Annotated in this window: 49 protein-coding genes, 2 tRNA genes and 2 rRNA genes (1 of these 53 only partly in view); 1 reads left to right on the top strand and 52 read right to left on the bottom strand. The window is 36.4% G+C overall.

Annotated elements, in window-relative coordinates; translation table 11 throughout:
* Positions 1-99: 99 nt before the first annotated feature.
* The 41 genes from dusB to metG all read right to left on the bottom strand — a co-directional run bounded on the left by dusB (position 100) and on the right by metG (position 38,902).
* A complete protein-coding gene (dusB, locus tag ACXKY9_RS00425; RefSeq protein WP_000912251.1) occupies positions 100-1,098 on the bottom strand; it encodes a tRNA dihydrouridine synthase DusB in 999 nt (332 codons plus the stop codon).
* A 23-nt stretch (positions 1,099-1,121) separates the two neighbouring features.
* On the bottom strand, positions 1,122-1,325 hold the full coding sequence (locus ACXKY9_RS00420; protein WP_000387024.1) for a helix-turn-helix domain-containing protein: 204 nt from the start codon (positions 1,323-1,325) through the stop codon (positions 1,122-1,124).
* Positions 1,277-1,792 carry a 2-amino-4-hydroxy-6-hydroxymethyldihydropteridine diphosphokinase gene (folK, locus tag ACXKY9_RS00415; RefSeq protein WP_001059448.1) on the bottom strand — a complete coding sequence of 172 codons (516 nt, stop codon included), beginning with the start codon at positions 1,790-1,792 and terminating at the stop codon, positions 1,277-1,279. Before folK ends, ACXKY9_RS00420 begins: the two co-directional genes overlap by 49 nt.
* Positions 1,789-2,151, bottom strand: a complete 363-nt coding sequence (folB, locus tag ACXKY9_RS00410) for a dihydroneopterin aldolase (RefSeq protein ID WP_000358062.1) — start codon at positions 2,149-2,151, stop codon at positions 1,789-1,791. The genes folK and folB overlap by 4 nt, the downstream gene beginning before the upstream one ends.
* On the bottom strand, positions 2,152-3,012 hold the full coding sequence (gene folP / locus ACXKY9_RS00405; protein ID WP_038413903.1) for a dihydropteroate synthase: 861 nt from the start codon (positions 3,010-3,012) through the stop codon (positions 2,152-2,154).
* Complete coding sequence (gene pabC, locus ACXKY9_RS00400; RefSeq protein ID WP_000909872.1) at positions 2,987-3,859, bottom strand: aminodeoxychorismate lyase; 873 nt, start codon at positions 3,857-3,859, stop codon at positions 2,987-2,989. Before pabC ends, folP begins: the two co-directional genes overlap by 26 nt.
* The gene (pabA, locus tag ACXKY9_RS00395; protein ID WP_000602296.1) at positions 3,853-4,440 is read right to left on the bottom strand and encodes an aminodeoxychorismate/anthranilate synthase component II; all 588 of its coding nucleotides are present in this window, start codon (positions 4,438-4,440) and stop codon (positions 3,853-3,855) included. The genes pabC and pabA overlap by 7 nt, the downstream gene beginning before the upstream one ends.
* A gap of 5 nt (positions 4,441-4,445) precedes the next feature.
* Positions 4,446-5,843 (bottom strand): aminodeoxychorismate synthase component I, encoded by a 1,398-nt coding sequence (gene pabB / locus ACXKY9_RS00390; RefSeq protein ID WP_001189719.1) that lies wholly within the window; start codon positions 5,841-5,843, stop codon positions 4,446-4,448.
* A 222-nt stretch (positions 5,844-6,065) separates the two neighbouring features.
* Positions 6,066-6,989, bottom strand: coding sequence for a cysteine synthase A (gene cysK, locus ACXKY9_RS00385; protein ID WP_001261719.1), 924 nt, complete (start codon positions 6,987-6,989; stop codon positions 6,066-6,068).
* 113 nt (positions 6,990-7,102) lie between these two features.
* On the bottom strand, positions 7,103-7,978 hold the full coding sequence (hslO, locus tag ACXKY9_RS00380; protein ID WP_000656372.1) for a redox-regulated molecular chaperone HslO: 876 nt from the start codon (positions 7,976-7,978) through the stop codon (positions 7,103-7,105).
* 6 nt (positions 7,979-7,984) lie between these two features.
* A complete protein-coding gene (locus ACXKY9_RS00375; protein ID WP_000578368.1) occupies positions 7,985-8,773 on the bottom strand; it encodes a type III pantothenate kinase in 789 nt (262 codons plus the stop codon).
* 244 nt (positions 8,774-9,017) lie between these two features.
* Positions 9,018-10,919 (bottom strand): ATP-dependent zinc metalloprotease FtsH, encoded by a 1,902-nt coding sequence (ftsH, locus tag ACXKY9_RS00370; protein WP_001079670.1) that lies wholly within the window; start codon positions 10,917-10,919, stop codon positions 9,018-9,020.
* 85 nt (positions 10,920-11,004) lie between these two features.
* Positions 11,005-11,547, bottom strand: a complete 543-nt coding sequence (hpt, locus tag ACXKY9_RS00365; RefSeq protein ID WP_000981844.1) for a hypoxanthine phosphoribosyltransferase — start codon at positions 11,545-11,547, stop codon at positions 11,005-11,007.
* Positions 11,544-12,974, bottom strand: a complete 1,431-nt coding sequence (gene tilS / locus ACXKY9_RS00360) for a tRNA lysidine(34) synthetase TilS (protein WP_000655467.1) — start codon at positions 12,972-12,974, stop codon at positions 11,544-11,546. The genes hpt and tilS overlap by 4 nt, the downstream gene beginning before the upstream one ends.
* 230 nt (positions 12,975-13,204) lie before the next feature.
* On the bottom strand, positions 13,205-15,676 hold the full coding sequence (spoIIE, locus tag ACXKY9_RS00355; protein WP_001123552.1) for a stage II sporulation protein E: 2,472 nt from the start codon (positions 15,674-15,676) through the stop codon (positions 13,205-13,207).
* 259 nt (positions 15,677-15,935) lie between these two features.
* Positions 15,936-16,007 (bottom strand) — tRNA-Glu (locus tag ACXKY9_RS00350).
* 13 nt (positions 16,008-16,020) lie between these two features.
* Positions 16,021-16,094 (bottom strand) — tRNA-Met (locus ACXKY9_RS00345).
* Between the two features lie 159 nt (positions 16,095-16,253).
* Positions 16,254-16,739 carry a S1 domain-containing RNA-binding protein gene (locus ACXKY9_RS00340; RefSeq protein WP_000021451.1) on the bottom strand — a complete coding sequence of 162 codons (486 nt, stop codon included), beginning with the start codon at positions 16,737-16,739 and terminating at the stop codon, positions 16,254-16,256.
* A gap of 87 nt (positions 16,740-16,826) precedes the next feature.
* Positions 16,827-17,186: a cell division protein DivIC gene (gene divIC, locus ACXKY9_RS00335; protein WP_001208739.1), complete on the bottom strand. Its 360-nt coding sequence runs from the start codon at positions 17,184-17,186 to the stop codon at positions 16,827-16,829.
* Positions 17,183-17,836, bottom strand: coding sequence for a spore cortex biosynthesis protein YabQ (yabQ, locus tag ACXKY9_RS00330; RefSeq protein ID WP_000059777.1), 654 nt, complete (start codon positions 17,834-17,836; stop codon positions 17,183-17,185). Before yabQ ends, divIC begins: the two co-directional genes overlap by 4 nt.
* A complete protein-coding gene (gene yabP, locus ACXKY9_RS00325) occupies positions 17,833-18,141 on the bottom strand; it encodes a sporulation protein YabP (protein ID WP_001059104.1) in 309 nt (102 codons plus the stop codon). Before yabP ends, yabQ begins: the two co-directional genes overlap by 4 nt.
* 58 nt (positions 18,142-18,199) lie before the next feature.
* Positions 18,200-18,475, bottom strand: coding sequence for an RNA-binding S4 domain-containing protein (locus ACXKY9_RS00320; protein WP_001234876.1), 276 nt, complete (start codon positions 18,473-18,475; stop codon positions 18,200-18,202).
* A 14-nt stretch (positions 18,476-18,489) separates the two neighbouring features.
* Positions 18,490-19,950, bottom strand: a complete 1,461-nt coding sequence (gene yabN / locus ACXKY9_RS00315) for a bifunctional methyltransferase/pyrophosphohydrolase YabN (RefSeq protein WP_000014241.1) — start codon at positions 19,948-19,950, stop codon at positions 18,490-18,492.
* Positions 19,951-19,962: 12 nt separating this feature from the next.
* Complete coding sequence (locus ACXKY9_RS00310) at positions 19,963-21,564, bottom strand: putative polysaccharide biosynthesis protein (protein ID WP_000387589.1); 1,602 nt, start codon at positions 21,562-21,564, stop codon at positions 19,963-19,965.
* Between the two features lie 230 nt (positions 21,565-21,794).
* Entirely contained in the window at positions 21,795-22,331 is a 537-nt protein-coding gene (gene spoVT / locus ACXKY9_RS00305; RefSeq protein ID WP_000648302.1) for a stage V sporulation protein T, read from the bottom strand.
* A 136-nt stretch (positions 22,332-22,467) separates the two neighbouring features.
* Entirely contained in the window at positions 22,468-25,998 is a 3,531-nt protein-coding gene (mfd, locus tag ACXKY9_RS00300; protein ID WP_000579678.1) for a transcription-repair coupling factor, read from the bottom strand.
* 105 nt (positions 25,999-26,103) lie between these two features.
* Positions 26,104-26,328: an anti-sigma-F factor Fin family protein gene (locus ACXKY9_RS00295; RefSeq protein WP_000399438.1), complete on the bottom strand. Its 225-nt coding sequence runs from the start codon at positions 26,326-26,328 to the stop codon at positions 26,104-26,106.
* A 70-nt stretch (positions 26,329-26,398) separates the two neighbouring features.
* Entirely contained in the window at positions 26,399-26,959 is a 561-nt protein-coding gene (gene pth, locus ACXKY9_RS00290) for an aminoacyl-tRNA hydrolase (protein ID WP_000767702.1), read from the bottom strand.
* A 72-nt stretch (positions 26,960-27,031) separates the two neighbouring features.
* Positions 27,032-27,985, bottom strand: coding sequence for a ribose-phosphate diphosphokinase (locus tag ACXKY9_RS00285; protein WP_000107420.1), 954 nt, complete (start codon positions 27,983-27,985; stop codon positions 27,032-27,034).
* A 21-nt stretch (positions 27,986-28,006) separates the two neighbouring features.
* Positions 28,007-29,386: a bifunctional UDP-N-acetylglucosamine diphosphorylase/glucosamine-1-phosphate N-acetyltransferase GlmU gene (glmU, locus tag ACXKY9_RS00280; RefSeq protein WP_000071040.1), complete on the bottom strand. Its 1,380-nt coding sequence runs from the start codon at positions 29,384-29,386 to the stop codon at positions 28,007-28,009.
* 312 nt (positions 29,387-29,698) lie between these two features.
* On the bottom strand, positions 29,699-29,992 hold the full coding sequence (spoVG, locus tag ACXKY9_RS00275) for a septation regulator SpoVG (RefSeq protein WP_000454041.1): 294 nt from the start codon (positions 29,990-29,992) through the stop codon (positions 29,699-29,701).
* Positions 29,993-30,144: 152 nt separating this feature from the next.
* Positions 30,145-30,519: a RidA family protein gene (locus ACXKY9_RS00270; RefSeq protein ID WP_000869811.1), complete on the bottom strand. Its 375-nt coding sequence runs from the start codon at positions 30,517-30,519 to the stop codon at positions 30,145-30,147.
* A gap of 119 nt (positions 30,520-30,638) precedes the next feature.
* Positions 30,639-31,487: a pur operon repressor gene (gene purR / locus ACXKY9_RS00265; protein ID WP_000702466.1), complete on the bottom strand. Its 849-nt coding sequence runs from the start codon at positions 31,485-31,487 to the stop codon at positions 30,639-30,641.
* 54 nt (positions 31,488-31,541) lie between these two features.
* On the bottom strand, positions 31,542-32,411 hold the full coding sequence (ispE, locus tag ACXKY9_RS00260) for a 4-(cytidine 5'-diphospho)-2-C-methyl-D-erythritol kinase (RefSeq protein ID WP_000772101.1): 870 nt from the start codon (positions 32,409-32,411) through the stop codon (positions 31,542-31,544).
* 196 nt (positions 32,412-32,607) lie between these two features.
* Entirely contained in the window at positions 32,608-32,787 is a 180-nt protein-coding gene (gene sspF / locus ACXKY9_RS00255) for an acid-soluble spore protein SspF (protein WP_002094215.1), read from the bottom strand.
* A gap of 91 nt (positions 32,788-32,878) precedes the next feature.
* A complete protein-coding gene (gene veg, locus ACXKY9_RS00250) occupies positions 32,879-33,139 on the bottom strand; it encodes a biofilm formation stimulator Veg (protein ID WP_000044347.1) in 261 nt (86 codons plus the stop codon).
* A gap of 225 nt (positions 33,140-33,364) precedes the next feature.
* The gene (yabG, locus tag ACXKY9_RS00245; RefSeq protein ID WP_000242869.1) at positions 33,365-34,228 is read right to left on the bottom strand and encodes a sporulation peptidase YabG; all 864 of its coding nucleotides are present in this window, start codon (positions 34,226-34,228) and stop codon (positions 33,365-33,367) included.
* Positions 34,229-34,338: 110 nt separating this feature from the next.
* Positions 34,339-35,217, bottom strand: coding sequence for a 16S rRNA (adenine(1518)-N(6)/adenine(1519)-N(6))-dimethyltransferase RsmA (gene rsmA, locus ACXKY9_RS00240; protein ID WP_000651548.1), 879 nt, complete (start codon positions 35,215-35,217; stop codon positions 34,339-34,341).
* Positions 35,214-35,771, bottom strand: a complete 558-nt coding sequence (gene rnmV, locus ACXKY9_RS00235) for a ribonuclease M5 (RefSeq protein WP_000692835.1) — start codon at positions 35,769-35,771, stop codon at positions 35,214-35,216. The genes rsmA and rnmV overlap by 4 nt, the downstream gene beginning before the upstream one ends.
* Before the next feature lie 214 nt (positions 35,772-35,985).
* Positions 35,986-36,753, bottom strand: a complete 768-nt coding sequence (locus ACXKY9_RS00230) for a TatD family hydrolase (RefSeq protein WP_000895843.1) — start codon at positions 36,751-36,753, stop codon at positions 35,986-35,988.
* A gap of 166 nt (positions 36,754-36,919) precedes the next feature.
* A complete protein-coding gene (gene metG / locus ACXKY9_RS00225; RefSeq protein ID WP_000134142.1) occupies positions 36,920-38,902 on the bottom strand; it encodes a methionine--tRNA ligase in 1,983 nt (660 codons plus the stop codon).
* Between the two features lie 485 nt (positions 38,903-39,387).
* On the opposite strand from metG, the gene abrB reads away from it, so the two are divergent.
* Positions 39,388-39,672 (top strand): transition state genes transcriptional regulator AbrB, encoded by a 285-nt coding sequence (gene abrB / locus ACXKY9_RS00220; RefSeq protein ID WP_000843036.1) that lies wholly within the window; start codon positions 39,388-39,390, stop codon positions 39,670-39,672.
* A gap of 20 nt (positions 39,673-39,692) precedes the next feature.
* Here the strand turns inward: abrB and rsmI are convergent, their stop codons facing one another.
* The 11 genes from rsmI to ACXKY9_RS00165 form a co-directional block, all read right to left on the bottom strand.
* Entirely contained in the window at positions 39,693-40,568 is an 876-nt protein-coding gene (gene rsmI / locus ACXKY9_RS00215; RefSeq protein ID WP_000267822.1) for a 16S rRNA (cytidine(1402)-2'-O)-methyltransferase, read from the bottom strand.
* Positions 40,537-40,827: a GIY-YIG nuclease family protein gene (locus ACXKY9_RS00210; RefSeq protein WP_000414350.1), complete on the bottom strand. Its 291-nt coding sequence runs from the start codon at positions 40,825-40,827 to the stop codon at positions 40,537-40,539. The genes rsmI and ACXKY9_RS00210 overlap by 32 nt, the downstream gene beginning before the upstream one ends.
* Positions 40,814-41,554, bottom strand: a complete 741-nt coding sequence (locus ACXKY9_RS00205) for a tRNA1(Val) (adenine(37)-N6)-methyltransferase (protein WP_001055369.1) — start codon at positions 41,552-41,554, stop codon at positions 40,814-40,816. Before ACXKY9_RS00205 ends, ACXKY9_RS00210 begins: the two co-directional genes overlap by 14 nt.
* 82 nt (positions 41,555-41,636) lie before the next feature.
* Entirely contained in the window at positions 41,637-41,987 is a 351-nt protein-coding gene (gene yabA / locus ACXKY9_RS00200) for a DNA replication initiation control protein YabA (RefSeq protein WP_000412063.1), read from the bottom strand.
* A gap of 14 nt (positions 41,988-42,001) precedes the next feature.
* Positions 42,002-42,829 carry a PSP1 domain-containing protein gene (locus ACXKY9_RS00195; protein ID WP_000272429.1) on the bottom strand — a complete coding sequence of 276 codons (828 nt, stop codon included), beginning with the start codon at positions 42,827-42,829 and terminating at the stop codon, positions 42,002-42,004.
* Between the two features lie 5 nt (positions 42,830-42,834).
* A complete protein-coding gene (holB, locus tag ACXKY9_RS00190) occupies positions 42,835-43,818 on the bottom strand; it encodes a DNA polymerase III subunit delta' (RefSeq protein ID WP_000169563.1) in 984 nt (327 codons plus the stop codon).
* 35 nt (positions 43,819-43,853) lie between these two features.
* A complete protein-coding gene (gene tmk / locus ACXKY9_RS00185; RefSeq protein WP_000677214.1) occupies positions 43,854-44,480 on the bottom strand; it encodes a dTMP kinase in 627 nt (208 codons plus the stop codon).
* 1 nt (position 44,481) lies between these two features.
* On the bottom strand, positions 44,482-45,903 hold the full coding sequence (locus tag ACXKY9_RS00180) for an aminotransferase class I/II-fold pyridoxal phosphate-dependent enzyme (RefSeq protein WP_001075296.1): 1,422 nt from the start codon (positions 45,901-45,903) through the stop codon (positions 44,482-44,484).
* 71 nt (positions 45,904-45,974) lie between these two features.
* Positions 45,975-46,154, bottom strand: coding sequence for a sigma factor G inhibitor Gin (locus ACXKY9_RS00175; RefSeq protein WP_000776279.1), 180 nt, complete (start codon positions 46,152-46,154; stop codon positions 45,975-45,977).
* Positions 46,155-46,343: 189 nt separating this feature from the next.
* Positions 46,344-46,459, bottom strand: a 5S ribosomal RNA gene (rrf, locus tag ACXKY9_RS00170).
* A gap of 49 nt (positions 46,460-46,508) precedes the next feature.
* Positions 46,509-47,500: ribosomal RNA gene (locus tag ACXKY9_RS00165) — 23S ribosomal RNA — on the bottom strand; it runs 1,930 nt beyond the window's last position.

Genomic DNA, 47,500 nt, shown 5'->3' with positions numbered 1-47,500 from the left:
CTCAACTAGAAAAACTGCCAGCAACTAACTGGCAGCTCTTCTTTCTTTCACGTAATTATAGGAAGTGTATAGAAGAATGTCAATCTCCTATGTCCATTATTAACCAACGTAAATTGTTTGTTGTTTCGCTTCCACTTCTTCTACAAATGTACCTAACACATTCGCAAGGTCTTCCCGTGTGTTACAAGCATTAATACCATTACGTACACTCGCATTACCACGAACACCTTTTAAATACCAAGCTGCATGTTTTCTCATCTCTCTTACAGCGACACTTTCATTCTTTAAGTCGATAAGACGATCTAGATGCAACATACATACATCAATTTTCTCGCGCACTGTTGGTTCCGGCATTAATTCACCTGTCTCCAAATACTTTACCGTACGATAAATCATCCACGGATCTCCAAGAGCAGCACGACCAATCATAACACCATCTACACCAATTTCATCAAGCATACGCTTTGCATCTTGCGGCGTTGCGACATCACCATTTCCGATAACCGGGATATTTACAGATTGTTTTACTTGTTTAATAATATCCCAATCCGCTTTTCCTTCATACATTTGCACTCGTGTACGTCCGTGAACCGCCACAGCTTGGCCACCAGCACGCTCAACAGCCCTAGCATTTTCTATTGCGAAAATATGTTCTTCATCCCAACCGATACGCATTTTAACTGTAACCGGCTTTTCAACAGCATCTACAACCGCTGCTACCATTTCATATATTTTATTCGGGTCTAAAAGCCACCTTGCTCCAGCATCACATTTAACGATTTTCGGCACTGGACAACCCATATTAATATCAATTATGTCTGCTGTCGTATATTTATCTACATATTTCGCAGCATCTACAAGAGTTTCTTTTTCTCCACCAAAAATTTGTAAACTTAATGGCTTTTCTCTCTCGTCGATATATAACATATCTAATGTTCTTTTATTATTAAGTAATATTGCCTTATCACTTACCATTTCAGCACAAACTAATCCGGCACCAAATTCTTTTACTGTTAAACGGAATGCAGAGTTACACACTCCCGCCATCGGTGCTAGTACAACCGGATTTTTCATCTCGATATTTGCAATCTTTAACAATCAATCTACTCCTTCCTGTACAATCACTTTGGCATTAATTCCTCTATCGAAACATTTAATGCCTTAGCAACTTCTACTACAAAATCTTGAGAAGGCGATCTATTCCCTCTCTCAACCTCACCTAAAACAGATACAGATACCCCTAGTGCTTTAGCAAAACCTTCTTGTGTGTAACCTTTTAGCTTTCGAAAAGCACGAATGCGCCTTCCCCATTTTTCTGCTTCCATACCGTTACTCCCTCTCGCCTTTTCATTTCTTCTACTTGTGAACATGAAATGTTTTGTTTTATGTCTTGATTAATTTCTAACAACGGAACGATAACAAAAGCTCTTTCAAACATCCGCGGATGCGGAACAATAAGATTCTCTGCTTCAATATTCTCTTGATTATAAAGTAAAATGTCAAGGTCGATAGTCCTCGGCCCCCACCTAATTTCCCTTTTTCTTCCTAGGTCATTTTCTACTTTTTGTGTTACTTTCAATAATTCTTGTGGTGATAAATTGGTAGAAATTTTTATAACTAAATTTAAAAAGCAACTTTGGTCAGTATAGCCAACTGGCTCAGTTTCATATACAGATGAAATATCATCAACCTGAATATAAGGATTTTTATTTAAAAACTGAATCGCTTCGGTTAGATACGTATAACGCTCTCCAATATTTGATCCTAATGCAATGTAAGCTATATTGTTCATGGACGTTCTCTCGTAATTTCTACTGCTACAGCACGATAATGACCCGGTATCGGTGGATCCGGCTTAATTACCTTAATTGTACAGCGCGAAATACTTTCATATTGTTTTAATATATCTGCAGCAATATTTTCAGCGATACTCTCCACAAGCTTATACTTTCTATCCTCAACAACTTTTCTACATAATTCGAAAAGCTCTCCATAATTGACCGAATGCTCTAAGTCATCACTTTCCCCTGCACGCTTTAAATCCAACTCCACCGTTAAGTCAACTTTAAATCTCTGACCTAATTTATTCTCCTCTGGGAACACGCCATGATAACCATAAAACTCCATATCATGGATATAAATTTTATCCAATTACCTTACCCCCTTACCAATCATCGCATCCATCATTTTAGCCATACGCGCCATTTCTTTCACATCATGGACACGAACAAACTCACAGCCCTTTTCAATACCAAGACAAACAGTAGCTCCCGTTCCCTCAAGGCGTTCCTCTACTGGCAAATCTAATACGTGCCCAATAAAGGACTTTCTCGAAGTACCTAAGAGAACCGGATAACCTAGCACATTTAACTGTTCTAAATTACGCATCGCCTCTAAGTTCTGCTCAGGTGTTTTAGCAAAACCGATACCTGGATCTAAAATAATATTCTCATCTCGCACACCAGCATTTTTAGCAATTTTAATACTGTCATACAAATCAGCAATCATATCCGCCATTAAATTACGATAATTCATGTCATCGCGGTTATGCATTAAAATGATGGGTACATCGTAATGAGCTGCGACTTCAGCAATTTTCGGCTCCGCCTTCGCTCCCCAAATATCATTAATAATATGAGCACCAGCCTCAATTGCTTGCTTTGCAACTTCAGCTTTATATGTATCGATAGATATAGGCAATTTTACTTCTTTTGAAACTGCTTGAATCATCGGGACAACTCGCTTTATTTCTTCTTCTACTGATACTTTAGCAAAACCCGGGCGAGTAGATTCGCCACCAATATCAATAATATGAGTACCTTCACCTTGCATTTCTTTTGCGTGACGTACCGCAGCATCTACCTCGTTGTAACTCCCACCATCAGAAAACGAATCTGGTGTTACATTTAAAATCCCCATAATTAATGTCTTTTCATTTAAATTCAATGTATATTCGCCGCAGCGTAAATCATAATCCCACTTCAAACTACACATCTCCTCTTCGTAATTCATTTTTGCTCCATAATTTCTCTCTTTGCATTCCATAAAGGTACATTAAACTTTTTGTAACCACTCCTACTTTACCCGGGAAATCCTGCGCTTCTATACGATAAAGCGGAACAATTTCTTGAATGGAGTTTGTTACGAAGACTTCATCCGCTGAAAGCAGCTCATCTTTTGTAAAGAAACCTTCCTTTACTTCTATATTTAATTCTTCAGCACTCTTTATAATAAACGCACGAGTGATACCATTTAAAATCCCTGTCTCTAACGAAGGTGTATATAAAACATCACCTTTCACAAAAAATAGATTGGAAACAATACCCTCTGCAACATAACCTGCTTCAGTAAGAAAAATACCTTCCTTACTCACAACATTTCCAATTTCACGCTTCCCTAAAATATTATTTAAATAATGATGAGACTTCAGACGAAATGTTCCTTCCGGTGTATTTCGCACTTGTTTTAGAATAACACCTTCTTTTTCCACTACATCTCCTGGAGCTGTTAAAGGTTTTATAAAAACAATAACCGAAGGCTCTTCATACATTTCCGTTTGTAATCCTATTTCATCTATACCCGCTGATACATTAAAACGTACATATGCATGCTTCAATTCATTCTTAGCGAGTAAATCTTTCAAAATAAGCATCACGTCATTTTTTGTCATTGTCCATTTAATTTGCAATGTATCCAGCGCTTCTATTAAACGGTCATAATGATCATCCAATAAGAAAGGGTGACCATTATAAATACGAAACGTTTCAAAAACTCCAAGACCATATAAATAACCATGATCATAAGGAGAAATTTTCGCTTCACTTGCTTCTACATACTGACCATTTACGTAAATTAACATAACGTTGCACTTGGACTGTATTTACAAATGAAATTCTGTAACAACTCTTTCCCATGAGAAGTCATAATAGATTCCGGATGGAATTGCACACCCTCTATCGGCAATGTCTTATGACGAAGTGCCATAATTTCTCCTTCCTCTGTCCAAGATGTTACCTCTAAGCAATCGGGTAACGTCTCTTTCTTAACAATAAGGGAATGATAGCGCGTCGCAGTAAACGGATTAGGAATATCCGAAAAAATCGTCTTTCCATCATGATGCATAAGCGACGTTTTCCCATGCATTAATCGTTCTGCACGGACAACCTCTCCACCAAACACTTGTGCAATGGATTGATGCCCTAGACAAACTCCAAAAATCGGAATCTTTCCAGCAAAGTATTTAATAACTTCCATACTAATCCCCGCTTCATTAGGACTACATGGACCTGGAGAAATCATTAGAAAATCTGGTTTCATATTCTCAATATCTGAAATGGTCACTTCATCGTTACGTTTAACAACGAGCTCTTGTCCAAGTTCTCCAAGAAACTGCACTAAATTAAATGTAAAAGAATCATAATTATCAATCATTAATATCATTTCTCTCACCTAACCGTTTCTTCGCTACGTTCTTTTGCACGCCATAAAGCAATCGCCTTTTTTAACGACTCTTTATATTCATTTTCTGGATTTGAATCAATTACAATTCCCGCCCCTGCTTGTACATGAGCTTTTCCATCTTTAGCAAGAAGTGTTCTAATTACAATATTCAATTCTGTATCTCCAGAATAACCAATCCAACCGATTGAACCTGTATAAATCCCTCTTCGAACAGGTTCTAATTCCTCAATAATTTCCATCGTACGTATTTTCGGGGCACCAGTAATTGTTCCCCCAGGGAATACAGCCTTCACTAAATCAAAAGCATCTTTATCTTCTTCCACCTCACCACGCACATTAGAAACAATATGCATAACATGTGAGTATTTCTCAATTACCATAAATTCATCTACTTCTACAGTGCCATATTTACAAACACGTCCTAAATCATTTCTTTCTAAATCCACAAGCATTACATGCTCTGCTCTTTCTTTTTCGTTCTCAATTAATTCTCTTGCTAATTCTTCATCCTCTTGCTCATCCGCGCCTCTAGATCTCGTTCCAGCAATTGGTCTTGTACTTACTTCAGTTCCTTGTTTCTTAATTAACAACTCTGGCGATCCACTAACAATTTGAAAATCCCCAAGCTCCAGGTAACCCATATATGGAGATGGATTAATTTCACGAAGACTTGTATAAATTTCTAGTGGGTGTGTCTGTAACGTTCTTTCTTGTCTCGTCGACAAGTTTACTTGGAACACATCACCCGCCCCAATATATTCTTGAATACATTCAACTGCCTTCATAAAGCCGGCTTCAGTAAAAGCAACTGCTTCACTTTTCTTTTCAGGACTTTCAAAGGGCACAGTCACTTCAGGCGCTTCTGTCATCCAAAGACTCTTCCACTCATTTAGCCGTTCTTTTGCCTCTTCATATTTATCTACATAATGCGTAATAACCCATAACACTTGTTCTTTTTGATCATAGACAAATACGTCATCAAATAATAAAAAGAAGATGTCAGGTATATTAATATCATCTTCCGCAAGAGAAGGCAGCTTTTCAATATAACGGATACAGTCATAACTGAAATAGCCAATTGCACCACCTTGAAAAGGCGGATACTCTGGGTTATAGTCCGTCTTCCATTGTTCCATATATTCTTGCATTAAATCTAACGGATTCCCTCGTTTTATTGTTTCCTTACCACTTTCACTTATATGTAACGTTTCATCCTTCCCTCGGATTACCGCTACTGGGTTCAGCCCTACAATGTTATAACGACCGCCACGGCCACTTTCTAACAAAATATGTTGCGATTTACCCTGAGAAAGAAATTTATATTGCTTAAAGAAATCTAACTGATATGGAATAGAAAGCGCTAAAGATTTTCTTCGTTGCATATCAACACCCCGTCTTCTTTTATCCCACCCTCTTAGATTAACCAGCTCAAACTACATAAGTTATTTATATAGAGATTGATTATACTCGAAGGCTAGTGAAAATAATTTAATTATACTACCTCTTATTTTACATGAAGTTTTCTAGTCATTCACTCTTTTCCTATTTCCAATCCCAAAAGAAAAAGCACCCTTTTTCAAGGATGCTTTTTCAATCGCGTTTAATTATGATTCAAATTGATAAAGTGGTGTACTTAAATAACGTTCACCGTTACTCGGGATAATAACAAGTACCTTTTTCCCTTTACCTAACTTTTTCGCAACTTCTGTTGCTGCATAAATAACTGCGCCTGAAGAGATACCAACTAAAATACCTTCCTCTTTAGCCACTCTTCTCGCATATTCAAATGCTTGCTCTGTTTTCACTTGAATAATTTCATCATATACTTCTACATCCAACGTCTCCGGAACAAATCCCGCCCCAATTCCTTGGATTTTATGTGGACCTGGTTTCCCACCAGATAATACTGGTGAATCTGCAGGTTCTACTGCATAAATTTTAATATCTTTATACGCTTCCTTCAGTACTTCACCAGCACCAGTAATCGTTCCACCTGTACCAATACCTGCAATAAACGCATCTAATTGGTCACCCATTTGTTCAATAATTTCTGGACCTGTTGTTAAACGGTGAATTTCTGGATTCGATTGGTTTTTGAACTGTTGTGGTATAAAGTAGCCATGCTCTTTTGCTAATTCAGTCGCTTTACGAATTGCTCCACCCATTCCTTCAGGCCCTGGAGTCAATACTAATTCCGCACCGTAAGCACGTAATAAATTACGACGCTCAATACTCATTGTTTCTGGCATTACTAAGATTGCATTATATCCTTTAGCAGCCGCTACCATCGCTAAACCAATTCCTGTGTTACCACTTGTCGGCTCAATGATTGTATCGCCCTCTTTTAATAATCCATTTTTTTCAGCATCTTCAATCATAGCTAATGCGATACGATCTTTAACGCTACTCCCCGGATTCATAAATTCTAATTTTAAGTATATATCTGCGCTGTCTGATTCTACGATGCGGTTCAACTTAACGATCGGCGTTTTCCCGATTAATTCTGAAACTGATTGTGCCACTCGCATTCCTGTCACTCCTAACACCGAGTATTTTTATTGGTTTTATCTATATTTAGATTTTGTCAGAAAATTCCCTGTTTGTCAATTCATTTGGAGGATTGCTCCTCTTAATTCCCTTATTACAAATTCTCGATTAAATTTGTAATATCTTCTTTAGAGAACTTGTATCGTTCATTACAGAAATGACAGTGAACTTCCGTCTCTTCCTCTTCTTCACGAACTTGCTCTAACTCTGTTTTACCTAAACTAATTAACACACTCTCAATACGCTCGCGTGAGCATGTGCAATTAAATTGAACATCCATTGTTTCTAATACTTTTACTTTATCTTCTCCAAGAACTGCATATAGTAGCTCTTCCGGAGAAAGTCCTTGTTCAATCAACGTTGATACAGGTGGAATCTTTTGTAAACGGTCTTCAATAAATGAAATCGTTTCATCTTGCGCACCCGGCATAATTTGAAGGATGAATCCACCTGCCGCTAATATGCTATCATCTCCATTTACAAGAACACCAACACCTACAGAAGAAGGCGTTTGTTCAGAAACTGCAAAATAATACGTAAAGTCTTCTCCTAATTCTCCTGAAACGATTGGAGATTGACCAATAAACGGCTCACGCATTCCAATATCTTTAATTACAGTTACAAACCCCTCTGTACCTACCGCTTGATATACACGTAACTTCCCTTGTTCTGTTCCTTCAAAATCAACATGCGGATTCGTTACATAACCACGTACATCTCCATTTGCATGAGCATCTACTAAGATAGGACCAATCGGACCGTTACCTTCTACCTTAATCGTTAACTTTTGCTCACCTTTTAACATTGCGCCCATCATTGTACCCGCAGTTAAAGAACGCCCTAGTGCCGCTGAAGCTGTTCTCCATGTATCATGACGTCTTTGCGCCTCACTTACTGTATTTGTTGTACGTACACTATACGCACGCACTTCTCCATCAAACGCTAACGCTTTTACTAAATAATCTTTCATACGTATTTATTCACCTTTCTCATGCTGTAAATTTGCATTACGTTCATATAACATGTATAAACCTTTTAACGTTAAAAATGGATCTACAATATCAATTACATTCGATTCTTCGGAAATTAATTTTGCTAATCCACCTGTTGCAATAACTTTAGGTTCTTGTCTAGCTTCTTCTTTCATACGCTTAACAATACCTTCCACTTGTCCAACATAACCATAAAGAATACCCGATTGCATCGCACTTACTGTATTTTTCCCAACTACACTGCTTGGTTTTGTAATTTCGATACGAGGAAGTTTTGCTGCTCTGCTATATAAAGCCTCTGCTGAAATCATAATTCCTGGCGTAATAACTCCACCCATATAATGCTTTTCTTCGTTAATATAACAATATGTAGTAGCCGTACCAAAATCAACAATAATAAGCGGACTTCCATATAAGTGGATTCCTGCTACTGCATTTACAATTCGGTCTGCGCCTACTTCACGCGGATTTTCATATTTAATATTTAGCCCTGTTTTTATCCCAGGCCCTACTACAAGCGGTTTAATTTTAAAATATTTTTCACACATGCGCTCTAAAGCAAACATAATTGGTGGTACGACTGAAGACACAATAATACCTTTCACATCTTCAAACGAAAGACCTTCATGCTCAAGCAATTGCTTTACAAGCATTCCATATTCATCTTCTGTCTTATGACGATCTGTTTCCATGCGCCAATGCTGACGAAGTTCCCCCTCTTCAAACACACCTAGTACAGCATTTGTGTTCCCTACATCCAATACAAAAATCATATTCTCACCACTTATCTTATTTAATCTATATTTGTGCAGTATGTATAAAACTTATAAAAACATCATATCACACATACTTATATAATCAGCTTTCCTATCCTCATCATTTTACAAAAAGATTGCTCTCTATTTCAATTTTTAATACTAGTTTTACTTAAATTACTTTATCCACTAAGTTCTCAATAGTAATTAACAAAGGTTTTAACAAACAAAAAAGGAGTGACGATAGTCACTCCTTCGTTTCTTACTTATCTTCTTTATCTTCATCGTCTTTCTTCATGTTGATGTTTACTTTCACATCATCTGAAGATGTTGGACGTTCTGGCAATCTGCCGTAATCACATAAATGATTGATTTGCTCAGCATCTAACGTTTCTACTTCAAGTAACGTTTTTGCAATAAGATCTAGCTTATCACGATTTTCAGTAAGAATGTCTTTTGCACGAGCATAACATTCTTTCATAATCGTTTGCATTTCTACATCGATATCGTGCGCAATTGCATCACTGTAGTTTTGCTCTGAATGGAAGTCTCTTCCTAAGAACACTTGACCACCTTGCGAACTACCAAATTGCATTGGTCCAAGCTTATCACTCATACCGAATTCTGTAACCATACGTCTTGCAATGCCCGTCGCACGTTGGAAGTCGTTGTGAGCACCTGTACTCACTTCACCAAATACAATCTCCTCAGCTACTCGACCACCAAGTAAACCAGTGATTTTATCAAGTAACTCTGGCTTTGTCATGAAGTAACGATCTTCTTTCGGAAGCATTACTGCATATCCACCAGCTTGACCACGAGGGACAATTGTTACTTTATGAACGACATCAGCTTCATCAAGAACAACACCAATTACAGTATGACCCGCTTCATGGAAAGCAACGATATTACGTTCTTTTTCAGAGATAACACGACTTTTCTTAGCCGGACCTGCAATAACGCGATCCGTTGCTTCATCAATATCACTCATATCAATTATCTTCTTATCTTGACGCGCAGCTACTAAAGCAGCTTCGTTTAATAAGTTTTCAAGATCAGCACCAGAGAATCCTGGCGTACGAGTTGCAATTGCTCTTAAGTTGATATTCTCATCAAGCGGTTTATTACGAGCATGCACCTTCAGTACAGCTTCACGGCCATTTACATCTGGACGATCTACTGTAATTTGACGGTCAAAACGACCTGGACGTAATAATGCTGGATCAAGAATATCAGGACGGTTTGTCGCAGCGATGATAATAATACCTTCGTTTGCACCGAATCCATCCATTTCAACAAGTAATTGGTTCAACGTTTGCTCACGCTCATCATGGCCACCACCAAGACCTGCGCCACGTTGACGCCCTACTGCATCAATTTCATCAATGAAAATGATACAAGGAGCATTTTTCTTTGCATTTTCAAATAAATCACGTACACGTGATGCACCGACACCGACAAACATCTCTACGAAGTCAGAACCACTGATAGAGAAGAATGGAACGCCAGCCTCACCTGCAACAGCACGTGCTAATAAAGTTTTACCTGTACCTGGAGGTCCAACTAATAGGACACCCTTTGGAATACGAGCACCAACTTCAGAGAACTTACGAGGGTCTTTCAAGAATTCAACTACCTCAACAAGTTCTTGTTTCTCTTCATCCGCACCAGCAACATCTCTGAAACGAACTTTTTTCTTTTCATCATTATATAACTTCGCCTTACTTTTCCCGAAGTTCATAACACGGCTACCGCCGCCTTGAGCTTGGTTTAATAAGAAGAAGAATAAAATGAAGATGATGACAAATGGAATGATTGAAGTAAAGAATGTTACCCAGGCACTTGTTTCTTCTGCTGGTTGATACTTAACTTCGGCACCTTTCGCTTTATCATTAATTTTCTTTTGTAATTCCTCAGTATTTGGTGCATAAGTAACAAATTGTTCTCCTTGGCTAGAGTTATTAAATTGTCCTTTTACCTCAAATACACCATTTTTCGGTTGAAGTTGCACATTACGCACTTCACCGCTTTCTAGTTTAGTAATGAATTTGTCGTAGCTAACTGATGTCGTTTTTTGTGTCGAACCATTAAAATAGCTCACGATTCCAATTACTACTAAGAATATCAGTAAATAAAAGATGGTATTACGGAAGATACGATTCATTCCTAACCTCCTCTCACGGCATAAACACTATAGTAAATCGTAACATAGAAAAACTTTCCTATACAATTGTGAAGCCTATATTTAATTAATTTGAGTAAACGCTTGGTTTTAATACGCCTACATAAGGAAGATTACGGTACTGCTCTTTATAATCTAATCCATATCCTACTACAAATTCATGTGGAACAGTAAATCCAACATAATCCGCTTTCAGATCAACCTTACGGCCTGTTGGCTTATCTAATAATGTAACAATTTTTACAGACTTCGCTTTACGATATTTGAATAAGTCTACTAAGTAGCTTAGTGTAAGACCACTATCAATAATATCTTCGACGATTAAAATATCGCGACCTTCTACAGAAGTATCAAGATCTTTTAAAATTTTCACTTCGCCTGTTGAAACTGTAGAGTGACCGTAACTAGATACAGCCATAAAATCCATTTCAAGATATGTATCTGTTCTCTTTAATAAATCTGCCATGAATGGCATTGCGCCTTTTAATACACCAATTGCAAGAGGTACTGTGTTTTTATAATCCTCTGCAACAATTGCACCTAGTTCGCGCACCTTTTCTTGTATTTGCTCTTCAGAAATTAATACTTTTTCGATATCTTGATTCATCATTTCATTATCCTCCCGGAAGACTCCTTGCTTTTGTAGTGAATAATCATATATTTATCCTTCTTTGCCATCTCTTTCGAAATTGCAAATGCAGATCGCTTCAACAAGGGTACCCAAATAATGGTCCCACTTGCATCACAAACGACCGGCCATTCTTCTCTTTTTTCTTTCGGTACTTTTGCTTCGATAAAAATAGCTTTTATCTTTTTCGTGCCATTCATACCTTGTATTGACATGCGATCTCCATTTTCCCTAGAACGAATACGAAGTGGATATGATATATCATTATACTTAGCAACAAATACTGTTTCATTCATGTTACTTGGTATATCTTCGCTCACCTCTGTTACAAATTCATCCCCGTTCAATAGCGTAATGGTCCCGGGTACTGATAAATCTTGTAAAAAAGGAGAAACAATTTCTTGTTTAAATCTAAAGCTACACTCCTCGTATGTACGAACAATTTTCAAATCACCTGGAAAATCAAGTGAACCTGAAGGTTGTGTCCGCTTAAAAAACTCAATCACCTTGTCAATATGTATGGAAGAAAGAGAAGATGGAATCTTATATTCATAAAGATAGTTTAATATTAGTTGAATCCCTCTTCTTTGTAAAGGCATAGACATGGATTCAAAGGCAGGAATTGATAAGCTAATTTGTTTATCACTTTTTTTTGTAATTACTTTATTCATTTTCTCAAAAGCTAATTCCTGCAAATAAGCCTCATCCTCTTGCATCTGCACGCTAAATTTTTGGAATTTCTCATGCACTTGTGGATTTTCTTCTTTCAAATGAGGAAGGACATATTTACGTAATCGATTCCTTGTATATACTTCCTTTTTATTACTCGGATCTATACGTGGCATTAAATTTAGCTTATTACAGTAATCAACAATTTCTTCCTTCGTTACCCCAAGTAACGGCCTAATTAAATACCCATTATGAAAAGGACGCTTCACTGCAATTCCTGCATATCCTTTCGGAGTACTCCCTCTTACAAGACGCATTAAAATTGTCTCGACTTGATCATCTCCATGATGTCCAAGAGCAACATATCTTGCATCATATTTCTTCATTATTCTTTCCAAAAATGCATATCTGCATTCTCTAGCAGCAACCTGTGCATTCATTCCGTATTGCTGTTGATATTGTGATACATTAATCCTTATCGTTTCACAAATAATTCCCAGTTCTTCACAAAGGCCCTGCACAAACCGTAAATCCTCATGAGATTCATCACCTCTAAACATATGATCCACATGAGCTACTACAATTTTCAACTGTTTTTCCGCTCTTTTTTCTAATAAATAATATAAAAGCGCTAACGAGTCAGGACCACCAGAAACTCCCACAACAATTGTTGAATCATTCTTTAATACATCATGCTGCTTTACAAAGTCATCTACTTTTTCAACAAATGTATCTTTCAACTTCGTAATCACCTTTCATTAAACAAGAACAGCAACGTTAGTTGCCTTGTCTACAATGGTACAACTTTTACAAACATTGTGCAAAAAAAAGATATACAAAAATTACATTTTTATCTTACATCCTCCGTGTATATTCACAAAATTAATAACATTACCTTTTTCCACAAAAAAACCTAGGTATTCACCTAGGTTTTTAAAATCAAATTATAGATAAACATTCCACTTACATTTTACTGCGCCTGCATTCCTACAATCGGAATCGTAGCCCACTTCGGCATATTTTTCTTCACTTTTGCCACTACAATAGTCATATCATCATTTATATAACCATCACAAGAGCGAATCACTTCTTCCATAATGATATCAGCAATTTCTTGCGGGTCTTCGGTTTGCAATTCTTTAATTTTTCGTTTCATCCACAATTCATGATTCTCCACATGCTGTGCTCCTTCAAAAATCCCATCGCTCATCATAATAAGAATATCGCCCGTTTTTAATTGTTCACCCACCACATCAACTTCAACATCTTCAATGATTCCCATCGGCAAATTACTTGCTTCAATTTTCAAAATATTATTTGCGCGTTTAACAAAACTCGGCGTCGATCCAATCTTTAAAAACCTTGCACTCGCATCCCGCAAATCTACCATAGCTAAATCTAACGTCGTAAACATCTCTTCTGTCGTTCTCAAAGAAAGAATTGAATTGATAGACTTAATTGCTATTTCTTCATCAATGCCCGATTGGAGTATTTTTTGTAATAATTTCACCGTTTCCTTACTTTCCATATGAGCCCTTTGCCCATTCCCCATACCATCACTAATTGCAAGTGCATATTTACCAACACTTAAATCCATCATCGCATAAGAGTCACCCGAAACAAATCCACCGCCTTTTGCAGCTGTAGCCAATCCTGTATCAAGAGAATACGTCTTCGCCGAACCAAATGATATTAAACTATGGCCATTTGGATAAGAAGACTTTTCTTCATGTTTAACGACAATATTTTCTTTAAGGATATCCGAAAGCATCGGTGCAACTAACTTTTCACATTCACCATGTTCATTAGATGCAACTGGAATTAACATTTCAATATCAATACTTCCTCTATCTAAACAATAAATATCAACATGCTCTACTTCGACACCAAAATCACGGAATGCTTGCATAATCTGTTCTTCCTGCACTTGATGATTTTCACGCTCTCGTTGTATCTCCTTAGCAAAATCCTCCATAACCTTTGATACACCTAATAGTTGCTCCGCTACTATTCTACGATTTTCCTTCATTTGTTTTCGTAATTTTTGTCCCTCATAGAAGTGATCTAATTCACCCGCTACTAAATCCGTCACTTTTTTCCCTCTCACACAATGCTTGTCCCACTCACGAACTAATTTACGATTATGTTGCAGGGTTCCTTCTTCCGTTTCATTCATTATTTGTTTCATATAATCGTACGTTTTATCAAAATTCACTACCCAGCATTGATCCTTTTTAAAGCATGTTTGACATGTTTTCGCAGTAATTGTACTCAAAAACAAATCTGCTTCTGTCTCTTTATCTTCTTCCTCTACATACCCATATACAGAAAAGCTATTAGATAAAGCAGCAAATACATTTGCAAATTGGTTGATTTTATTTGCTGTAACATCACGCATCCTTCTTAAATATTGTTGTTGGTCTTGCGAATGCTCTTGTGTACCTGGCATAAATTTAGCAATACGATCCAAAACAAGCTTCGGTGTTAATAAGAAGATAACAATCGCTACACCTGACTCAATTAAAGTTGTTACAATATTTGTCTGTTTGTCCACATATAATGTAATTAAGCTTGTCCCAATTAATAAACCTAAACTAACACCTAAACGCTTCCCTTCTTTTAACAATCCACCAAGCAATCCAGAGAAAGCAAGAAGGCTAAGCTGAGACAAGCTAGACACATTTGCTAAACTTAATATTAGTCCTGTTACAACCCCTACTGTGGATCCTGTGGCAGCACCTGCAATAAATGCAAATACTAGCACTAAATACCTTGTAAAAATATGTTGAATAGAAGCATCATATACAAACCAATCTGTTGTACCCGTTAAAACAGATGCTAGTAATATAATCAAACAAACAATTTCTTCCGTCTCTAATGCCTGTTGTTTTCCTTTCCTTTCCACTAAAAGCGGGACGCTTTGTAAAAATATCATAGTTAATACGAAACTAAGCCCAGCCTCAATGGTACTAACGAGTAAATCGTACATGGTGACAGTTTGTTGCGCAAAATATACAACAACTAAGTGTGCGGTTAATGCGGAGATAAATACTTGAAATGGAACAAGTCCAACAGTTTTACGTGTAAATCGACTAAAGAAGATATTATAAATGAAGAAGGTAAAGATAGATGCAAAGGTAAAAAACAAATTATCTATCGATACCGAAAGAGCTCCTCCCATTAGAGCTAAAAATGCTAGCGGCATCTTATCCCGCTTCATAACATAAACAGCAGCAAAAAATGGCAGTGCAAACGGTAAAATATTTGTTAATATATATGCTCGTCCCAAAAGAAAACCAATAACAACAATAATAAATCCCCATCTAAAGAAAACTTGCTCAAATTTCATTCGCAACTTACTCGTCCACTTTATTCCTCCAAGCTGACTCTCATTCATTGCCAATGCACTTGTATTCATAGTATTCCTTCCTGCTTTAGGCATATTTTTAACACCACCTGCATAGTTTAATTACTGTCATTATAAAAGATGATTGTTGGTTTTTTTGTCAAAACAACAGTTTTCACTTTTATAATCGTTCGACTTTTTATTCGAAATAACTCTACAGATATACACGGTATGTAAGTTATTTTTGAGATTTTAATTAAATATTCAGAAAATATAGGGTGATTTTGTAGAAGTGTTGTATATCTTAATTTATTTAACAAAAAAAGATCATGCAAATTTGCATGATCTTTTTAGATGACCCGTACGGGATTCGAACCCGTGTTACCGCCGTGAAAGGGCGGTGTCTTAACCACTTGACCAACGGGCCGTTAAATTAAATATAGCGGCGGAGGGGATCGAACCCCCGACCTCACGGGTATGAACCGTACGCTCTAGCCAGCTGAGCTACACCGCCATGTCGTCTTATTTAACGGACAATTAGTATCTTACATCAGATACTAATTAAAGTCAACACATCTCAAAAACTTTTTTAAAAATATTTTTAACATATAAAAAAGCACCCTGAGCCATCACTCTGGGTACCTCTCTATATGTTAAAAACTAAACGTCCTTATTATCCGCGACGCGCGCCACGGCCACCACGTTTAGACTCTGTGTTACGCTTTAAAGAAGTTAAACGATCTTCGCTATCTTTTAAGAAGCGTGCCATCTTTTGCTCAAATGTTTCTTTCGGAGCTCGGTCGTTACCGCCACCGCGATTATCTCTGTTGAAAGAGCGATTATTACGTTGTGGACGTCCAGAACGTTGTTGATCACCACCGCGTTGGTATTCACCGCGTGGACGATCTCCTTCTGTTTTTTCACGTTCTTTCGCTTTTTTGATAGATAAACCAATCTTTCCATCTTTTTCAACATTAATAACTTTTACTTCTACTTGGTCGCCCACTTTTAAGTGATCGTTAATATCTTTTACATAGTTATCAGCAACTTCACTAATATGAACAAGACCCGTTAAGCCCTCTGGCAGCTCCACAAAAGCCCCAAAATTTGTAATACCTGTTACTTTACCCTGTAACTTGCTGCCTACCTCGATTGACATAAAAAAAATGCTCCTCCTTAGTGGTTAAAAAGTCAAATTTTACTTTATTATATATAATCCTAAAATATAGTGTCAATAAGACATACTCTACTTAGAAACAGGAAAAATTATCTCCCCTTTACCAGAGAAGAAATAATCCCTTCTAGCAATCTTTAATACGTACTCTTCATCATTTAACTTTTGAACTTCGTCTTTTAGACTTTTTTCTTTATTCGTTAATGAATCCAGTTCTTTTTTCATGTCCTTAACTTTTGCTTCTTTTGCTTTAATGGAACTGTTTTGTTGATAAAACGTTACACTAATACTCGCAATAATTGTAAAAGTAAAGACAAGAAAAACCGCTAAACGGCGATAAAGTCGCTTCCTGTTCTCATCCGTTTGTATTATATGCTCTTTAACAGGATTTGGACTCTGTTTTTCGATTGTTCTTTGTCTCAGTTCCCTCATTTCCGAGGTCCCCCTAACTTCTTTTTTATATGCTCCCATAGTTGGAAGATATGTCCCTTCAATTTTGCTATATATTGCAGGAACCCTATATGTTTCACTATAAAAAGTTTAACACGATTAGGGAGAAGTTTCCATATGAGCGAAGCAATAAATCGAACAGGCCAGAAAAAAACTTTCCATATGAAAAGTAATATCCAAATCACCATTTTCCATAACACATGTCCAATTGAAAGCAGTATACGAAATAAGAATAATATAAATGCAATAAATAGCTGCGCTATAATAATAACAGGTTTTATCATGAGTAGCTGTATAATTCGAACAAAAAAATATGTTGTTTGCATAAAAATATAGATGAGAAAATTTAACAGCTTCATGTATAGTGCCTTCAGTAAGCTTTGATATGCCGCAAAACCACATAATAATGCCAAAAACACATATATACGTAGCTCAGCTTCATTTACGAGAAGCAATACATAAAAGACGGATAATGCTTGGACAATCCAAAATAATATATCATGTATAAATACAAGCCAACGTTTACGTTCTTGGCGCTTTAAAAAACGTTGATATGTATCTAAAGACGCTCCAATCCAAGCACCCATTCCAATCATTGAAAGCATTGTATACAACTGAATTGTTAAGCTCATTTAAACAACTTACTAAAGAAACCTTTAGTTTTTTCCCCTTGATTTTCATCAATATACAGCATCTCATTAACTTTCCCTTTAATCGACACAATACCTTTTTCCACATCTAAATTTTTCATTTGTAAATTTTGACCACGAATTGTTAAAAAACCCATTACGGTCTCTAGTAAAAACTCTTCGCTATCAAAACTCTCTACCTGCTTCACACCGGTAATATCAATTATACGCCTGCCACGCATAATAATGTCATGCTCTACAGAAACATTTTGTTGATTAGAAGACGTAGGTGAGTAACCATTATTCACGTAAATCCCCCCATAGGTTTTTACTAGCTAATAGTAATGTATGAGGGGATAAATGATTTTAGAACAAGCCTTCTTCCGCTTTTACTTTTTCTTCACGAACTAAGCTATACATATTTGCTGCATCTTCTTTTTTAGTTGTTTCTTTTAATTCATTTATTTTCACAGTCACTATTTTTTGACCAAAACGAATTGTTAATTCGTCAGCTACTTTCACATCAGAACTTGCTTTTGCCACTTGACCATTAATAGATATTCTTCCTTGATCAGCTACTTCTTTCGCTAATGTTCTTCTTTTAATTAAACGTGATACTTTTAAAAACTTATCTAGACGCATATCAAATCCCCCTATTAACGCTCTGTCTGTTTCGCTTCTTCCCATAAAACATCTAACTGTTCTAATGATAAATCTTTCATCTCTTTATTCATTTCAGCTACTTTTGCCTCCATGTATAAAAAACGACCAGTAAATTTCTCATTAGTTGAACGTAACGCCTCTTCTGGATCTATTTTGTAATGACGAGCTATATTAACAAATGCAAATAGTAAATCACCAAACTCACCCAGCATCTTTTTCTCATCCATATTTGTAACCTCTTGTTGGAACTCTTGCCATTCTTCCAAAGCTTTCTCTATCATCGGTTGCACATCAACCCAATCAAATCCAACCTTACCAGCTTTCTTCTGAATTTCATAGGCGCGTAGTAACTGCGGCAAACTTTTGGGAACGCCATTTAAAACAGATTCTTTCACGAATCCTTTTTCTTGTTTTTTAATTTCTTCCCAATTTGCAATCACTTCATCAGCGCTGTTTACATCCGTATTTCCAAACACATGCGGATGGCGACGAACCATTTTCTCAGATAGAGTTCGAATGATATCATCTATAGAGAACCAACCTTCATCTTCTCCGATTTGAGCATGAAGCATAACTTGTAATAATATATCACCTAATTCTTCTACTAAGTGATCATCATCCTCTTCATCGATTGCTTCCAACACTTCATAAGCTTCCTCAATTAAATATTTCTTTAATGATTGATGTGTTTGCTTTTTATCCCACGGACAACCATTTGGACCACGAAGTTCCGCAATAATTTCTCTAAGAACATCAAACTGTTGATACAAGGACGCACGCTCCTGAACTGGCGGCACGTACACACTCGTTAAATTATTCAATTCCGTTTCATGATCTAACATGTACAACGGTACCTTCTTTACTTGTTCAAATGAAGTTCCTGCAGCTGTTACGATATACACTTCATAATCATCTGGTAACATCTCCATTAATGTTAATTTCACATCAGATGCAACGAATGCATCATATACTTGGCAAAAGATTAAATGTTGACGCAGTTCTAATTGCCCTCTTTCAAATGATGTAGCATCAAGTAATTGGAATCCTTCAATCGGATCAATCTTTAGACTTGCAAACATAGGATCAAGGAAACTTTGTCCACCCTCAATTCGCACTTCAACATTTGAAACTTCTCCTTTTTCCAACAGTAGCTGAACTGTTCTTTCTGCTACAAGTGGATGCCCGGGAACAGCATAGATAATTTCTGTACCTTCAGCTTGTTCTAGCAATTTATTCGCAATTGTTTCATATACAATTTCAAACGTATCATGTGCTTCATATACAGCATCAAAAGACGTATATTGTACGCCTTCTTTCTCCAATTCTTCTATAACTGGATGTTCTTTCGTTCTAACAAACAGATGGTCTGCTTCTTTTATTTTTCGATATACACCCATCGTTAGCTGATCTAATTCACCAGCTCCTAAACCTAAAATAGTAATGATTCCACTCACAACCAGTCACCTCTATCCACTCTTCTTCAATGAACCTTCTTTTTTCTCTTGTTTCATAACGGTTCCTAATTCTTTTTTTGTAAATACACGTAATTTCAAAATAAAAAACATATATGTCAATCCGCCAATGGCTACACCTAACAACGCTTCAAGTGTCGCGCTTCCTCTATGTTCCATATCAATTACTAATCCAGACATCTGTAACACACGTGTGAACATCATTAATACAAATCCCATACAGATACCACTAATTACTATCCCTAACATATTTCGCTTATTGATAAGTGACCCTGATACAGCTCTCGTAAGCAACAAAGTATTTAGTCCAGAGATTATAATTAACGCACATAAAGTCGCAAAGGCTGCACCTTTCACACCAAAATAAGGCATGAATATATAATTTAACGCTAACTTTAAGCAACCTCCAAATACAACAAATAATGCTGGCTTAAACGTTTGCCCCAATCCTTGTAAAATAGAAGCTGTCGTAATTGACAATGAACTAAATAAAATAGATAACGATAAAATAGATAAAACATCTGATCCATCACTGTTTTCAAACAACATAATATTCGTAGGTTGAATAATACAAGTTAGTCCAATAGCTGCTGCAAGTCCAATAACACATGTTATTTTCACTGCTAACTTTACCTTTTCTTGAATAAAGGAAAGATCTCCTCTTTCCTTCGCCGCTGTAATAATCGGAATAAGTGACAACGAGAAAGAAGTCGTCACAACAGTACCTAATTGCATTAGCGGAATACTTCTATCATAAACACCCTTTAATACCTTTGCATTTTCAGCCTGTTCTCCCGCACCAATAAGTAAGCTGTAAAAGGACACTGAATCAGCCATCTGTATAAAAATAAGCACTAAATTACTAACACAAATCGCTAACCCCTGCCAAAAAAGGATTTTAACTATCTTCCTTTTACCCTTAATTCTCGCTGCACTTTTGAAGAATATAGAACGAAAATCTTGACGCATATACAATATAAGTACAATAATCCCAATAAGACCACCCGCAATTGAGCCTAACATAGCTCCTGCACCAACTGTATATAAATCAAATCCGTGAGCAATTAGGAATAGCGATAAAAATACAATAATAGAAACTCGAATTGTTTGTTCTATTACTTGCGAAACAGCCGTTGGCATCATATTATTAAATCCTTGAAAATACCCTCTTGCTACAGACAAAAATGGCATCAATAAGAATGAAAATGAAATAACACGTAGTAACTTATCTAAGTGTATATCGCCCATAGCTACCGCAATTGTTTCGGCCCCAAAAAACAATGTAAAGAAGCCTATAAAACCAATTCCTAATAAGAACCAAAAAGATACACAAATAATTTCTTCTGCTTCTTTTTGTTTTCCCCGCTCTAATCGTTCTGCAACCATTTTCGAAATGATAACAGGAAATCCATAAGTAGCTAAAATTAAACAAAATCCATAAAACGGGTAAATTTGTTGGTAAATATAAAACCCAATATCCCCCGCTATATTTTGATATGGAATACGGTAAAAAGCGCTTAATACTTTTGTAACGAAACTTGCAATCGTTAATATAATAGCCCCACGCCAAAAGGCTTGATACTTCTTCGCTTCCATACAAGAAAACTCCTTTTTCTATTCTCACCTCTCGTATTATATCATAAAGAAAAGAACAAACTCCCTTCCCAACACGGGTAATAATGAGTTCCTACACGTTAAAAATATTCAACGAAAAAAGGTAGCAAAGTGCTACCTTCATTCAATATACATATATCTCCAAATAATTGATTTCTCAAAAAGAAAGATCATAATTAGGAAAGATTGCTACTTCTAAAATCAATATACCCTTACTGTTCCATTTGTTTCGCTAAGAAACTGGCAGCAGTATTAACCGCTTTATGCTCGATCTCGCTTATAATAGCTTCTTTTGAAAAAATAATGACGGCTCCAATCGGATCTCCGTTTGCAACAATTGGTCCAACTGTATAAGAATGAACCTTTTCTGTTACACCATCAATAATGGAAATATCACTTTCATCCGTCATAATAACAGACTTTCGTTCTTCCATCGTTTTTTCAATTAAATCGCCAACACTTTTATTTAAGTATTCTTTTTTCGATACGCCTGATACTGCGATGATAGAATCTCGATCACACACAAGCACATTATGTCCTAAGCTGTCATATAAAGCATCAGCATATTCTTTTGCAAAATCACCTAGCTCACTAATTGGAGAATACTTCTTTAAAATTACCTCTCCATCGCGATCAACAAATATTTCTAGTGGGTCTCCTTCTCGAATACGTAAAGTTCTACGAATTTCCTTCGGGATTACGACCCTGCCTAAATCATCAATTCGACGTACGATTCCAGTTGCTTTCATTCTAATGCTGCCTCACTTTCTACTGATGATCAAAGTGGTGAATTTACCTGTTCATGTAAAAATCACCAACTGTTAGATATAGTATTTTACACATTAGTTCTTCTATGCACGTCGAATTGTATTTTTTTATCTTATTTTAGGCATTTATTACTTCTTTTTTTACATCTGGTAAGCCTTTTAATAAATTTTCAGCAATCGTTAACCACTTCGATGTCTCTAAGCCATTTGTTTTCATAACAATTTTCAATTGTGATCCTTCCATTCCTAAACCAATCATACGTCCAAAACTATTTCCGAGCATGAATAATTTTCCACCATCAATATTTTGACTTGCTTGTTCAGAAAACAGGAATGTTACTTCAAATTTATTCTGCTTAATTAATTCAATTTGTTCTTTCATTGCCAACACTTTAATATTTGCAATTTGTAATAAATAACCAACTTCTTGTGGATAATCGCCAAATCTATCGATCATTTCTTCCTGCAATTCTTCAATATCCTCAATTGCAGAAACACCTCTAAATTGTTTATACATCATAATTTTTTGCTTACTATCTGAAATATAAGCATCTGGTAAGTATGCATCTACCTCTAAGTCAATTTCAACATTAACTATATTTTCAGCCCCATCTGTTCCTCTACGCTGTTCAATTGCATCTTTTAACATTTGAGAATATAGATCAAATCCGACAGAATCAATAAATCCATGCTGTTCTGCCCCTAACAAATTACCTGCTCCACGAATAGATAAATCTCTCATCGCAATTTTGAAACCAGATCCAAGTTCCGTGAACTCTTTAATTGCTTGTAGACGCTTCTCTGCAACCTCTGACAGCACTTTGTCACGTTTATATGCAAAGTATGCATATGCAACACGATTAGAACGTCCAACACGCCCACGAAGCTGATACAACTGTGATAATCCCATACGATCTGCATCAAATACAATTAACGTATTTACATTCGGAATATCTACACCCGTCTCAATAATTGTTGTACTTACAAGAACATCATGCTGTCCTTCTAAAAATGATAGCATAACAGACTCTAATTCGCTTTCGTTCATTTTCCCATGTGCGTAGGTTACGCGGGCATCTGGAACTAACATCGAAATTTCATCTGCTTTTCTTTCAATATCCTCTACACGGTTATATAGGAAGTAAACTTGACCACCTCTTGCAAGCTCTCGCTCTATCGCCTCTCGCATTAACGCTGGATTATACTCGACTACATACGTTTGGACTGGGAAACGATTTTCTGGTGGTGTCTCAATAACAGATAAGTCGCGCACACCAAGCATAGACATATGAAGCGTCCGCGGAATCGGAGTTGCCGTTAATGTTAATACGTCAACATTCGCCTTCAATTGTTTAATTTTTTCTTTATGTGTCACACCAAATCTTTGTTCTTCATCAATAATAAGAAGCCCTAAATCTTTATAAGTAACATCTTTAGATAAAATACGATGTGTTCCGATTACAATATCTACTGTTCCATCCTTTAAGCCCTTAATTGTTTCATTTTGTTGTTTCCTCGTACGGAATCTACTTAATAAGCCTATATTGATTGGATAATCTTGAAAACGCTCTCGAATTGTTTCATAGTGTTGCTGCGCAAGAATCGTTGTCGGTACTAAAATTGCAACTTGTTTTTCATCCATAATCGCTTTAAATGCCGCACGAATAGCCACTTCAGTCTTCCCATACCCTACATCACCACAAAGGAGCCTATCCATCGGGCGTCCGCGTTCCATATCTTTTTTAATCTCGTCAATAGAACGTAACTGATCCTCTGTCTCTTGGTATGGGAAAGATGATTCGAACTCTTGTTGTTCTGCCGTATCTGGCGTATATGCATAGCCTTTTGAAGCTTCGCGCTCAGCATATAGTTTAATTAGGTCATCCGCAATGTCTTGTACAGATTTTTCAACTTTCGTTTTAACCTTTTTCCAATCATTACCACCTAATTTGTAAACTTTCGGATCCTTACCTTCAGATCCTACATATTTTTGAACTTGATCAATTTGTTCAATTGGAACGTATAGCTTATCATTACCTTGATATTTAATATTTAAATAATCTTTATGAACACCATTAATCTCTAATGTCTCAATACCTAAAAATTTACCTATACCATGATTTACATGAACTACATAATCTCCAACTTTTAATTCCGAATAACTTTTAATACGTTCAGCATTCGATAGCTTTTGTTTACGTTGTGATTTTTTAACTTTCTTATGAAAAAGCTCCTTTTCAGTAATGACAACAAGCTTTTGCATCGGCATTTCAAATCCTGCATGTAAATCACCTACAGCAATTTGTAACCTTCCAGGCAATAAAATATCTGTACCTTCTACAATATCTGCCTCAATATCATAATCACTTAAAATATGTTGTAATTTTTTCACACGTTCATCATCTGTTCCGAGTACAACAGTCGTAAAATGCCCTTCATTCCATCTATCAATTTCTGTTTTTAACAAATTCATCTGTCCATGGAAATCTTGCATTGTTTTACATGTTACATTAACAATATTTTGCGGATGTGTGTGTGCGATATGACGCAAGAATAACGTTAAATATACAAAACTTCTTTTTTTATGATGAAGAAACCCCTCGAATGGGTGAGAGAAAGATAAATCTTGAATAATTGTTCCTTCACCAAGAAGTGATATATACCATTCCGCCTCTTCTGTTTCAAGATGTGATGCTGTTTCTTGAATACGGGAAATCTCATCTAAAATTACAACACCATCTTCTGGTAAATAATCTATCAGACTAGCAGGTTCTTTATAGAAAATAGATAAGTATTTAAACATCTGTTCTATACTTTGCCCGTTTTTCAACATCTCAATTTCATGACTTACCGTCTCAAGCACTTTAGTCTTTAGTTTATCATCAGAAAGTTTTTGCATCGTCTTAGTCAAGCCTTCTTCAAGATGCTGAATTCCTGATTTTAATTCTTCCTGTGAAAATAAAAACTCTGTTGCCGGACCAAACCTAACGTTTTCTTTTTTACCTTGAGAACGCTGTTCATCCACATCAAATAATCGAATAGAATCGACTTCTGTATCAAAGAATTCAATACGAAATGGTAGTTCTTCAGTTAAAGGATAAATATCTAATATTCCCCCACGCAAACTGAACTCCCCTGGAGCTTCTACCATCGACTTACGTTCATAGCCAATATGATGTAAAGTATGCAAGAGCGCATCTAAATCAATCTCTTGCCCTAGATTGATTTCAACTTGCTTTTGCTTCCACAATTCTTTTATTGGTAAAAATCTACGCAATCCTGCCACTGGCGCTACAATGATTCCATTCTCTCCCGCAGCCAAGCGATTTAACACTTCTATACGTTGCGCCTTCAATTCTGGACTTGCAACTCCAATTTCCGATGCTATCAGTTCATTCACTGGATATAACCACACATCTTTTTCACCAAGTAACGCCACTAAATCTTCATGTACTTTTTGTGCTTGGTATAAGTTATGTGTCACGATTAATTGTGATTTTTTTGTTTTTTTATATAAAGCCGCCATTAATAATGAACGAGAAGACGTTGCCATCCCTGATATAAGTTGTTCTTTTAACCCATCTTCTAACCCATTAATAACCGATTGTATCTCTTCATTTTTATAAAATTGCTCTAATAAACCTATCATTTTTAAAACTCCTCTCAACATAAAGAGCAAGTCATTCTATTTTATGCAAATATTTTGGAAAAGGAAAACAGAAAAATGCTTTGGACATGCCAAAGCGACAACATTTTATTGCAGAAATTTTTCATACTCATAATACTCAGGATAAGATGCGAGCGTTTCTTGACACGATTCACAAATCGTTTTTATATATATATTTCCATTCTCATGAAAATGAATCATTTCTACTACTTCTTGCTCCGTTAGTTGAAATAAAACGTCGCTATATACTTTTTCTGCGTTAATGGAGCCTACATTACCTCCGCAGTGTCTGCAATAATAATACCCTTCCATACTAGCCTCCTAAAAATTCAATTACTACTAGTATGGGTAAAACAAAAGAGAAATATTCCCAATCTCATTTTTAACTATTGAAAGTATTCATGATTTGAAGAAAAGGCTTATTTAGCCACTCTTCACATGCATCCGCTGCTTTTTCAATAGAATGGTTAACATCCGGAATCTCTTCAGATGTAAAGCGTCCTAATACATAATCGACTACCTTCATTCCATTTTTCGGGCGATCAATTCCCATACGGATACGTTGAAATTCTTGTGTTCCTAAGTGCGAAATCGTTGACTTTACACCATTATGTCCACCAGCACTACCTTTCATGCGAAGACGCAATTTACCTACAGGAATGTCTAAATCGTCGTACATAACAACGAAGTCCTCAACATCAATTTTATAATAATCCATAAGTGGACGAATACTTTCCCCAGATAAATTCATGTATGTTAGCGGCTTTAATAAGATTACCTTTTCTCCATTAACAAACCCTGCACCAAATACACCTTTAAATTTTTGTTCATTCAAAGAAATGTTCCAACGCTTCGCAAGTTCATCAATGGCCATAAATCCAATATTATGCCTTGTTAATTCATATTCTCTACCTGGGTTCCCAAGTCCTACTATCAATTTCATTCTTGTACCACTACTTTCTTTTTTCGATACGAAAAGACGTAACCAATTTTGGTTACGTCTCATTCTATCCAATTAATTGAATAATACACTCACAGATTCTTCTTCGTATACACGAATGATTGCTTCTCCGATTAATGGAGCAACTGAAAGTTCATGTACTTTGTCGATTTTCTTCTCTTCTGGTAATACGATAGAGTTCGTTACAACTAACTCTTTAATGTTTGAATTTTGAATACGCTCAATTGCTGGACCAGATAATACTGGGTGTGTACAGCAAGCATATACTTCAGAAGCACCGTTCTCAACAAGAGCGTTTGCTGCTAATGTAATTGTACCAGCTGTATCAATGATGTCATCAATTAAAATCGCTGTTTTGCCTTCAATATTACCGATAATGTTCATTACCTCTGAAACGTTCGGGCGAGGACGACGCTTATCAATAATAGCGATTGGCGCTTTTAGACGATCTGCCATTTTTCTCGCACGAGTTACACCACCATGATCAGGAGACACGATTACGATATCTTTAAGACCTTTTGTTTCAAAGTAATCAGAAAGAATCGGTACACCCATTAAGTGGTCGATTGGGATATCAAAGAACCCTTGAATTTGTGGAGCATGTAAATCTAGAGTGATTACACGAGTTGCACCTGCTGTTTCAAGCAAGTTTGCTACAAGTTTCGATGTAATTGGTTCACGAGAACGCGCTTTACGGTCTTGACGCGCATAACCATAGTAAGGAATAACAATATTAATTGTTTTCGCAGATGCACGTTTTAATGCATCGATCATAATAAGTAATTCCATGATATGTTCGTTTACTGGGAAGCTTGTAGATTGAATAATGAATACATCGCAACCACGGATACTTTCTTCAATGTTAATTTGAACTTCTCCATCACTAAAACGATCAACAGAACATTTTCCTAGTCCTACTCCAATATGCTTTGCAATCTGCTCAGCAAGTTCCTTATTAGAGTTTAAAGAGAATACTTTCAAATTAGAATTTAGATATTGAGTCGACATCTAGATTAACCCTCCACATTATTATGATTTTTTCTTATTCAGCAATTGATCAACATAGTCTTCTTTGTTAACTTGACGTGCACGTGCTACCGATAATGCTTTTGATGGAACATTCTCTGTAATTGTAGAGCCTGCCGCCACATAAGCACCATCTTCAACTGTTACTGGAGCAACAAGGTTTGAATTACATCCAATAAATACCCCATTACCAATCACAGTTTTGAATTTATTCTTACCGTCATAGTTCACCGTAATTGAACCACAACCAAGATTCACGTCTTCTCCAACTTGTGCATCCCCGATATAACTCAAGTGTGAAGCTTTACTTCTATTACCAAAGACAGTTTTTTTGATTTCCACGAAGTTTCCAACGCGTACTTCGTCTCCAATAACTGAACCTGGGCGAATATGTGCAAATGGACCAACCGATACTTCTGTACCAAGCTTACTATCATGTACAGTAGATTGTCGAATTGTCGTACGATCTCCAATTTCACTATCGCGAATTACTGTATGCGGTCCAATTTCACAATCAGAACCAATTACAGTGTTCCCCTCAATAATTGTTCCTGGATGAAGAACTGTATCGCTACCGATAATTGCATCAGCAGAAATATAAGTGTTACTTGGATCAATAATTGTAACACCATTTACCATGTTCTTTCGGTTGATACGGTTTTTCATAATAATTTCCGCTTGCGATAGAGCGACTCTGTCGTTAACACCTAACGTTTCATCGAACTGCTCTGTTTGATAAGCTGATACGATATGACCTTCATTTTTTAAAATCTCAATAACATCTGGAAGGTAATATTCACCTTGCACGTTATCATTTGAAACTTTAGAAAGTGAAGCAAATAAAGCCTTATTATCAAAACAATACGTACCTGTATTGATTTCTTTAATAGCTAATTCTTTCTCATTTGCATCTTTATGCTCAACAATCTTTTCAACATGACCATTCTCATTACGAACAATACGGCCATATCCAGCAGGCTCTTCTATGTATGCTGTTAGCACCGTCGCCATTGCTCCTGCTTCTTTATGTTGCTGAAGTAATGCTTCCATTGTTTCAGCAGTTATTAGAGGCGTATCACCACAAATAACTAAAGTTGTTCCTTCTTCATTTGCAAGTACACTTGCAGCTTGATCTACAGCATGTGCTGTACCAAGTTGTTCTGCTTGTAATGCAAATTCACTTACGTTCCCTAGCTGTTCTTGTACCATTTCAGCACCATGTCCAACAACCGTTACAAGTTTCTGCAATCCTAATTGAGATACTTGATCGACTACGTGTTGTACCATAGGTTTTCCACATACAGGATGCAGCACTTTGTATAGCTTAGACTTCATACGTGTGCCTTTACCTGCAGCTAGAATCACTGCAAATCTGTTTGACATATAGACCCTCCATCGCAACCTATTTATCCATTAAAGATATTATCCTAAATCATCATATATTTCAAGAAACACATTTTAACTATTAAATTTTACCATAATTCTTATAAGATGTTTTACTCTTTAGTATCTTTTTTAAGAAATAAGCTATACTATTTAAAATGATTTTGAAAAAATTAGTAGTTTCTTCTTTTTATGTTAATAAATTATACAGTTTCCAAATATAAAGCAAAAAAAACAAACCCCTGTAAATGCTTACAGGAGTTTGCTACAAAATTATAAGGCTTTTTGTCAAAAGCCCTTTTCATTCGAATTTTACGAAGCACCTGCTTCTTCAAACTCAACCTCTTCTAACTCGCCTAAACGATGATACTCTGTTAAAACCGCATCTTGAATTTTAGAGCGTGTACCAGAATTAATTGGATGTGCAATGTCACGGAACTCTCCATCTGGAGTACGTTTACTTGGCATTGCTACAAATAATCCATTATTACCATCAATTACACGAATATCATGAACAACAAATTCATGGTCTAGAGTAATAGAGGCAATTGCTCTCATGCGGCCTTCTGTGTTTACGCGGCGTAATCTTACGTCAGTCACTTCCATCTTGTGTTCACCACCCTTTTCTAAATAAGCGATATATTTGTATAAATTCCACAAATTTTCTATTTTCCCTTTAATTTTTTAAAAATTTTTAAGATAAAAATTTTTAAAGTAGTTGAATATAGAGATTAGTGGAGGTTATCGCTTACAAAAGGTTACTTAACTAGGGCGATTACTTCAATTTCAACGGAAACATCTTTCGGTAATTTTGCTACTTGCACACAAGATCGAGCTGGTTTATGAGTAGAGAAATAAGAGCTATACACTTCATTCACAGCATTAAAATCATCCATGTCCTTTAAAAATACTGTTGTTTTTACGACTGTATCAAATGAAGCACCTGCTTCCTCTAATACCGCTTGTAAATTTTGAAATACTTGTTCTGTTTGTACTGTTACATCTCCTGTTACAAGCTCCCCATTTGCCATCAATGGAATTTGTCCTGAGCTATAGAACATGTTATTTACAATAATCCCCTGTGAATAAGGTCCAATTGCTTGTGGTGCCTTGCTTGTTTGAACAACTTTCATACTTTTCACCCTTTTATTATTTATTTTACTCTTTAAAAATAGTGTACGAAAGGCAGTTTGTCCATCTATTTTATAATCTATAAATAAAATAAAAAAGATAGAGCTATCTGCTCTATCTTTTATTCCGCCTCTACAAGCCCTTCATCAAATGGTGCAAGAGAATAATTCCCTTTTTCCACTTGAATCGTTTTTTCTTTCACATCAACTTCCGATAGACGAATTAATGATACAAAATTATTAATTAGTCGTTCTTCAATATCTGTGGATTCTACTAATACACCAATACCAACAACATTAGCCTTGAATTCTTCTAGCATACTCATCATACCTTGAATTGTTCCGCCAGCTTTCATGAAGTCATCAATAATTAAAACATTCGACCCTTCTGGAAGACTGCGTTTTGCTAACGTCATTGTTTGAATTCGTTTAGAAGAACCCGACACATAGTTAATACTAACAGTCGGACCTTCTGTTACCTTATTATCTTTCCTTGCAATTACAACTGGTACATCTAAGTAATTTGCCACTGCATAAGCAAGTGGAATCCCCTTCGTTGCCACCGTCATAACTGCATCAATTGGTTGCCTAGCAAAAACAGAAGCAAACAAACGACCTGCGCCATTAATATGGCGAGGATTACTCAATAAATCTGTCATGTATAAGTAACCGCCAGGCAAAATACGATCTGGGTTTTCAAATAAGCCACAAAGCTCATCAATAATTAGATCTGCCTCTTCTTCACTTATATACGGTATATATTTCACTCCTCCTGCTGCTCCTGGTATCGTTTGCAATGTGCCGACCCCTTGTTGTTCAAACGTTTGCTTAATAATAACTAAATCTTCACTAATGGAAGACTTAGCCGATTGATACCTTTCAGCAAAAAAAGTGAGAGATACTAGCTGACGAGGGTTTTGTAGCAAGTAATAAGTCATATCGACTAATCTTGTACTTCTTCTAATTTTCATACTCTCACCTCAAATCACGAATATTCTAAACAAATCATAACGTATTATACGTCTTTATTCAAGCGTTTCTCGCTCTCCTAATAAACGTACCGCATAGACTTGTTCACAAAATCCTTTTAATCCGTTATAAATGCGATGCATTCGTGAATCATGGTGTACAAGTCCAAATACAGTTGGACCACTTCCACTCATTAATACAGCATCCGCTCCAAATCGCTTCATCTGTGATTTAATACGGGCAACTTCAGGATGCATTCCAAATGTTACATCTTCTAAAACGTTACCAACAGTATCACAAATTCCTTTATAATCACCAGAATTTATGACATCAACCATTTTATCTACATTTGGATGTGTAACTCGATTTAACTTTAAATTTCCATACACATCAGCAGTAGATACACCTATATGTGGTTTCGCTAAAATAACCCAACAAGAAGGCGGAGTCTTTATATGCTCAATTTTCTCTCCTCTTCCAGTGGCAATTGCTGTGCCTCCGTATACACAGAACGATACATCTGATCCAATTTCTGCACCAAGCTCTGCTAACTCATCAATTGTAAGCTCTAAATTCCATAATTTATTAAGACCACGTAATGTCGCTGCTGCATCACTACTTCCACCTGCTAATCCAGCTGCTACTGGAATCGTTTTTTCAATAGTAATAGATACACCTTTTTTTACATTAAACTTCTCTTTTAATAATTTCGCTGCCTGATAAGCTAAATTTCGTTGGTCGTCTGGGACATACCGATTATGGGATAAAATTTCAATACGGTCTTCTGCTAATTCCGTTAGTTCTAGACGATCTGCTAAATCAATGGTTGTCATAATCATTTTCACTTCATGATATCCGTCTTGTCTTTTTCCCAGTACATCTAACGACAGATTAATCTTTGCTGGTGCTTTCACTAGTAGCTTCAATCTATTCACCCACTCTATGTACTCAATCTTTTATCGTTTATTTTACCATAAATTTATAGTAAGACGATGACACTTCCCTAATTATAACGAAAAGCATTCAGAATGAAACTACTTATGTAAAATGATGGCACCTTTTAGAGTACAAAAAGCCGAGGAATGTCTCCTCGGCTACCGTAGCACAGAAAGTATCTTACAACTACTGGTTTCGTTTCATTAATTGCTGTTCTGCAATTTCTATAGCACGTTTCACCATGTTACCAGCATCTTTCGCACGAATTCCGCCCCATCCTTCTTTCTGAACAACATCATAAAAGCCAAGCTCTTTTGCTAGCTCTTCTTTAAATTGGTTTGACATGACACCTCTTCGTCTACTCAATGCAGAGTCCCTCCTTATTTTGCTACGGTATAGTTAGTATGCAAAATAATATAGCTTTTCATTTATGGGAATATATGTAATGATATATGGATTATAAAATGACCTCATTATGAGGGTCTCCATAAAATGTTAACTCTACTGTCTCTGTTAAAACATCTGCATAACTATAAGATACACGTTGCAACGCATCTTCTTGTTGATCCAATTGTACAACAAAAACGGAACGGTATGTTTCTGCTAGTACACCTGATTGCTCCACAGTTTTTCTTCTTCCACTATTTGCTTTTAACATAAGTCGCTGTCCAAGATGGTGATCTAATTCGCTTTTAATTTCATCTAAACGTTTTGACATATACTTCGCTACACCTCGCTGTAATTTAGATTGAACACTTAAAGCACGATATATCTATCCTAATTATTAACCGCGATTCACAGCTAATATCATCCTGCGTTTGAATAGATAGAAGAAATACTATATTGTAAAAGTATCATTACGTAGTCTTTACGTTCTTACCTCTTTTTATCCAAATTCATTTAAATCCTTCCATACAAAAAGCAAGATACATATGTATCCTGCTTACTCTTCGTAATGTTGAAAAGGTAATCCCGTTCGTAAAATCCCTCTCGTTTCAATTCCACCTAGTCCCTTTTCACCAGTAATTGTATTACGTACGACATCCCATACATTGACTCTCTCCATAAATGAAGTAAAACTAATTTTACCAACTACATATACAGGATCTAGTGCATGAATATTAATTCTAGATGGTGAACTAGCGAAATTGGCCCCTGCACGAATTAGTGCCTCAAAATGTGATTGACATGCCCCAGCAAAAATAACAAGTTGATCCAATGATGGATATTTTTTTCGCACTTCACGAACAGCCTGTACAAAATGCCTTGAATGCCTATATGCCGCTAAATCTCCCTTCACTCCTTTTGATTTTGTATATGCATCATGCCCTGTAATAACGAGAATGTCTGGGCGAAAGTGATCTATTAAGTCTACTACTTTTTCATGCATCACCGTTTCTTTACAATGAATACCTTGAACAGGAACGCCAATTTTATTATATAAATCTAAGCACTTGCGCAAATATAAAGGGTCTCCATCTATATGCAATACACGTCCCGGCATTTGAAAATAATTTACCTCACTTGTGTATCCACCAGTTGAAGTATGTTCATGCCTTTGTTTCATCAGTACATAATCTTGTTGAAACAAACGATACGTGCGCTCCATTGTTTCTTTCTCACGCTTCACCCTTTTTTTATGTTCTCTTTGATCTATACTAATTAAATCTTCAAGTGGCGCATCCGCCACCAGTCTAATTTCCTCTCCAAACAATATAGCTATCTCGCCTTTTATTTCTATAATACGAAAAAGAATATCCCTCTTATGAGAATATCGTTCCACTAATTCTCCAACATGTAAAACCATTCTCCTACCTCCAAACTCATTAGGCCATCTTACCTGTTTTTAAAGTATGAATTTAGAGAGCGAAAGGTGACAAAAGGGACAGTTCAACTTGAACTGTCCCTTTCATATTCTTATGATAATTTATGAAGAACTAATGCATTACTTAATGTTGCAAACTCTTCAATAGATAGCGTTTCGCCTCTTCGCTTTGGATCAATTCCTACTTCTGTTAAAATTCGATCCAATAACTCCTTATCTTTCGGGAAACCATTTAAATTATTTGATAAATTATTCATTAAAGTTTTACGGCGCTGTGCGAAACTTGCTCGTACTACTTCAAAGAAAAACGTTTCATCTGTCACCTCTACAACCGGTTTAGGACGCTTTAGAAGGCGGATAATTGCAGAATCAACGTTTGGCTGTGGTACAAACACTGTACGCGGTACAGTCATAACTGTTTCAACCTCTGTATAGTACTGAATGGCAATCGATAAAGAACCATACTCTTTTGTTCCAGGTTTAGCAGCTAAACGATCTCCAACTTCTTTTTGCATCATAACAACAAATCCACGAACTGGTAACTTTTCTTCAAGCAATTTAAATAAAATTGGCGTTGTAATATAGTACGGTAAGTTAGCTACTACCATTACATCTTGCCCTTCTTCAAATTGCTCATTAAATACTTCATGTACATCTGCTTTTAGTACGTCTTTATTAATAACTGTAACATTACCATATGGCGCTAACGTCTCATCTAAAATTGGTAATAGTCTTTGATCAATTTCAAAAGCCACTACTTTTTTAGCACGCTTCGCTAATTGCTCTGTTAATGCACCAATACCTGGTCCAATTTCAATTGCACCACTTTCTGAACCAATTTCTGCATGATCGACAATACGATTTAATACATTTGTATCAATTAAAAAGTTTTGTCCTAAACTTTTTTTGAATGAAAATCCATACTTTTCAACAATGTCTTTTGTACGATTTGGCGTTGCGATATCCTTCATTTTTTTTCCTCCTGTATTACTTGCTTATAAGCTTCTGCAAATGATTCCTTTGAAACTTGAAACATCTGTAATCGTTTATGTAACTGTTTTGCATTTGTATAACCAATCTTTAATAACTTACCCATTCTTTCTCTGCGGCTCTTTGCCATTTCTCCGCCCACTAAGCCTGCATCGACTAAATCACTCCAACTAATTTCACTTGTGTAAGCTTCCATTTCTTCATGTATATTCTCTAGAGCACGGCGAATCGACTCATTAGAAGCATGTTCAATCCCAACACCCTTTTTCCTTTTAGCAAGCGCTTCTTCCTTCGGTAAAAAAGCATGCTTACAGCCAGGAACCTTGTCAGAAATAATTTTTCGAATACGCTCTCCAGGATAATCCGGATCTGTGAAAATAATAACGCCCCTTTTTTGCTGCGCTAATTTAACTTGCTCAATAACATGATCACCGATTGCTGAACCGTTCGTTTCAATTGTATCCGCATCAACAGCACGCTTAATCGCAACTGTATCATCTTTACCTTCTACAACGATAATCTCTTTTATTTTCATGCTTGCCTCCACACTCATTTCGTCTCTACTTAGTAAAACAAAAAAATGACGACTTTTCCATTATTATTTTCCCCATTCTTATATTTTAAAAAATAGAATAGAAAAATCTTTGTTCTCTGTCCTTATTGTAACACTTCATCATTCACATTTATTTTCTTGATTACTTCTACTAGTTTTTCTCAAAATAAAAAAGAACAGGTTTCCCCCGTTCTTTTTATTCAACACCAAATAAAACTTTTGCATTTTTAGTTGTCATTTCTGCTACTTCCTCATAAGAAATTCCTTTTAAATTCGCAATTTCTTCTGCTACGAGTTTTACATAACTCGGTTCATTTCGTTTCCCGCGAAATGGATGCGGCGTTAAATAGGGACAATCCGTCTCTATTAACAATTTCTCTAATGGAATCTCCGTAGCAACTTCTTTCGGTTTCTTAGCGTTTTTAAATGTAACTGGTCCACCTAACGAAATTAAAAAGTTCATATCAACACATCGCTCTGCTACTTCTACGCTACCGCTAAAGCAATGCATAATGCCTCCTACTTCAGCTGCATTCTCTTCTTCTAGAATATCGACAATATCTTGAGTTGCATCGCGGTTATGTATAATAATCGGCAAATTTACTTTTTTCGCTAATGCAATTTGTTTACGAAATACTTCTTTCTGTATTTCTTTTGGAGACTTATCCCAGTGATAATCTAAGCCCATTTCTCCAAGTGCAACGACTTTAGGATGAGAAGCAAGTTCTTCTAACCAAGCTAAATGTTCTTCTGTCATGTCGATTGCATCAACTGGATGCCAGCCAACCGCAGCGTAAATAAAATCATAGGCTTCAGCTAATTCCATCGCCTTTTTTATCGTTACTTCATCAAAACCAACAACAACTGTATAAGTAACTCCCGCTTCTTTCATTCGGGCAATAACCTCTTGCAAATCTTCTTCGAATTGCTCTGCATTCAAATGTGAATGTGTATCAAACAACATAATACATAACTCCTTTTATATTGAAATCAAGTTTATTCTACAAAAATAAGTTCTTTAATAACTTAACGATAACAATACTACAATCTTAATGCAAAAATAGAGAGTGTAAAAAGAAAAAAGACGCTTCACACATGTTACACGTGAAACATCTCTTTTCTTGTCTTAATTACTTGATTTTTGTACCATTTGGTAGATTTTGGTCAATTGATGCTAATGACAATACGCCATTCTCTTCACCCGCTAAAATCATACCTTGCGATAATTCACCGCGTAATTTTACAGGTTTTAAGTTTGTTACACAAATAACCTTTTTACCTTTTAAGTCTTCCGGCGAATAGAATTTTGCAATTCCAGAAACAACTTGACGCTTTTCTGTGCCTAAGTCTAGTTGAATTTTTAACAACTTGTCTGCTTTTTTCACAGGTTCAGCAGATAGTACTTCAGCTACGCGTAATTCTACTTTAAAGAAATCATCAATTGTAATTTCTTCTGCCTTCGGTTCTTCTTCTTTTTTCTCTTCTACTTTAGGAGCAGAGCTTTTCATTTGTTCTTTAATGTACTCTACTTCCACTTCCATTTCTAAACGAGGGAAAATTGGGTTTCCTTTTTCTACTTTTGTTCCAGCTGGAATGCAGCCAATTGTAGATAGACTTTCCCAAGATTTATGAGCTTCATCAGTAAGGCCAAGCTGAGCAAACATCTTGCTTGGTGCTACTGTTAAGAATGGCATAAGCATAATACCTGTTTGACGAAGTACTTCTGCTAAATGAGCCATTACAGAAGCTAACTTTTCACGATCATTCTCATCTTTTGCTAATACCCATGGTTGTGTTTCATCAATATATTTATTCGTACGACTAACTAGTTGCCAAATAGATCCTAACGCTACAGAGAACTCCATATTCTCCATTGCTTCTTCTACTTTTTTCAAAGTATCTTGTGCAAACGCTACTAACGTTTCATCAAATTCCGTCACATTTTCTTTAAATGCAGGGATTTCTCCGTTAAAATACTTATCAATCATAGCTACTGTACGATTTAATAAATTACCTAAGTCATTTGCTAAGTCGAAATTAATACGCTCCACAAATCCTTCTGGTGTGAATACACCATCAGATCCAAATGGAACTTCACGAAGTAGGTAATAACGTAATGCATCTAATCCGTAACGATCGATTAATGTAACTGGATCTACTACGTTTCCTTTTGACTTACTCATCTTTCCATCCTTCATTAAAATCCAGCCATGAGCAAAGACTTTCTTCGGAAGAGGTAAATCTAATGCCATTAAAATTATCGGCCAATAAATTGTATGGAAACGAACAATTTCTTTCCCAACTAAATGCACATCTGCAGGCCAGAATTTTTTATATTTCTCTTCATTTGCTGTTCCATAACCTAACGCCGTAATATAATTAGATAGTGCGTCAACCCATACGTAAATAACATGTTTTGGGTTACCAGGAACACGAACTCCCCAGTCAAATGAAGTACGAGAAACCGCTAAATCTTCTAATCCTGGTTTAATAAAATTATTAATCATTTCATTTTTACGAGACTCCGGCTGAATGAAATGTGGATTATCTTCATAGAACTTTAATAGTCTGTCGACATATTTACCCATTCTAAAGAAATAAGATTCTTCACGAACAAGTTCTACATCATGACCACTATCTGGGCTTTTTCCTCCAACTACTTTGTCGCCTTCCATAATTGGATCTACTAATTGATGCTCTGTATAGAACGTCTCATCTTGTACAGAATACCAACCTTCATATTCATCAAGATAAATGTCACCTTGATCTACTAATTGCTTAAAGATTTTTTCGACAACATCTTTATGACGATCTTCAGTTGTACGAATAAAATCATCATAAGAAATATCCATCTTCTCCCAAAGCCCTTTAATTCCTGCAACAATGTTATCAACATATGCCTGTGGCGTAATATTTAACTCTTCTGCTTTCTTTTGGATCTTCTGTCCATGCTCATCAGTTCCTGTTAAATAATGCACATTATAACCTTGCATACGCTTATATCGTGCCATCGCATCTCCTGCTACTGTCGTATAAGCATGTCCAATGTGTAATTTTCCACTTGGATAATAAATTGGGGTAGTAATATAAAAGGACTTATTTTCCTCTGTCATTGTTTTGGACCTCCCGAATAACCTCATATGTATTTATAAACAGTATATCAAAAACTCATATATAAAGTGAAACTTTAATCAGTAGGGTTTTTGTTCCTCCCTACTAATTATTAGCCCACATTAATTGGGCTTTTACGAGCAGCCCAAATCTAACTTATCTTCTTTACGCCAACCTAATTTTAAATTTAGGTCTTAATGCTCGATATCTTTATCATCTATTGCTCATATTTCACAAAAATATACAATCTCCACTTTTAATTTATTATTTTTTCAGAAAATAATGTAAATAATTGTGGAATTTCCTCTCAATCTATTATATATAAGAAATAAGAAATCTATAAATCTTTTTAAAAAATATAGAATTTAAGAATTGACGGAAATGTAAATGATTGGTATCATATGTCCATAGGGTATTTTGTCGAAAAATGACGAATCTAAAAATAGACTCGAAACTTATAAACTATTTATTTAGGAGGAAAAAAATTATGAAATCTACTGGTATTGTTCGTAAAGTTGATGAATTAGGTCGTGTAGTAATTCCAATCGAATTACGCCGTACTTTAGGTATTGCAGAAAAGGACGCTCTTGAAATCTATGTTGATGACGAAAAAATCATCTTAAAGAAATATAAACCAAACATGACTTGCCAAGTAACTGGTGAAGTATCTGACGGTAACCTTTCTTTAGCTGAAGGTAAAATCATCTTAAGCAAAGAAGGCGCTGAGCAAATCTTAAACGAACTTCAAGATTATATCGAAACAGCAAAATAAGCTTCTCAATTATGAGAAGCTTATTTTTTATCGACATGATAGATTTGATATACATCTCTTTTCGACAAATCTCGATCTTTAGCGACTGTTTTAATCGCTTCTTTTGAATTCATACTTTTTTCATTTATATAATATTCAATATGATCATATACCGAAAGAGATTCCCACCATTGTTCTTCTGGAACAGGTTCTTCTGTTGAACCAGCTACTAAAATACAAAACTCACCACGTACTTCATTTTGCTTCGTCCACTCAATTGCTTCTTCGATTGTCCCTCGAATAAATTCCTCAAATTTTTTAGTTAACTCTCGACATAATACAATCTCTCTATTTCCCAACACTTCCTGCATCGAAATTAAAGTATCGTCTAAACGATGAGGCGCTTCATAAAACATCATTGTAGTTTGTACATAACGAAGCTTTTCTAACTCCATCTTTCGTTCCTTTTTGTTTCTCTGCAAGAAACCATAGAAATAAAACTGCTTTGTTTCAAGACCGGATGCAATTAATGCTGTAAGGGCTGCATTTGCTCCAGGAAGCGGAATTACATGATATTGCTCAGCTACTGCCTCAACGACAATATCGTAACCTGGATCAGAAATACACGGCATACCAGCGTCGCTAACAAGTGCTACATTCTTTCCATCCTCTAATTTCTCTAATAGTTTCTTCCCACTTACTTCTTTATTGTGCTCATGATAACTCGTAACAGGTGTTTCAATTTCAAAATAATTACAAAGTTTTTTCGTTTGTCTCGTATCTTCAGCAGCAATTAAATCAACTTCTTTTAAAATTCGGATTGCACGAAATGTCATATCTTCTAGATTTCCAATAGGAGTTGGTACTAAATATAAAACTCCCTTTTCATTTTGTTGAAAGCTTTTTTGTTGCCACATAGCGTTCTCCTTTTTGCATATATGCCTCTTTTTGTTTTCTCGTTAATTGCTTAAAGTAATACTCCGCTTGCATAGCTGTACGCTTATCATCGTGGGTCTCTACATATTTTAAAACAACAGGAAGCCTGACGCGTGTATACTTAGCCCCTTTGCCGCTATTATGAGTCTGAATTCTCTTTTCTATATGGTTTGTATATCCAGCATAATAACTTCCATCAGAGCACTCTACCACATAAAAAAAGTGCTTATTCTTCTCCATATAAAATCGAACGTAGCTCCTTTGTATATTCGTTATTGCTCTCATATACAACGAGAGGCGGTAAAATTTTCAAATCTGCATTTCCATCCTTAATTCCTTCAATTAACAATGTATTTGCTTCTTTTCCAACCTTAGGATAAACAAATTGCACACGCTTTGGTTCAATTTTATATTTACGCATTAATGTGACAATGTCTAGTAATCGCCCTGGACGATGTACAAACGCTACTTTCCCACCTTGTTTTACTAACTGACTACTTACAGATACAACATCTTCTAATGTACACATAATTTCATGACGAGCTATCGCTAAATGTTCATTCATATTTTTCTCTGAAGTTTGAGGTGTTTGAAAATATGGTGGATTACATGTAACAACATCATATTGATGACGCCCAAGTTTCTCTGGCATATCTTTCAAATCTCCATGTATGAGGTGAATTCTTTCCTCCAACCCATTGTATTGAACACTTCTTACTCCCATATCATATAAGCGTTCTTGAATTTCCACCCCAGTAATATTTCCTTTTGTTCTTGTACTTAATAGAAGGGGAACAACCGCGTTACCTGTACACAAATCAAGTAAATTCCCCTTTTGAATTGGTACCCATGCAAAATCTGCAAGTAAAACGGCATCTAAAGAAAAATTAAATACTGATGGGCTTTGTATAATCTTCATGTCTTGTGCTAATAAGTAATCTAAACGTTCATCTTCATATAAATTCATATACTGCTCCTTTTCTTACCCTTAACCTACCCTATTTCATGTATAAAAAATTACCTTTCCAATTATAATTGGAAAGGTAATTTCACTTTTTATTTAAGAATGACAGACAGAATAAACAATCTCCCTCTTTACGTACACTTCCATAATGTAGATTGCAAATATGAAAACCTTCTTGATACAGTCTCGCTAAATTGTCATAGCCTTCACCAATATCTGTTTTCGGCTTCACTTCTTTACGTTTTTGAGTTTTTTGTTTTTCTTTATTCTGCACTTCTTCAAAACGGTGTCGCAAATTGTTATTTTCCATTTTTATATGCTGGTTTTCTTCCAACAACTCTGCAAGATGCTGTTTTAACTCTCCCAACTGTTTATATAAATGTCCAATTTGCTCTTCCATACTAGAAACCGATTCAAAAATATCTTTTTTCTCCACAAGCACCCACCTCATTAATCTGTGGTTTGACTCGAAACGACCCCTTTATTCACTAACTCATCTAACGTATATTCTACTATCCGTTCCTTGTCTACTAGTTCCACTTGAATTAATCTTTCTAAAATATTTAATCCGATAACACGGCCAGTACCATGCGGGGTTTGTATACGTTGATCTAAATCAGGAAGTTGTTCCTTTGCTGCCTCATATTCATCATTCTCATATTTTAAGCAACACATTAAGCGACCACATAAACCAGAGATTTTTGCAGGATTTAATGATAAATTTTGATCCTTTGCCATTTTAATGGATACAGGTTCAAAATCCCCTAAAAAAGTAGAACAACAAAGCATACGACCACATGGACCAATACCACCTAGCATCTTCGCTTCATCACGAACACCAATTTGTCTTAGTTCAATTCTTGTTCTAAAAATTGCGGCTAAGTCCTTCACTAGTTCGCGGAAATCGATCCGACCATCCGCAGTAAAATAGAAAATAATCTTATTACGATCGAATGTATACTCTACATCTACAAGTTTCATATCAAGATTATGCTCTACTACCTTTTGTTGACAGACTTGATATGCTTCTTTGGCAGCATGTTTGTTCTCTTCAACAATGGTACGATCATTTTCATTTGCAATACGAATAACCTTTTTTAGCGGTAATACAACGTCGTTTTCATCAACTTGTTTTTTGGTAATAACTACTTTTCCGTATTCAATACCTCTTACCGTTTCTACAATGACAAACTCATTTTCAGAGATATCGAACTGGTTTGGATCAAAGTAATATACCTTTCCGGCCTTCTTAAAGCGAACACCTACTACATCATACAAAACGGTCATCCCTCCTGCAACCGCAACACTAACTGTTCGAACACAAGCTGCGCATTTACATTAGCGTTGATTCTATTTTTTGCCTCTAATATATTAAAGAGAGCTGATACAATGCGCTTCTGAGCATAGGAAAACGATTCAAACATCTCTTTCTGATCATGAAAAACAAGACGATCTTCTTCTCCAAGTTGAACATATAATAAATCCTTATAAATAAGGAGTAACATATCTAAACCTTGCTGTAATTGTTCTTTCTCTCCAAAGTGTTTTCCCCATTTTTCTTGTACAAAAAAAATAGAGGTTTTATCTTTTTCGAGCGCTTCACATAATTTTATCACTAAAGCTCGTGCTTGTGCAAACCATTCATCACTACATAAAGCTAAAGCTTCATCAAAACTATTTGTAAGTTGAGCAGCAAGTGTCGATAAAGATGCTGTAATCCCTTCATCCTGTAATCTTCTAATTAAAGATTCCGTAGGTAACGGTCTAAACGTAACAACTTGGCAACGAGATAAAATCGTATTTAAAATTTGATGACTTTGTTCAGTAAGTAAAATAGCAGTTGTATCACTACTTGGTTCTTCTAAAAATTTCAAAAGTGTATTTGCCGCATTTGCTGTCATACGATCTGCGTGCTCAATAATATATAATTTTTTATTTGCCTCTAATCCTGTTTTTGAAAACTCTTCTTGTAAATCATGAATTTGCTGCTTTTTAATAGATAATCCGTCTGGTTTTACAATATGTAAGTTAGGGTGGTTACCTGAATCAATTCGCTTACAGTTTGTACATACATGGCAGGGCTCTACCCCATTCCGCTCAGAACAGAGGAAACTCTTTGCCATTTGAATTGCTGTCGCAAACTTTCCTGTCCCTTTCCCTCCCTCTAACAAGTAAGCGTGGGATATACGCTCTTTTGCAATGCTATTCATCAACATTTTTACACCGATGGGTTGTATAGCAGAAAGCTGCTCCCACGTCTTCGTCATAATGCATACCTCACTTATTTCATTCTTTCCTTCTATTATAACAATTTATCTTCTATAATCTGAACAACTTCTTCTATAAGTTTTTCCATCGGCTGATCAGCATTTACCAATACAATACGATCCGAGAAACGTTCTACAACTTGTAAATACCCTTCGCGCACACGTTTATGGAAAGAGATATCTTCCATATCTAGTCGATTTACTTCACGTCCTGCATCTTTTTCAATCCGAGCCAAACCAACCTCAGGCTCAATGTCTAGATAAATTGTTAAACTAGGCATACAGTCCTCTGTTGCGAAACGATTTATTTCAAATACCTTATCCATACCCAATCCTCTTGCATAGCCTTGGTATGCTAAAGAGCTATCTATAAAACGATCACATAACACGAGGTAGTTCTCATTAAGTGCTGGCATAACTTTTTCTACTAAATGTTGTCTGCGCGCAGCAGCATAAAGAAGCGCTTCTGTACGTGCTTCCATCATCGTATATTCTTGTTTATGTAAAATCGTCCTAATGTCCTCAGAAATTGCAATACCGCCTGGTTCCCTTGTCGCCATTACCTTTTGTGCTTTTTTTTCAAAATATGGCAATAAGCTTTTAATTAACGTTGTTTTACCTGAACCTTCTGGGCCCTCAATTGTTACAAATAATCCCTTCATCCTAAAACCTACTTTCTATATCATACACTTTCATATATTTCGTATTACCTTGAAAACGAGCTCCTGCTCTCTCTAAATACATAATTTGCTCTTTATGCTCTGAAGTAATTCTCTCTCCATACATAATCAATGGAATTCCAGGTGGATACGGAATCACCATTTCCGCCGCTATCATTCCAACAGCCTCTTCTATAGATACTATCTTTGTTTCATATCCGTCTAGTTGTTTATACGTATACGGTAAAAGAGAGAATTCACCTTTATAAGTATAACGAATAGATTCCCTCTTGTCTTTCACCTCATAATGTTGCAATGCTACTCGGATCATCTCTATAACCTTCATATATCCCTCATTTACTTGTAAGGGTAAAATAAATAGGACATTGTACGGATCAGCCATCTCTGTATATATACCGACCTTTTCAAATACAGACTGTAATTCGTACCCTGATAACTGACAACGAGTTTGTACGGTGACCTTTAACTCATCTTGCAACGGATATTCTAAAATGGCGATTTGGGGAATAGAACGTAATTGTTCCTTAAATCTTCGTAAAAACTCAACAATTTCACTGTGACCTTCTTCTTTTATACGCGCCATTGTAAAGCGTGCTATATCCAAGGAAGCCATAATTGGATACGATGGACTACTAGATTGTAGCATACTTAAATAAGTAGTAACCTTCTCTTCGTCTACTAAGTGACTATTTATATGTAAATAGGAACCCATTGTCATTGCGGGTAATGTTTTATGTGCAGAATGAACTACAATATCTGCACCATATGTTAATGCTGACTTTGGGAATGGTTCTCCCAAGCACAGATGTGCCCCATGTGCCTCATCTACCAAAACAGGGATTTTATGTGCATGTGCAAAAGCGATGCTTGCCTCTAGATCCATACCCATACCATAATAATTAGGATGCGTTAAAATGAGTGCTTTCGCATTTGGATACTTTTCAATTGCTTTCTTAATAATTTCGTTACGAACTCCCACCGGTACGTTATAAGCTTCATCAATCCATGGATCTAAAAAAATGGGATTTGCTCCCGCAAGTTTTAAAGCATTAATAATTGATTTATGGCAATTTCTTTGTACAAGAACAATATCATGTTCCCCACAACAAGACAAAATCATTGCTAAGTTCCCGACTGTTGAACCATTAATTAAAAAATAGCTCCTCTTTGTATTATAAACTTCAGCCAATAATTGTTGTGCCTCATCTATACATTCAAACGGACTATGCAAATCATCTAGTCCTGCTAACTCAGTTACATCAATAGATAGAATATCTTTAAACTCTCTTATTGCCTCCTGAGGGAAGTTTAAACCATTCTTATGACCTGGAACATGAAAGGATAACGGCCCTCTTTCTTTAAACTCTATTAACGCCTCATATAAAGGCATACGATTTTGATTCATCTACATCTCTTCCTTATTATTCATTCTCTATCTATTATACAGAACAAAAAAAATAATAGGCATATGCCTATTTAAAAATATGATACTTCTAATTTTCGAAGCTGCTTTAAATAATGTATATATTTCGGATCATCTGTCTCTGTATTCACCATATCCTTTTCACATTCATAGCATATTAAATTATTATAAACATATATACCTTCTTTTCTTTTTGTCTCACAAACAATACAAACTTCACTTTGTAATTTCATAGCCTTCCCTCCCTATTTTAGTGAACCTATTTTATACTTCTAATCCTTAACAATTTACAGAAAAATATACACCCATCTCTTATATAATATGATTAACTCTTGGGCAACGTGTTTGTATCACCCTTACTTCTTTCCCGTTCTTTTTAACAATACAAAAAAACACAAATCAAATGACTTGTGTTTTTAGTTGCTTGGCGACGTCCTACTCTCACAGGGACAAGGTCCCAACTACCATCGGCGCTAGAGAGCTTAACTTCCGTGTTCGGTATGGGAACGGGTGTGACCTCTCTGCCATCATCACCAAACTATGAAGGCATATTCCTTCAAAACTAGATAACATTTGCTACATATTATATGGTTAAGTCCTCGATCTATTAGTATTCGTCAGCTCCACATGTCACCATGCTTCCACCTCGAACCTATCAACCTGATCATCTTTCAGGGATCTTACTAGCTTACGCTATGGGAAATCTCATCTTGAGGGGGGCTTCATGCTTAGATGCTTTCAGCACTTATCCCTTCCGCACATAGCTACCCAGCTATGCCCTTGGCAGAACAACTGGTACACCAGCGGTGCGTCCATCCCGGTCCTCTCGTACTAAGGACAGCTCCTCTCAAATTTCCTACGCCCACGACGGATAGGGACCGAACTGTCTCACGACGTTCTGAACCCAGCTCGCGTACCGCTTTAATGGGCGAACAGCCCAACCCTTGGGACCGACTACAGCCCCAGGATGCGATGAGCCGACATCGAGGTGCCAAACCTCCCCGTCGATGTGGACTCTTGGGGGAGATAAGCCTGTTATCCCCGGGGTAGCTTTTATCCGTTGAGCGATGGCCCTTCCATGCGGAACCACCGGATCACTAAGCCCGACTTTCGTCCCTGCTCGACTTGTAGGTCTCGCAGTCAAGCTCCCTTATGCCTTTGCACTCTACGAATGATTTCCAACCATTCTGAGGGAACCTTTGGGCGCCTCCGTTACACTTTAGGAGGCGACCGCCCCAGTCAAACTGCCCACCTGACACTGTCTCCCGGGTCGATAAGACCCGTAGGTTAGAATTTCAATACAGTCAGGGCGGTATCCCACCAGCGCCTCCACCGAAGCTAGCGCTCCGGTTTCAATGGCTCCCGCCTATCCTGTACAAACTGTACCAAAATTCAATATCAGGCTACAGTAAAGCTCCACGGGGTCTTTCCGTCCTGTCGCGGGTAACCTGCATCTTCACAGGTACTATAATTTCACCGAGTCTCTGGTTGAGACAGTGCCCAAATCGTTACACCTTTCGTGCGGGTCGGAACTTACCCGACAAGGAATTTCGCTACCTTAGGACCGTTATAGTTACGG

The sequence above is a fragment of the Bacillus sp. 2175 genome (assembly GCF_057812155.1).
This window is presented reverse-complemented; position numbering and strand designations above follow the sequence as displayed.

Excerpts from the sequence above, each read along its gene's own strand:
- ACXKY9_RS00175 (WP_000776279.1), bottom strand. The coding sequence starts at position 46,154 with ATGAAATTACAAAGTGAAGTTTGTATTGTTTGTGAGACAAAAAGAAAA.
- ACXKY9_RS00205 (WP_001055369.1), bottom strand. The coding sequence starts at position 41,554 with ATGAATTTATATGAAGATGAACGTTTAGATTACTTATTAGCACAAGAC.
- tmk (WP_000677214.1), bottom strand. The coding sequence starts at position 44,480 with ATGAAGGGATTATTTGTAACAATTGAGGGCCCAGAAGGTTCAGGTAAA.
- spoVG (WP_000454041.1), bottom strand. The coding sequence starts at position 29,992 with ATGGAAGTGACTGACGTAAGATTACGCCGCGTAAACACAGAAGGCCGC.
- ACXKY9_RS00180 (WP_001075296.1), bottom strand. The coding sequence starts at position 45,903 with ATGAATCAAAATCGTATGCCTTTATATGAGGCGTTAATAGAGTTTAAA.
- ACXKY9_RS00420 (WP_000387024.1), bottom strand. The coding sequence starts at position 1,325 with ATGGAAGCAGAAAAATGGGGAAGGCGCATTCGTGCTTTTCGAAAGCTA.
- ACXKY9_RS00230 (WP_000895843.1), bottom strand. The coding sequence starts at position 36,753 with ATGTTGTTTGATACACATTCACATTTGAATGCAGAGCAATTCGAAGAA.
- spoVT (WP_000648302.1), bottom strand. The coding sequence starts at position 22,331 with ATGAAAGCAACTGGAATCGTACGTCGAATTGATGATTTAGGCAGGGTC.
- veg (WP_000044347.1), bottom strand. The coding sequence starts at position 33,139 with ATGTCAAAACGTTTAGATGAAATTAAAAGCGAATTAGATCACCATCTT.
- yabQ (WP_000059777.1), bottom strand. The coding sequence starts at position 17,836 with ATGAGCTTAACAATTCAGTTGTATACAATGCTTTCAATGATTGGAATG.
- mfd (WP_000579678.1), bottom strand. The coding sequence starts at position 25,998 with ATGATAGGTTTATTAGAGCAATTTTATAAAAATGAAGAGATACAATCG.
- ACXKY9_RS00210 (WP_000414350.1), bottom strand. The coding sequence starts at position 40,827 with ATGGAGAAGAATAAGCACTTTTTTTATGTGGTAGAGTGCTCTGATGGA.
- ACXKY9_RS00295 (WP_000399438.1), bottom strand. The coding sequence starts at position 26,328 with ATGGAAGGGTATTATTATTGCAGACACTGCGGAGGTAATGTAGGCTCC.
- ACXKY9_RS00375 (WP_000578368.1), bottom strand. The coding sequence starts at position 8,773 with ATGATTTTTGTATTGGATGTAGGGAACACAAATGCTGTACTAGGTGTG.
- folP (WP_038413903.1), bottom strand. The coding sequence starts at position 3,012 with ATGAATTACGAAGAGGAGATGTGTAGTTTGAAGTGGGATTATGATTTA.
- ACXKY9_RS00285 (WP_000107420.1), bottom strand. The coding sequence starts at position 27,985 with ATGTCGACTCAATATCTAAATTCTAATTTGAAAGTATTCTCTTTAAAC.
- yabG (WP_000242869.1), bottom strand. The coding sequence starts at position 34,228 with ATGGTTTTACATGTTGGAGAATTAGTGGAACGATATTCTCATAAGAGG.
- ftsH (WP_001079670.1), bottom strand. The coding sequence starts at position 10,919 with ATGAATCGTATCTTCCGTAATACCATCTTTTATTTACTGATATTCTTA.
- ACXKY9_RS00320 (WP_001234876.1), bottom strand. The coding sequence starts at position 18,475 with ATGCGTCTAGATAAGTTTTTAAAAGTATCACGTTTAATTAAAAGAAGA.
- metG (WP_000134142.1), bottom strand. The coding sequence starts at position 38,902 with ATGACAGAGGAAAATAAGTCCTTTTATATTACTACCCCAATTTATTAT.
- spoIIE (WP_001123552.1), bottom strand. The coding sequence starts at position 15,676 with ATGCCTAAAGCAGGAAGGAATACTATGAATACAAGTGCATTGGCAATG.
- glmU (WP_000071040.1), bottom strand. The coding sequence starts at position 29,386 with ATGTCAAACAGATTTGCAGTGATTCTAGCTGCAGGTAAAGGCACACGT.
- ACXKY9_RS00340 (WP_000021451.1), bottom strand. The coding sequence starts at position 16,739 with ATGTCAATCGAGGTAGGCAGCAAGTTACAGGGTAAAGTAACAGGTATT.
- pabC (WP_000909872.1), bottom strand. The coding sequence starts at position 3,859 with ATGTTAATTTACGTAAATGGTCAGTATGTAGAAGCAAGTGAAGCGAAA.
- hpt (WP_000981844.1), bottom strand. The coding sequence starts at position 11,547 with ATGATGAATCAAGATATCGAAAAAGTATTAATTTCTGAAGAGCAAATA.
- holB (WP_000169563.1), bottom strand. The coding sequence starts at position 43,818 with ATGACGAAGACGTGGGAGCAGCTTTCTGCTATACAACCCATCGGTGTA.
- ACXKY9_RS00310 (WP_000387589.1), bottom strand. The coding sequence starts at position 21,564 with ATGGAAGCGAAGAAGTATCAAGCCTTTTGGCGTGGGGCTATTATATTA.
- folK (WP_001059448.1), bottom strand. The coding sequence starts at position 1,792 with ATGAACAATATAGCTTACATTGCATTAGGATCAAATATTGGAGAGCGT.
- rnmV (WP_000692835.1), bottom strand. The coding sequence starts at position 35,771 with ATGAAAATAAAAGAGATTATCGTTGTAGAAGGTAAAGATGATACAGTT.
- abrB (WP_000843036.1), top strand. The coding sequence starts at position 39,388 with ATGAAATCTACTGGTATTGTTCGTAAAGTTGATGAATTAGGTCGTGTA.
- hslO (WP_000656372.1), bottom strand. The coding sequence starts at position 7,978 with ATGAAAGATTATTTAGTAAAAGCGTTAGCGTTTGATGGAGAAGTGCGT.
- rsmI (WP_000267822.1), bottom strand. The coding sequence starts at position 40,568 with ATGTGGCAACAAAAAAGCTTTCAACAAAATGAAAAGGGAGTTTTATAT.
- pabB (WP_001189719.1), bottom strand. The coding sequence starts at position 5,843 with ATGCAACGAAGAAAATCTTTAGCGCTTTCTATTCCATATCAGTTAGAT.
- divIC (WP_001208739.1), bottom strand. The coding sequence starts at position 17,186 with ATGAGGGAACTGAGACAAAGAACAATCGAAAAACAGAGTCCAAATCCT.
- purR (WP_000702466.1), bottom strand. The coding sequence starts at position 31,487 with ATGAAAATTAGAAGAAGTACAAGATTAGTCGATATGACTTATTACTTG.
- ACXKY9_RS00270 (WP_000869811.1), bottom strand. The coding sequence starts at position 30,519 with ATGAAAGTTGTTCAAACAAGCAAGGCACCACAAGCAATTGGACCTTAT.
- pth (WP_000767702.1), bottom strand. The coding sequence starts at position 26,959 with ATGAAATTGATAGTAGGACTTGGGAACCCAGGTAGAGAATATGAATTA.
- rsmA (WP_000651548.1), bottom strand. The coding sequence starts at position 35,217 with ATGAAGGATATCGCAACGCCAAATCGTACAAAAGACATTGTTGAAAAG.
- pabA (WP_000602296.1), bottom strand. The coding sequence starts at position 4,440 with ATGATATTAATGATTGATAATTATGATTCTTTTACATTTAATTTAGTG.
- cysK (WP_001261719.1), bottom strand. The coding sequence starts at position 6,989 with ATGCGAGTGGCACAATCAGTTTCAGAATTAATCGGGAAAACGCCGATC.